45 protein-coding genes and 1 pseudogene (2 of these 46 only partly in view) are annotated in these 57,671 nt (G+C 52.4%); 25 read left to right on the forward strand and 21 right to left on the reverse strand.

The features are described 5' to 3' along the window. Nucleotides 1-533 carry the 3' end of an FtsK/SpoIIIE family DNA translocase gene (locus Q4E40_RS06780; protein ID WP_303410928.1) on the forward strand. 2,077 nt of this gene lie to the left of the window's left edge, so 533 of the gene's 2,610 nt are visible here — the last part of the coding sequence; its start codon lies off the left edge, out of view; its stop codon occupies nt 531-533. A gap of 30 nt (nt 534-563) precedes the next feature. Next, a complete protein-coding gene (gene lolA1 / locus Q4E40_RS06785) occupies nt 564-1,208 on the forward strand; it encodes an outer membrane lipoprotein periplasmic chaperone LolA1 (protein ID WP_303410930.1) in 645 nt (214 codons plus the stop codon). Between the two features lie 77 nt (nt 1,209-1,285). Here the strand turns inward: lolA1 and Q4E40_RS06790 are convergent, their stop codons facing one another. Continuing rightward, entirely contained in the window at nt 1,286-1,684 is a 399-nt protein-coding gene (locus Q4E40_RS06790; RefSeq protein ID WP_303410932.1) for a hypothetical protein, read from the reverse strand. A 178-nt stretch (nt 1,685-1,862) separates the two neighbouring features. Here Q4E40_RS06790 and pyrF point away from each other — a divergent pair, with 178 nt between their 5' ends. From pyrF to Q4E40_RS06805, 3 genes are all read left to right on the forward strand, one after another. After that, nucleotides 1,863-2,693 carry an orotidine-5'-phosphate decarboxylase gene (gene pyrF / locus Q4E40_RS06795; protein WP_303410934.1) on the forward strand — a complete coding sequence of 277 codons (831 nt, stop codon included), beginning with the start codon at nt 1,863-1,865 and terminating at the stop codon, nt 2,691-2,693. A gap of 305 nt (nt 2,694-2,998) precedes the next feature. Beyond that, complete coding sequence (locus Q4E40_RS06800; RefSeq protein ID WP_303410936.1) at nt 2,999-3,451, forward strand: hypothetical protein; 453 nt, start codon at nt 2,999-3,001, stop codon at nt 3,449-3,451. A gap of 77 nt (nt 3,452-3,528) precedes the next feature. Continuing rightward, nucleotides 3,529-3,918 (forward strand): hypothetical protein, encoded by a 390-nt coding sequence (locus tag Q4E40_RS06805; RefSeq protein ID WP_303410937.1) that lies wholly within the window; start codon nt 3,529-3,531, stop codon nt 3,916-3,918. A gap of 465 nt (nt 3,919-4,383) precedes the next feature. Here the strand turns inward: Q4E40_RS06805 and Q4E40_RS06810 are convergent, their stop codons facing one another. The 3 genes and pseudogenes from Q4E40_RS06810 to Q4E40_RS20390 all read right to left on the reverse strand — a co-directional run. After that, a complete protein-coding gene (locus tag Q4E40_RS06810; RefSeq protein WP_303410939.1) occupies nt 4,384-5,472 on the reverse strand; it encodes an FUSC family protein in 1,089 nt (362 codons plus the stop codon). Nucleotides 5,473-5,563: 91 nt separating this feature from the next. Next, nucleotides 5,564-7,207, reverse strand: a complete 1,644-nt coding sequence (locus Q4E40_RS06815; protein WP_303410940.1) for an ABC-F family ATP-binding cassette domain-containing protein — start codon at nt 7,205-7,207, stop codon at nt 5,564-5,566. Nucleotides 7,208-7,219: 12 nt separating this feature from the next. Then, nucleotides 7,220-7,471: pseudogene (locus Q4E40_RS20390) on the reverse strand (four helix bundle protein); the annotation flags it as partial. A gap of 93 nt (nt 7,472-7,564) precedes the next feature. Here Q4E40_RS20390 and Q4E40_RS06820 point away from each other — a divergent pair. The 5 genes from Q4E40_RS06820 to Q4E40_RS06840 all read left to right on the forward strand — a co-directional run bounded on the left by Q4E40_RS06820 (nt 7,565) and on the right by Q4E40_RS06840 (nt 13,335). After that, on the forward strand, nt 7,565-8,854 hold the full coding sequence (locus Q4E40_RS06820; protein WP_303410942.1) for a DUF2851 family protein: 1,290 nt from the start codon (nt 7,565-7,567) through the stop codon (nt 8,852-8,854). Then, nucleotides 8,851-10,194 carry a hypothetical protein gene (locus tag Q4E40_RS06825; protein ID WP_303410943.1) on the forward strand — a complete coding sequence of 448 codons (1,344 nt, stop codon included), beginning with the start codon at nt 8,851-8,853 and terminating at the stop codon, nt 10,192-10,194. Before Q4E40_RS06820 ends, Q4E40_RS06825 begins: the two co-directional genes overlap by 4 nt. Before the next feature lie 40 nt (nt 10,195-10,234). Continuing rightward, nucleotides 10,235-10,870 (forward strand): NeuD/PglB/VioB family sugar acetyltransferase, encoded by a 636-nt coding sequence (locus Q4E40_RS06830; RefSeq protein WP_303410944.1) that lies wholly within the window; start codon nt 10,235-10,237, stop codon nt 10,868-10,870. A 278-nt stretch (nt 10,871-11,148) separates the two neighbouring features. Beyond that, the gene (gene trhO / locus Q4E40_RS06835; RefSeq protein ID WP_303410945.1) at nt 11,149-12,117 is read left to right on the forward strand and encodes an oxygen-dependent tRNA uridine(34) hydroxylase TrhO; all 969 of its coding nucleotides are present in this window, start codon (nt 11,149-11,151) and stop codon (nt 12,115-12,117) included. Between the two features lie 363 nt (nt 12,118-12,480). Continuing rightward, nucleotides 12,481-13,335: a nucleoside phosphorylase gene (locus tag Q4E40_RS06840; RefSeq protein ID WP_303410947.1), complete on the forward strand. Its 855-nt coding sequence runs from the start codon at nt 12,481-12,483 to the stop codon at nt 13,333-13,335. A gap of 88 nt (nt 13,336-13,423) precedes the next feature. On the opposite strand, the gene Q4E40_RS06845 is transcribed toward Q4E40_RS06840, so the two are convergent. Further along, nucleotides 13,424-14,434: an acyl-CoA reductase gene (locus Q4E40_RS06845; protein WP_303410948.1), complete on the reverse strand. Its 1,011-nt coding sequence runs from the start codon at nt 14,432-14,434 to the stop codon at nt 13,424-13,426. A gap of 108 nt (nt 14,435-14,542) precedes the next feature. Between Q4E40_RS06845 and Q4E40_RS06850 the strand changes: the two genes are divergently transcribed. The 3 genes from Q4E40_RS06850 to Q4E40_RS06860 all read left to right on the forward strand — a co-directional run bounded on the left by Q4E40_RS06850 (nt 14,543) and on the right by Q4E40_RS06860 (nt 18,437). Further along, a complete protein-coding gene (locus tag Q4E40_RS06850) occupies nt 14,543-14,893 on the forward strand; it encodes a 4Fe-4S dicluster domain-containing protein (RefSeq protein ID WP_303410950.1) in 351 nt (116 codons plus the stop codon). A gap of 84 nt (nt 14,894-14,977) precedes the next feature. After that, complete coding sequence (locus Q4E40_RS06855; protein ID WP_303410952.1) at nt 14,978-15,550, forward strand: pentapeptide repeat-containing protein; 573 nt, start codon at nt 14,978-14,980, stop codon at nt 15,548-15,550. Between the two features lie 259 nt (nt 15,551-15,809). Continuing rightward, entirely contained in the window at nt 15,810-18,437 is a 2,628-nt protein-coding gene (locus Q4E40_RS06860; protein WP_303410953.1) for a valine--tRNA ligase, read from the forward strand. Nucleotides 18,438-18,495: 58 nt separating this feature from the next. Here Q4E40_RS06860 and Q4E40_RS06865 read toward each other — a convergent pair whose 3' ends face one another. The 4 genes from Q4E40_RS06865 to Q4E40_RS06880 all read right to left on the reverse strand — a co-directional run bounded on the left by Q4E40_RS06865 (nt 18,496) and on the right by Q4E40_RS06880 (nt 22,596). Further along, the gene (locus tag Q4E40_RS06865; RefSeq protein ID WP_303410955.1) at nt 18,496-19,092 is read right to left on the reverse strand and encodes a hypothetical protein; all 597 of its coding nucleotides are present in this window, start codon (nt 19,090-19,092) and stop codon (nt 18,496-18,498) included. Nucleotides 19,093-19,142: 50 nt separating this feature from the next. Further along, nucleotides 19,143-19,658 (reverse strand): hypothetical protein, encoded by a 516-nt coding sequence (locus Q4E40_RS06870; RefSeq protein WP_303410957.1) that lies wholly within the window; start codon nt 19,656-19,658, stop codon nt 19,143-19,145. A 185-nt stretch (nt 19,659-19,843) separates the two neighbouring features. After that, a complete protein-coding gene (locus Q4E40_RS06875; RefSeq protein ID WP_303410958.1) occupies nt 19,844-21,220 on the reverse strand; it encodes a dihydrolipoamide acetyltransferase family protein in 1,377 nt (458 codons plus the stop codon). A 116-nt stretch (nt 21,221-21,336) separates the two neighbouring features. Beyond that, the gene (locus tag Q4E40_RS06880; RefSeq protein ID WP_303410960.1) at nt 21,337-22,596 is read right to left on the reverse strand and encodes a competence/damage-inducible protein A; all 1,260 of its coding nucleotides are present in this window, start codon (nt 22,594-22,596) and stop codon (nt 21,337-21,339) included. A gap of 156 nt (nt 22,597-22,752) precedes the next feature. On the opposite strand from Q4E40_RS06880, the gene Q4E40_RS06885 reads away from it, so the two are divergent. Together Q4E40_RS06885 and Q4E40_RS06890 are read left to right on the forward strand one after the other, a co-directional pair. Next, nucleotides 22,753-23,487, forward strand: coding sequence for a DUF4197 domain-containing protein (locus tag Q4E40_RS06885; protein ID WP_303410963.1), 735 nt, complete (start codon nt 22,753-22,755; stop codon nt 23,485-23,487). Nucleotides 23,488-23,636: 149 nt separating this feature from the next. Then, nucleotides 23,637-24,917 carry an erythromycin esterase family protein gene (locus Q4E40_RS06890; RefSeq protein WP_303410965.1) on the forward strand — a complete coding sequence of 427 codons (1,281 nt, stop codon included), beginning with the start codon at nt 23,637-23,639 and terminating at the stop codon, nt 24,915-24,917. A gap of 67 nt (nt 24,918-24,984) precedes the next feature. Here the strand turns inward: Q4E40_RS06890 and Q4E40_RS06895 are convergent, their stop codons facing one another. From Q4E40_RS06895 to Q4E40_RS06920, 6 genes are all read right to left on the reverse strand, one after another. Then, entirely contained in the window at nt 24,985-25,692 is a 708-nt protein-coding gene (locus Q4E40_RS06895) for a YebC/PmpR family DNA-binding transcriptional regulator (protein ID WP_303410967.1), read from the reverse strand. A gap of 117 nt (nt 25,693-25,809) precedes the next feature. Beyond that, on the reverse strand, nt 25,810-26,460 hold the full coding sequence (locus Q4E40_RS06900) for an ABC transporter ATP-binding protein (RefSeq protein ID WP_303410969.1): 651 nt from the start codon (nt 26,458-26,460) through the stop codon (nt 25,810-25,812). Next, nucleotides 26,450-27,241, reverse strand: a complete 792-nt coding sequence (gene lpxA / locus Q4E40_RS06905; RefSeq protein WP_303410970.1) for an acyl-ACP--UDP-N-acetylglucosamine O-acyltransferase — start codon at nt 27,239-27,241, stop codon at nt 26,450-26,452. Before lpxA ends, Q4E40_RS06900 begins: the two co-directional genes overlap by 11 nt. Next, nucleotides 27,238-28,632 (reverse strand): bifunctional UDP-3-O-[3-hydroxymyristoyl] N-acetylglucosamine deacetylase/3-hydroxyacyl-ACP dehydratase, encoded by a 1,395-nt coding sequence (locus Q4E40_RS06910; RefSeq protein ID WP_303410971.1) that lies wholly within the window; start codon nt 28,630-28,632, stop codon nt 27,238-27,240. The genes lpxA and Q4E40_RS06910 overlap by 4 nt, the downstream gene beginning before the upstream one ends. Nucleotides 28,633-28,792: 160 nt before the next feature. Continuing rightward, a complete protein-coding gene (gene lpxD / locus Q4E40_RS06915; protein WP_303410972.1) occupies nt 28,793-29,815 on the reverse strand; it encodes a UDP-3-O-(3-hydroxymyristoyl)glucosamine N-acyltransferase in 1,023 nt (340 codons plus the stop codon). A gap of 140 nt (nt 29,816-29,955) precedes the next feature. Continuing rightward, complete coding sequence (locus Q4E40_RS06920; RefSeq protein ID WP_303410973.1) at nt 29,956-31,188, reverse strand: HD domain-containing protein; 1,233 nt, start codon at nt 31,186-31,188, stop codon at nt 29,956-29,958. A gap of 228 nt (nt 31,189-31,416) precedes the next feature. Here Q4E40_RS06920 and porX point away from each other — a divergent pair, with 228 nt between their 5' ends. From porX to Q4E40_RS06935, 3 genes are read left to right on the forward strand one after another with little or no spacing between them, the layout of a single operon-like run. Continuing rightward, nucleotides 31,417-32,979, forward strand: a complete 1,563-nt coding sequence (porX, locus tag Q4E40_RS06925) for a T9SS response regulator signal transducer PorX (RefSeq protein ID WP_303410974.1) — start codon at nt 31,417-31,419, stop codon at nt 32,977-32,979. Next, nucleotides 32,972-33,418 (forward strand): tRNA (adenosine(37)-N6)-threonylcarbamoyltransferase complex ATPase subunit type 1 TsaE, encoded by a 447-nt coding sequence (gene tsaE, locus Q4E40_RS06930; RefSeq protein WP_303410976.1) that lies wholly within the window; start codon nt 32,972-32,974, stop codon nt 33,416-33,418. The genes porX and tsaE overlap by 8 nt, the downstream gene beginning before the upstream one ends. Nucleotides 33,419-33,420: 2 nt before the next feature. Then, nucleotides 33,421-34,647: an alanine dehydrogenase gene (locus Q4E40_RS06935; protein WP_303410977.1), complete on the forward strand. Its 1,227-nt coding sequence runs from the start codon at nt 33,421-33,423 to the stop codon at nt 34,645-34,647. A 776-nt stretch (nt 34,648-35,423) separates the two neighbouring features. On the opposite strand, the gene Q4E40_RS06940 is transcribed toward Q4E40_RS06935, so the two are convergent. Further along, complete coding sequence (locus Q4E40_RS06940; protein WP_303410980.1) at nt 35,424-36,638, reverse strand: M20/M25/M40 family metallo-hydrolase; 1,215 nt, start codon at nt 36,636-36,638, stop codon at nt 35,424-35,426. Between the two features lie 214 nt (nt 36,639-36,852). On the opposite strand from Q4E40_RS06940, the gene Q4E40_RS06945 reads away from it, so the two are divergent. Next, entirely contained in the window at nt 36,853-37,956 is a 1,104-nt protein-coding gene (locus Q4E40_RS06945; RefSeq protein ID WP_303410981.1) for an AI-2E family transporter, read from the forward strand. On the opposite strand, the gene Q4E40_RS06950 is transcribed toward Q4E40_RS06945, so the two are convergent. After that, nucleotides 37,922-38,518 carry a GNAT family N-acetyltransferase gene (locus Q4E40_RS06950; protein ID WP_303410982.1) on the reverse strand — a complete coding sequence of 199 codons (597 nt, stop codon included), beginning with the start codon at nt 38,516-38,518 and terminating at the stop codon, nt 37,922-37,924. The genes Q4E40_RS06945 and Q4E40_RS06950 overlap by 35 nt on opposite strands. A gap of 130 nt (nt 38,519-38,648) precedes the next feature. On the opposite strand from Q4E40_RS06950, the gene Q4E40_RS06955 reads away from it, so the two are divergent. Then, a complete protein-coding gene (locus Q4E40_RS06955; RefSeq protein ID WP_303410984.1) occupies nt 38,649-39,248 on the forward strand; it encodes a porin family protein in 600 nt (199 codons plus the stop codon). Between the two features lie 91 nt (nt 39,249-39,339). Here the strand turns inward: Q4E40_RS06955 and Q4E40_RS06960 are convergent, their stop codons facing one another. Continuing rightward, a complete protein-coding gene (locus tag Q4E40_RS06960; RefSeq protein ID WP_303410985.1) occupies nt 39,340-40,164 on the reverse strand; it encodes an NYN domain-containing protein in 825 nt (274 codons plus the stop codon). Nucleotides 40,165-40,434: 270 nt separating this feature from the next. Here Q4E40_RS06960 and Q4E40_RS06965 point away from each other — a divergent pair, with 270 nt between their 5' ends. From Q4E40_RS06965 to Q4E40_RS06980, 4 genes are all read left to right on the forward strand, one after another. Beyond that, nucleotides 40,435-40,974: a GNAT family N-acetyltransferase gene (locus tag Q4E40_RS06965; protein WP_303410986.1), complete on the forward strand. Its 540-nt coding sequence runs from the start codon at nt 40,435-40,437 to the stop codon at nt 40,972-40,974. After that, nucleotides 40,962-41,999, forward strand: a complete 1,038-nt coding sequence (locus Q4E40_RS06970) for a hypothetical protein (RefSeq protein WP_303410988.1) — start codon at nt 40,962-40,964, stop codon at nt 41,997-41,999. Before Q4E40_RS06965 ends, Q4E40_RS06970 begins: the two co-directional genes overlap by 13 nt. Before the next feature lie 52 nt (nt 42,000-42,051). Then, the gene (locus Q4E40_RS06975; protein WP_303410989.1) at nt 42,052-43,047 is read left to right on the forward strand and encodes a DUF1028 domain-containing protein; all 996 of its coding nucleotides are present in this window, start codon (nt 42,052-42,054) and stop codon (nt 43,045-43,047) included. A gap of 105 nt (nt 43,048-43,152) precedes the next feature. Next, the gene (locus tag Q4E40_RS06980; protein ID WP_303411075.1) at nt 43,153-44,580 is read left to right on the forward strand and encodes a M20/M25/M40 family metallo-hydrolase; all 1,428 of its coding nucleotides are present in this window, start codon (nt 43,153-43,155) and stop codon (nt 44,578-44,580) included. A gap of 278 nt (nt 44,581-44,858) precedes the next feature. Here Q4E40_RS06980 and Q4E40_RS06985 read toward each other — a convergent pair whose 3' ends face one another. The 3 genes from Q4E40_RS06985 to Q4E40_RS06995 all read right to left on the reverse strand — a co-directional run bounded on the left by Q4E40_RS06985 (nt 44,859) and on the right by Q4E40_RS06995 (nt 47,293). After that, a complete protein-coding gene (locus Q4E40_RS06985; protein ID WP_303410991.1) occupies nt 44,859-46,073 on the reverse strand; it encodes an S-adenosylmethionine:tRNA ribosyltransferase-isomerase in 1,215 nt (404 codons plus the stop codon). A gap of 254 nt (nt 46,074-46,327) precedes the next feature. After that, nucleotides 46,328-46,729, reverse strand: coding sequence for a DUF2721 domain-containing protein (locus Q4E40_RS06990; protein ID WP_303410992.1), 402 nt, complete (start codon nt 46,727-46,729; stop codon nt 46,328-46,330). 21 nt (nt 46,730-46,750) lie between these two features. After that, a complete protein-coding gene (locus Q4E40_RS06995) occupies nt 46,751-47,293 on the reverse strand; it encodes a hypothetical protein (RefSeq protein WP_303410993.1) in 543 nt (180 codons plus the stop codon). A 1,025-nt stretch (nt 47,294-48,318) separates the two neighbouring features. Here Q4E40_RS06995 and Q4E40_RS07000 point away from each other — a divergent pair. Next, nucleotides 48,319-57,671 carry the 5' portion of a T9SS type B sorting domain-containing protein gene (locus tag Q4E40_RS07000; RefSeq protein WP_303410994.1) on the forward strand. 1,639 nt of this gene lie beyond the right edge of the window, so only the first 9,353 of its 10,992 coding nucleotides appear in the window; the start codon lies at nt 48,319-48,321; its stop codon lies beyond the right edge, outside the window.

A 57,671-nucleotide genomic window follows, 5' to 3' on the forward strand; every position in this document is an offset into this window, starting at 1 on the left:
CAGTGAACGTGATCACAGGTATCATCAAGGCCAACTTCCCGGCACGTATCTCCTTTAAAGTAACTTCTAAGATCGACTCGCGCACCATTCTGGATGCCGGCGGTGCCGACCAGCTGATCGGTCAGGGCGACATGCTCTTCTCCATCGGCTCCGATATGATCCGTATCCAGTGCGCCTTCGTGGACACGCCGGAAGTAGACCGCATTTGCGACTTTATTGGCGGGCAGCAAGGGTATAGCGATGCCTACCTGTTGCCGGAGTTTGTGGGTGATGAGAGTGGCAATGAAAAAGCTGATTTCGACTCGAGCTCCAAAGACCCGATGTTTGAGGAAGCTGCCCGCATCATTGTGCAGCACCAGCAGGGCAGTACCTCGCTCCTGCAGCGCCGTCTCAAGCTGGGCTATAACCGCGCCGGCCGCCTGATCGACCAGCTGGAGTCCGCAGGTATAGTGGGGCCGTTTGAGGGGAGCAAGGCCCGGGAAGTTTTAATTCCGGACGAGTACAGTTTGGAACAGTTATTGAATACGCTCTAGGAAAGTAAACCAAGACACTTAATTACTAACATGAAACGAGTATTATCCCTTTTGCTGGCCGTAATGCTGTTTGCTAACCTGGCGCATGCGCAGCAGGACCCCAAAGCAGGCAAGATACTGGACCAGATGAGCCAGAAGTACAGAAGTATGAAAGCTTTTAAAGCGACTTTTGCACAGACACTGGAGAATCCTTCTTCCAAGGTAAAAGAAACGATGGAGGGCGACATCCTGGTGAGCGGCCCGAAATACAGGTTGGCTGTAAGCGGGCAGGAGATCATCAGCGACGGCAAACTGATGTGGACGTACCTGAAAGAAGTGAACGAAGTGACCATCACCGAAACCGATGCAGAAGCTGAGGCGATGGCGCCGAGCAAGATTTTCGATATGTATAAGAAAGGCTACAAGTACGCGTACGCTGGTACCGAGAAGCAGGGCGCCGATACCTTCGATGTGATCGAACTGGCACCTGAAGACCGCAGCAACCCGATTTTCAAGGTGCGCCTGTTCATCAACCAAAAGGACAAATCGCTGAAAAGCTGGCAGATGTTCCGAAACAACGGCAACCGCTATACCTATACCATCAAAAACTTCCAGGCCAACCCTACGCTGGCTTCCGATGCCTTCAGCTTTAACAAAGCCAAGTACAAAGGCGTGCAGGTGGTAGACTTACGATAATCCAACCAAATTTATGATAAAAAGAAAGAGCTGCTCTGTTAGGGCAGCTCTTTTTTGTTGTTGGTCTATTAAGATGCTCAAGAGGCTTCGACTTCTATGACTGCAGTAATAAACCCCACTTGCGGTGTGGAGCGGAATTTTAAGGTATAAGTCCCTGCCTCGGTCGGGCGAAAGGTATAGGTGGCCTTGCGGATGGGCAGATCATCGGTGCACATGTTCCCTTTATACTTGGCCACCACCCGTATGACCGTTTCCTTGCCGGATGTGCTTACATCAAAAGAGCCAAACTCCCCACAGCCTCCGTTAACCTGAAAGTAGACATCAACCGTTACGGTCTCGCCTGCCTGTGCCGTGGTGGGTGCCTCGACGCGTACAGTGGGCGCAGGTCGTTCCTGTGCAGGAAGTTCGGAATCTTCTTTAGAGCAGCTCATGGCGGATAAGACAATGAGGGCGAGAAGGCAGAGGAGTCGTATCATGTTCGTTTGTTTTTAGGTGCTGGATATTAAGGCGATCCCGATTGTGCGGAAAGGGTTGCAAGGTCTGGCAGATTTGGGCCCGCGCCCTAATTAATGGCAGGTGCAGGTATAAAAAATTTGTAGCTGCCTCTAAAAAAACTAGCTTTGCTATACCTGAACCATAGCTCCTATACCTATCATGACCAGAGAAAAGCTGTTTGAGCAGATCCTCCAGAAAAAATCATACCTGTGCATTGGCCTCGACACCGACCCCAAACGCCTGCCTGAGCACCTGCTCGACCACGAGGACCCGGTGTTTGAGTTTAACCGCCAAATTGTGGAAGCCACTGCTGACCTGTGTGTGGCCTACAAGCCGAACATCGCTTTTTATGAGGCGCAGGGGCCGAAGGGTTGGGTGAGTCTGGAGAAAACACTGGAAGTGATACCGGAGGAGATCTTCACGATAGCCGACGCCAAGCGCGGCGACATCGGCAACACGTCGGAGCTGTATGCCCGCGCCTTTTTCGAGACCATGAACTTCGACTCCATCACAGTGGCCCCTTATATGGGTGCTGATTCGGTGAAGCCGTTCCTGGTGCAGCCGGGCCGTTGGGTGATTCTGCTGGCGCTCACTTCCAACCCCGGCAGCAAGGACTTCCAGATGTTGAAGTTATCGGATGGCAACGAGGAGTATTTGTTTGAGCAGGTGCTGCGCGAGAGCGCTAACTGGGCCAGCGTAGGGCAGATGATGTATGTAGTAGGCGCCACGCAGGGCGAGTACATTGAGCGCGTGCGGGCCATTGTGCCTAACCACTTCCTGCTAGTGCCGGGTGTTGGCGCACAGGGTGGCAGTCTCGAAGAGATTTCCCGCCTGGGTATGAACCAGCAATGCGGCCTTTTGGTCAACTCTTCCCGCGCCATCATCTACGCCTCCTCCGGTCGCGACTTCGCCGATAAAGCCAGAGCAGCTGCCCTGGAAGTGCAGAAGGAAATGGAGCAGTACCTGGAGCAATATGTGACGCATTTGTAAGACACTACAGCCGCTTGAGGTTGCTTTGATAGGGAGCCGCTATACCTGAGCCGTGAATCCAGGTATGGCGGTTTTTTTGTTTAGTGTCGGTACTGGATCAGCCAGCCTCTATTTCTTCTTAGCTGCTTAAGAGCCTCGGATATAATTAAAAAATTGTATATATTGAATTAGGAAGTTAAATCTAACAGATAAGGCCCTAGAGCCTGCAAGCTGAAATTGCCGTCCAGTAAAACTTCCACACATAGTGCAGCTAGTAGGAGTAAGTATTCCTGCTAGCAGGTAGTTAGCTGCAATATTAAGCATAGATGAAAAAAGAATCTCGAATTCTAGTATTCCCTTTATTATTACTGATCTCCTTCGCAGCATTTTTACTAAAGTATGGCTGGGAAGGAAATTATATAACTGTACTTGGTTTCATCTTTTCAATCTTCATGACAGCTAATGCCATTCGTGGAATTCTCAACCAATTTAATTCAGAAGAATATAGAGTGACCGATTCAGTTCTTTCTGTAAAAGAATTTAAAAAAATAGCACCAAATAGGTCCCTAATCAAAAGTGAATTTCTTTTTGAGGACAGGAGTTGGAGTATGCTATCAGTAGGACTTGAATATCATGTAGCTGTTGCGGATAACAAAATACTCCTTCGGAAGCAGATTGACCCAGAAACAAGAGATCTAGGTTATCTGCCACTGTTTCTGGGTGTGAGTACCAATCTAGAAAAGCAGATAAGAGAAACTATTAAAAAATACAGCAGCTAACACGGTTTACACCCTATGCTTCGGCTGACTGCCTAGCACACGGTATACACGAACACGTTAGAATACACTACATAAATTTGAAAAAATCTCAGACCAGCAACAGGCAAATCTTTTTAGAATCGTTCTTTGACGCTTTAGGCGCGCATGAGGTCCTGTGGCTTTTTGAGGATGCGCGTTGCGTTGCGAGTACAGTGGTGTATGACCCCACTGACCCTGATGAGCAGCAGGACTTTATTTGGCACGCGGAAGAGGCTAAAGCCCCAGGCGAGGATGTAAGAACTGTGTTGGCCCACCTGAAAGAGTATCAGTTGTTGCACATGGATAAACTGAAGCTCCCAGTAACGCATCTGGTCATTCCGGGGATGGATGCCCAATCGAAATTGAAAGCCTTTGACGAACTATTTAATGTTCAGGTTAGCACGGTAGACGATGGAGAAGAATCTGGCTATTACCGAATACACGAATAGGGAATCATTGCAAACAAAGAGGGCTGTACCTGCAGGTATAGCTCTCTTTGTTTTTACTTAGCGGTGTGTCCAATCTTCCGCAGGTTTTCCATTTTCTTGTTTTTGAGGAAGTCGTTGATGTCTTCGAAGTGCTCACGCACCCGTTTGCTACTAAAAGAAAACCGAGTTTCTAAATTGCAGTACTTCTGATAAAAGCTTTGAGAATTGCGCTGTGCAGGCAGGTCACGGGGCTATTATAAATGAAGCGTATACCTATATGATGCTGGAAGATGACTCGGAAGGCCGGATAAGAATATTCAACTTCAACAGATCAAAGAAAAAAGTATCTGGGGATTTCAGTTTCAGAGCCTTAAAAATGCATAAAAATGGCTTAGGCGATACAGTAGAGGTTTCCGGAAGTTTTACAGATGTATGCTTCATACCCTACCAATGAGCAGGTTTCTGCCGGCAACCCTTTCACTAGCCCTACCTTTCCTTCCTTAAAATCGCCACCCGCGTTTTCCGAAGTTGCCGTACCGCGTTGTGTCGTAGCTTCTGGTGATATAAGAACACCCCACCCACTGCCCCGATCAGGCTGCCCAGCACGATGTCCACGAAGCGGGTGTAGATGAGCGCATTGGGGTCGGCGGTCATGGCACTGCCAGCCTCTGCTAGAAAGAGGGTCATGGGCGTAATGAAGATCACGGCCAATCCGTAGTGCCGCACCACGAGCATCTCGATAACAAACTGCAGGGCGATGATACCAAGGCAAAGTGCCAGCGGCGTGGTTGTATAGGGCAGCAACAGCCAGGCAAGTCCCATCCCCAGGAAAGTGCCTGCTATACGCTGAAAGCTGCGCTGCCACACGTGACGCAAACTTACTCCCTGCATCACGGCCAGGCAGGAGATCGGCACCCAGTAAGGGTTTTCCAGTTGCAGCAAGTGGCCCGTAAGCAGCGAAGCCCCCATGAAAACACCCACTACCACAGACTCGACCAGATTGGAGTAAACGCTCTTCCGCACGACCAGCAGCTCAGTCACCGGTTTTTGCTTCCGGAGCATGAGCAGGCTGTAGAAAAAAGCCAGCAAACAGGCCAGCATCGTGCCAATGCCAATTAAACCGATCCGGGTAGGAATGCTTTCCAGCTCGAAAGGAGAGGCGCTGGCAATGGACGCGATCATGATAAAGAAAAAGCTGCCGGGCGGCTTCATGGCAAAATAATTCGCTATCCAGTGCACTCCCAGTGCAAACAAGCCGATGGCAAGCGACGAGGCATAAAGATTAAAACTAAAGCTGATGCCGGTGGCGAAGGATACCATAAAGCCAAAAGAACAAGCGATCAGCGTGATCATGCGGTGAGCCAGTGTGGTATTGGTCGGCAGGTATAGGATCACGAGTCCGCCAATACAGCCCAGTATGCCGAACTCGAGTCGGCCTATGGCATAGCCTGCCAGCAGCGGCAGGCCGGTGCACAAAGAGGCTAGCAAAGGGATGTGCCAGAGTCGCTCGGTTTTCTTGAGTTCGAACAGCGCCCTCGCCTCTGCGCGTATAATTTGTCTGATTTGCTGCATCATCTGAATTGAATACTGCTGAGACTTTTAAGAGTTGCCGCAAGGTATAGCGGCCCACAAAAAAGCCCCGGCTTCTGACCGGGGCTTCATCTTGTTATTTGGCTGTGCTGCGTTCAATCTCCCGCAGGTTTTCCATTTTCTTGTTTTTGAGGAAGCCGTTGATGTCCTCGAAGTGCTCGCGCACGCGCTTGTTGCCGAACTCAAACACCTTATCAGCCAACCCGTCGAGGAAGTCGCGGTCGTGCGATACGAGGATGATCGTGCCGTCAAAAGCCTTGAGCGCGTCTTTCAGGATGTCCTTGGTTTTGATGTCAAGGTGGTTGGTCGGTTCATCCAGAATGAGCAGGTTCACGGGCTGCAAGAGCAGCTTGATCATAGCCAGTCGGGTCTTCTCGCCACCTGACAGCACTTTCACCTTCTTTTCGATGGTGTCGCCGCTGAACATGAAGGCGCCCAGCAGATCTTTTACACGGGTGCGGGCATCACCTACGGCAATCTCGTCGATGGTCTGGAAAACGGTCAGTTCGCCATCAAGCAGGGCAGCCTGGTTCTGGGCAAAGTACCCGATCAGGCAGTTGTGGCCCAGTTGCAGTTTGCCCTCAAAATCGATCTCGCCCATAATGGCTTTTACCAGCGTAGATTTACCCTCGCCGTTCTTGCCCACAAAAGCCACTTTCTCGCCCCGGTTGATGGTCAGAGAAGCGTCTTTGAACACCGTGTAGTCACCATACTTTTTGGTGAGCTCCTCCACAATAACCGGATAGTTGCCGGAACGCGGCGCAGGAGGGAATTTAACATTCAAAGCAGAGGTATCCACTTCGTCCACCTCCACAATCTCCATCTTCTCGAGCATCTTCACGCGCGACTGTACCTGCAGGGTCTTCGAGTAGGTACCCTTGAAGCGGTCAATGAAGGTCTGAATATCAGCGATCTCTTTTTGCTGGTCGTCGAATTGCTTCTGCTGCTGCTCGCGACGCTCTTTACGCAGCTGCAGGTATTGGCTGTAGGTTACTTTATAATCGTAAATGCGACCCATCGTCACTTCAATGGTGCGGTTGGTGATATTGTCCACAAAGGTCTTGTCGTGCGAGATCACGATCACGGCCTTGGCGTTGTTCACCAGGAAGTCTTCCAGCCACTGAATGGATTCAATGTCGAGGTGGTTGGTCGGTTCGTCTAGCAGGATCAGGTCCGGCTTCTGGAGCAGGATCTTGGCCAGTTCGATGCGCATGCGCCAGCCACCGCTGAACTCAGTGGTAGAACGCGTAAAGTCTTCGCGGGTAAAGCCAAGCCCTTTGAGCGTAACCTCTACCTCTGCGTCAAAGTTGATCTCTTCGATGGAGTAGTATTTCTCGCCCAGCTCCGATACCTGCTCGATGATCTTGTAGTAGTCATCGGAGTCGTAGTCGGTGCGGGTTTCCAATTCTGCATTGAGGGCATCCATTTGCTTTTTCATGTCGAGCACTTTGGCAAAGGCCTTGGAAGCCTCCTCGAACACGGTGCAGTTGTCTTCGGTGAGCAGGTGCTGTGGCAGGTAGGCGATCACGGCATCCTTTGGCGCCGATACCTTGCCACGAGTAGGCTTGCTGGCGCCCGCTATAATTTTGAGCAGGGTAGACTTGCCTGCTCCGTTTTTTCCCATCAGGGCAATGCGGTCGTTTTCGTTGATGTTAAAAGAAACATTGCTGAAAAGGGCCGCCCCATTGAACTCCACGCTCACCGCGTCAACTGAAATCATAATCGTTTAATTTTAAGGGGGCAAAGATACAAAAGTTTGGGAGTTTAGGGGTTTGAGAGTTTTGGAGTTGATGCGCTTATAGGATGATTTTCTTATAGTCACTAAAATAGCGGTTAGTTCATTCGCCTCCTGCTTCAGAGAGGCAAGACGGCTCGCTGCTACCATTTCTGATTCTTCCAACAGTTTTATCCAGAAAAGCGATTCGTCAGCTTCCTCAAGTGCTATACCTATCTTAGCTGCAAACTCGGCATTGGAGCGCGCACGGCAGGCAGCGCGGTAGTCTCAAATCTTCATTCATAACTCTCAAACTCCTAAACTTATAATCTCGTAAAACTTCCGCAACCACAACCAAGGCGCATGAAAGAAGAGTTCCTGCACTACATCTGGCAGCACCAGTATTTCGACAAAACCGATTTGTACACAGTAGAAGGGGAGGAAGTACAGGTGTTGCGGGTGGGGATGTACAACACCGATGCCGGGCCTGATTTCAAAGAAGCGATCATCCGTGTAGGAGAAGTAGAGTGGTCGGGAAGCGTAGAACTACACCTGCGCGGCTCGGACTGGCGGCGGCACCAGCATCAGCTTGACTTCAAGTATAACCAAGTAGTACTGCATGTGGTGTGGGAAGCCGACGAGGCCGTGCGCCGAACCGATGGCACACTTATACCTACACTGGAGCTGAAAGACAGGGTAAATCTGGCTATGCTACAAACCTATGAGCAGCTGCGCCGGGCTCCCTTCGCTATACCTTGTGCCGGCTTCTGGCAACAGGTGCCCGATATCACCAAGACCATGATGCTGGGCCGTGCCCTCACCGAACGACTCGAGCTAAAAGGAGAGGAAGTGCTGCAGGTATACCGCCAGCTTAGCAACGACTGGGAGGCCACAGCTTTTCAGGTACTTTGCAAGGCCCTTGGGTTTAAGATCAACCAGGAGCCTTTTGAGCGACTGGCCCGGGCGCTGCCGATGCAGGTAGTGCGCAAACATCAACACGACTTGTTTCAGTTGGAGGCGCTGCTGTTTGGGCAGGCGGGTTTTCTAGCTGAGCCTGCGGACGATTACTGCACGGGTCTGGCCAAAGAACATGCGTATCTCAGCCATAAGTATAACCTGCGGGAACTGGCGATGCAGCGGCACCACTGGAACTTTCTGCGCATGCGGCCTGCGAACTTTCCTACTGTAAGGTTGGCACAATTGGCAGCGCTGCTGCACAAGCACAAAAGCCTGTTTTCCACCATCATCCACACAGAGGATGTGAAGAGCTATAATATGCTGTGGCAGGCGCCCGTATCAGCTTATTGGCAAAAACATTATACCTTTGGGGCTGAGTCGAAGGCGGGGCAGGCGCAACTGGGTAAGTCGAGTGCGCAGAACCTGACCATCAATGTGGCAGCGCCGTTGCTGGCGGCCTATGCCGTGCATACCGATCAACCGGAGCATCTGGACAAAGCGGTAGACCTGCTCGAAAAAGTGAAAGAGGCCAGCAACCGCATCACGCGGCAGTATGAGGAACTGGGCTGGAAAGCCGCCTCCGCTGCCGACAACCAGGCAGCCCTCGGACTATACAAACGCTACTGCCAGCCGGTCAACTGCCTGCGCTGCGCCATTGGCAACAAGATTATGAAGCAAAATCTACCAACTACGTGAGTATACTGATCTACGGCCTGAACCTGCTGGTGCTGGCTGGGCTAATCTGGTGGCTCTGGAAACAGGACTGGAACGCCAAATTGCGGCCTTACTTTTTCCCGACGCTGCTGCTCAAATTTGCCTGCGGGCTCCTGATCGGCGTGCTGAGCTTTTATGTGTTCGACAAGGGCGACACGCAACTCTATTACAAGCGCGCCCTCCTGATGACCGACATGGCCCACGAGCAAGGTATAGGCGCTTACCTGCAGTATCTTTTTTTCAACGACCCAACAGGCACACCGCTGCAGGGTTTGCAGAAGCCATTTTACGAAAGCGCCTGGAACATGCCGCGCCTGCTGAGCGTGCCCCTGCTGCTGACGGACGGCAACTACTACCTCAGTTCGCTCTACCTGTCGCTGTTCAGCTTTGTCGGGCTGTGGTTCTTTGTGAATGCCCTGGCCCGCTATTTTCCAACCACCGCTATACCTGCTGTTTTGGCTTTTCTGGTATTCCCTTCGGTGGTGTACTGGTCGTCGGGTGTGTTGAAAGAGAGTGTGCTGATGGGAGGATTGGGGCTACTCTTGGGCAGTAACCTATACCTGCTGTTCGGCAAACTGAAACGTAAGCCGTTGCTATACCTGCTGCTGGCGTTGGTAGGCCTATACCTGATCTGGCTCGTGAAATACTTTGTGGCCGTTGCCATTGCCCTGACACTGGCTTTGGCCTTGCTCCTGAAGCTGATCTTCTACAACCCGAAGCTGGCACACATCCACTGGCTTTTGAAGGGGCTCGCCCTGCTGGTGCTATTTTCAGGTATAGCCTGGCTCGGTACGCAACTCAATCCAAACCTGAACCTGGAAGCCCTGCCGGATGTGGTATACAAAAACTACCAGGTCAGCCTGCTGGCCTCACAGGGCAAACCGCGCATCGACTTTCCTTTCCTGGAGCCGACTTACCTGAGCTTCGTGCTCCACTCGCAGCTGGCCTTCATCGGGATGCTTTTTCGCCCCTTCATCTGGGAGGCATACAACATACGCACTTTTGCAGCAGCATTCGAAAACACCTTGCTGTTAGTGCTGGCATTCGGTTTTTTGCGCGACCTCTTTGAAGCTGGCCGGGTTAAGTGGCGCTATGGCTACCTGCTGGCGGCTCTGCTTGTTTTTGTATTTGTGATGGGTGTTTTACTGGCTTACAGCATGCCGAATCTGGGTACACTCAATAGGTACAGGGTGGTGGTATTGCCCTTTGTGGTATACCTGCTGCTGCTCTGCAAAACCAATGCTGAGCTGCTCCGCTACCTGATACCTGCCCGTCAGCAGCAGCCCGAGGAAGACGAACCCGCACAAATCGCTGCAGATTAGCGCTAAACTTCGTACCTTTGCACCTTATTTGACATAGGCTATGCAAAATCCAGTGATCATCCTTGGTGCCCAGAAACTGGGTACGGCAGCTCTCGATATTTTCAACAGCAACAACGTGGTGGTGTACTGCTTCCTCGACGACAGCAAGGACCTGCAGCAGCAGGAACTCAACAACGTGTCGGTGATGAGCGGCACTGAAGACGGCGAATTCCTGAAACTGATCGGCAAAAAATGCGACGTGTTTGTAGCCGTAGAGGACTCAGCCGCCCGCAAAGGCTTGGTTAAGATGCTCAAAGACGAGTATAAAGTGGTACCTGTCAATGCCATTCATAAATTCAGCGCCGTGTCAGAATTTGCCTGGTTGGGCCACGGCAACATGATTGCCGCAGGTGCCATCGTGAACAACAATGCGAAGATCGGTAACTACAACGTGATCGAGTCCCGCGCGCTGGTGGACACCAAAGCCGAGATCGGTGACAACGTGCAGATAGGAGCAGGCGCTATCATCAACTCGGAAGTGGTGGTGGAAGACGGTGCCTTCATCGGCACAGGCGCTGTGATCGTGTCAGGGGTAAAGATCGGCAAGAACGCCCGCGTAGGAGCAGGTTCTGTGGTAGTAGCCAACGTGCCTGCCAAAGCCACTGTGTTCGGCAACCCTGCCGCGCCGGTGAAGTAATTTTATACCTGTCCTGTTTTCGAAAACCGAACTGACCAAAGTCATTTTTGGTTAAAGAGAAAAGCAGGAAATTTGCCAGAAGTTAAAAAGTTAGAAAATTGGATTGTAGCGACGTTATACTGTAACGTCCTGGTACGGAGGTATAAGGGTGTAATATGTAGGGACAGGTCGTGACCTGTCCAATCGTGCAACAACAGCAATTTAACCATCAACAATTTAACAATAGCCCCAATGGGGCAAACAATTCAAATCAAACACTTAGCTGAAACTAAGCAGTTATGAACAAACCCTACAGCATACTACTGTACTACTGCTACACACCGATAGCAGACCCTGAGGCGTTCCGGGAGGAGCACCATTTACTTTGCCTGAAACTGAATCTGCTCGGCCGTATCATCATTTCCAAAGAAGGCCTCAACGGCACTGTTTCCGGACTAAAGGCCGACTGCGAGAAGTACATGGAGATCGTAAAAGCCGATCCGCGCTTCGCCAAAGTCGACTTTAAGGTAGACGAATCCGATAAACACGCCTTTGCGAAGCTGCACGTGCGCACCAAAGTCGAGATCGTACACTCCGGCCTGTTGCACATCGACCCGAACGTACGTACCGGAATACACCTGGAACCGAAGGAGTTCAAGGAAATGAAAGACCGCGAGGATGTGGTGGTGATGGACATGCGCTCGGATTACGAGTACAGCGTAGGCCGCTTCAAAAATGCCGTGACCTTGGATATCGAAAACTTCCGCGAGTTTCCGGAGAAGATCGATGCGCTGAAAGAAGAGCTGAAGGGCAAGAAGATCCTGACCTACTGCACGGGCGGTATCAAGTGCGAAAAAGCCAGTGCCTTCCTGTTGGAGCAAGGCTTTGAAGACGTGTACCAGCTGCATGGCGGCATCATTAAGTATGGCAAAGAGGCCGGAGGCGAAGACTTTGAGGGCAAATGCTATGTGTTCGACAACCGCGTAGCCGTGGAGGTGAACTCGGTAAATCCGAAGGTAATCTCTACATGCCATGTATGCGGCACTGTGGAAGACCGCATGGTAAACTGCGCGAACCCGGTATGTAACCTGCACGTGCCCATCTGCGAGAAGTGCGGCTGGGAACTGGAAGGTGCCTGCTCTACTGAGTGCAAAGACCACCCGGAAAAGCGTGCTTACGACGGCACCGGTTATTACCAGAAGAACCTGAACGGCTACAATCCGCTCAAAGGATTCAACCGTCGCAAGACTTCTAACGTATCTAATTAAGTATTCTCTAAAGCAAGGAAAAGCGTGCGCTCATCAGCCACGCTTTTCTTTTTTTTAACTTTCACGTATCACGACACACGAGTCAAGTAGCACGATGTCTTCAGAGAGAACTTGACAAATGACGGTTTGACAATGGACAAAAGATTTTTCGGAAAGTAGTACTACCTGATTGCTACTCCGGATTTGCAATCCGCGTGCCTGCCGAGAGCAACTGCCTCTGCAAGGCGGATTACAAATCCGCAGCTAGTATACTTTCGGATTGCAAATCCGAAAGAGCGTTCAAAGGATTTTTTGTCTTTTGTCAGGTCATTCCCCTGAGACAAATCGTGCTACGTGATACTTGATACAAAAAAAAACAACCACATGGCAATTCCAGCATCAGAACTGATCATCAATCAGAACGGCACCATTTACCACCTCAACCTGCAGCCGGAGCATATTTCGGACACCATCATCACGGTAGGCGATCCCGACCGTGTGCCCATGGTAAGCAAGTATTTCGACGAGATAGAGGTGCAGATCACCAAGCGGGAGTTTGTAACCCATACCGGCTACTACAAAGGCAAGCGCATTACGGTCATCTCGACAGGTATGGGCACCGACAACATCGACATTCTGATGAACGAGTTGGACGCGCTGGTGAACATTGATTTCCAGTCGCGGGAGCCGAATGAAGAGAAGATCGCCTTGAAGATCGTGCGGATTGGTACTTCCGGATCATTGCAGTCAGATATTCCACTGGGCAGCCACCTGGCCTCCCACTATGGTGTGGGGCTGGATTCGCTGATGGAGTTTTATCCGTTGGAGCAAGACGAGAACGAGCAGAGCATTTCCAAAGCCCTGCAGGAGCAATTGGGTGTTGGCTTCCGCCCCTACGTGGTAAATGGCTCAAAGAGTCTGATAGAGAAGATCGCTTTTGACATGATTCCGGGAAACACGCTCACTTGCCCGGGCTTCTACGCTCCACAGGGCCGTGTGCTGCGTGGCGGCCTCCGAAATCCGGATCTGCTCCAGGTATACCAGGATTTCCGCGTATGCGATTTCCGTCTCACCAACTTCGAAATGGAGACAGCCGGCTACTACGCCATGGGCCGTTTGCTGGGCCACGAAATGCTCTCCCTCAACGCCATCGTCGCCAACCGCATTTCGCAGGAATTCGCGACCAATGCCGAGGAAGTGATTAACAACCTGATTGTGAAGGTGCTGGATAGGATATAAAGAATAGATTTAAGCCAGAACAGCCCGCCGGAGAGAGGTTTTCTTTTCTCCGGCGGGCTGTTCTGGCTTATTAAGGAAGCAGTAAGATTTACAATCCCTGCAAAAACGCCATCGTGTCCACGCCATCGGCATAATCCCACGGCATGGGGCATTGGGCGTCGCCGAAAGGTATAGAGCCTTCAAGCCAGCCATGGGCGGAAACCACGCACTGGGTCTTGTCCTTTACCGCAGCTAGCTTCTGGCGCAGGTCGGGCAGGGAAGTGAAGGTTTCGTAGAACAGCACCGAGATAGGGGAGACCAGTTGCTCGCTCTCCTGCACCAGCAAAAAGCCGTTGTCGAAGTGGGGCACGCGGTTGACCAGCAGGATGGACTTGTTGTAGTCGTAGTTGTTCTGGTATTTGTGGTGGTTGAGAATCGTTTTATGGTGCTCGTTGGCTTCGTACAGCTTGTCGAAGGTATAGCCCTCGGGCACGTATACCTTGGAAACATTGCGGCAGCCTAAGCCATAATACTGGAAAATGTCGTTGCCCAAAGCATGCAGGTCTTCGGCTTCCTCGTGGCCCGTCAGAATGCCGATGCTCGTGCGGTTCTTCCGGATGATGTGCGGGCGCTTGGCAAAGTAGTACTCGAAGTAGCGGGCCGTATTATCGGAGCCGGTCGCGATGATGGCGTCGGCTTCTTTGAGCATGTCCACGAACTCAAACTGATTGGCAAATGCCGGCTCTATACCTACCAGCATACTGGCAAGGCGGCGCATCAGCACATCGTCATCCGAGCTCAGCTTGGCCAGCAGGAAGTGCCCGCTCAGCAAAACCGACATAAAATCATGGAAACCGACCAGCGGAATGTTGCCCGCCATCACCACACCAACCTTTTTAGGTGTAACCTGTTTGAGGTGGTACGGGTAAAGCCATTCACGGAGATACTGTTCATCGAGTAGGGTCGTAACGCCCTGCAGGGCAGCAGAAACATTGTCCTCGTCAAACCACGGGTTTTTAGCCTGGGCAATTAAAGACAGCGCTTTGCGCTCTTCCGGCGTCAAATCCTGCAGTTGCTTTCCCAGTTTCACGAAAGCTTCGATTCTGTTCTCTAATGTCATGGCAAACCGCTGTGTTAAAAATTATTTGATAAGGATACTTAATGTTCCTAATTTTGTTCAGTAAATAAAGCGATACAAAAGTACTAAAAATATACAGGAGATACGATTATGGCGATAATGATCACGGATGAATGTATAAACTGTGGCGCCTGCGAACCGGAGTGTCCGAATACTGCTATCTACGAAGGCGGTGCGGAATGGACCTGGGGCGGTGGCACGGCTCTGAAGGAAGTTGAGATTGACGGTGGCGAAATCATAGCTGGTGATGCCGCGCAGCCTCCAATTTCGGACGAGTTCTATTATATTGTATCCGATAAGTGTACTGAGTGCATGGGCTTCCATGAGGAGCCTCAATGTGCCGCTGTCTGCCCGGTGGATTGCTGCGTCGACGACCCAGACTACCGCGAGACAGAAGAAGAGCTATTGGCGAAGAAAGACTGGCTGCACCAGGCCAGCTAAGGTATAGCCTACACCAAAAGCGCAAAAAACCTGTCTCTTACGACAGGTTTTTTTATTTTCGTACCCCGCATTTAAAGCATACCCATGGAAGAGCAACTGCACCAGGACAAAACATTCGAGAAGATCATCTACTCAGGTAAGGCCATCAAAGGCAGGGAGTTTGAGGACTGCATGTTCAAAAACTGCGATTTCTCCAACGGAGATTTCTCCAGCAACCGCTTTACCGATTGCGAGTTCGTCGGCTGCAACCTGGCCATGCTGAAGCTGCGCGGGGCAACCCTGAACAACGTGACGTTCAAAGAGTGCAAGCTCACAGGTATAAATTTCGGCGAGTGCGAGGAGTTTCTGTTTACCGTCGGTTTCGAGAGTTGCCTGATGGACTATACCTCATTTCTAAGCCGTAAGCTGTCGAAAACAAACTTCGTTGATTGTTCCCTCAAAAATGCCGTGTTTGAGCAGGCCACCCTCACAAAGGCGAATTTTGACAACACCGACCTGGCTGGAGCGGTATTTGAGCGAACGAACCTGAGCGAAGCTGATCTGGTCACGGCTTACAATTACATCATCGACCCGGAGCTGAACATCATCAAAAAAGCGAAGTTTTCACAAAGCGGTTTGGCGGGTTTGCTGGTCAGGTATGATATCTGGGTTGAATAAGGTATAGCAAGGTATAGAAATAGCTAAAGCTGTTAAGTAAAGTCAAAGCAGCTTACTGTCATTTCGAACGCCAGTGAGAAATCTGGATTATTGAGAAAGGAATTGATTCAGATTTCTCACTGGCGTTCGAAATGATAAAGAATACCCGAATCAGGCGAACTCAGGTATAGCCCACAACAATCCACAATTAGCAATCAACAATTAGCGCAAAATCGCTAATTTTGCCTTTTAGCGCGAAAAGCAGAAAAAACAGTATAAGATGTCGATTTCAACGAAATATAACCCCAGAGAAGTAGAAGAGAAGTGGTACAACAGCTGGATGCAGCGCGGCTTCTTCCGTTCTACGCCTAACCCGAAAAAAGAGCCTTACACCATCGTGATCCCGCCACCCAACGTAACGGGCGTGCTGCACATGGGCCACATGCTCAACAACACGATTCAGGATGTGCTGATTCGTCGTGCGCGCATGAAGGGCAAGGAGGCCTGCTGGGTACCGGGTACTGACCACGCTTCCATCGCCACGGAGGCGAAAGTAGTGGCCATGCTAAAGGAAAGAGGCATTGAGAAGAAAGATATTTCCCGTGAGGAGTTCCTGGAGTATGCCTGGGAGTGGAAAGAGAAGTACGGCGGCATCATCCTGGAGCAGCTCAAGAAACTGGGCGCCTCCTGCGACTGGGACCGTACCCGTTTCACGATGGAAGACGACCTGAGCGCAGCCGTGATCGAGGTGTTTGTGGACCTGTACCGCAAAGGCCAGATCTACCGCGGCGTGCGCATGGTAAACTGGGATCCGCTGGGCCGTACCGCCCTTTCGGATGAAGAAGTGGTGCCAAAAGATACCATGGCCAAAATGTACCACCTCAACTACGAAGTAGTAGGTGGCACAGAGCCCACTTACATCACCGTGGCAACCTCACGTCCGGAGACCATCATGGCTGACGTGGCCGTAGCCGTAAACCCGAACGATGCCCGCTATACCCACCTGCACGGCAAGTCGGTACGCATCCCTTTGCTGAGCAAAGAAATTCCGGTGATTCTGGATGAGTACGTATCGATTGAGTTCGGTACGGGTGCCCTGAAAGTGACGCCTGCGCACGACCTGAATGACTACGAACTGGGCCAGAAGCATAACCTGCCAACCATCGACATCCTGAACGACGACGGTACGCTGAATGAAAAAGCGCAGCTGTACGTGGGGCAGGACCGTTTCGCAGCCCGTCGCAACATCGTAAAAGATTTGCAGGAAGCTGGTTTGCTGGTGAAGATAGATGAATACGCAAGCGTGCTGCAGACTTCCGAGCGTACGGGTGCTGTAATTGAGCCGCGCTTGTCCATGCAGTGGTGGTGCAAAATGGAGGAGATGGCCAAGCCAGCTCTCGACGCCGTGATGAATGACGAGATCCGCCTGCACCCGCCCAAGTTCAAGAACATGTACCGCTCCTGGATGGAGGGCATCCGCGACTGGTGTATCTCGCGCCAGCTATGGTGGGGACAGCGTATACCTGCCTACTACCTGCCGGACGGCTCGTTTGTAGTGGCTACCAATGCTGAGGATGCGTTGGAACTGGCCCGCAAGCAAAGCGGCAACGCGAACCTGCAGGCAAGTGACCTGCGCCAGGACGACGACGTACTGGATACCTGGTTCTCCTCGTGGCTGTGGCCGATCTCAGTATTCGATGGTTTCAAAGACCCGGATAACAAAGATATCCTGTACTACTACCCGACCAACGACCTGGTAACGGCTCCGGAGATCCTCTTCTTCTGGGTAGCGCGTATGATCATGGCCGGTTACGAGTTTCGCAAAGAGGCGCCGTTCCGCAACGTATACCTGACCGGTATTGTGCGCGATGCGCAGGGCCGTAAGATGTCCAAATCGCTGGGCAACTCACCCGACCCGCTCGACCTGATCGATCAGTACGGTGCCGACGGCGTGCGCGCCGGTATGCTCTTCAGTTCGCCAGCCGGCAACGACCTGTTGTTCGACGAGAAACTGGTGGAGCAGGGCCGTAACTTCAGCAACAAGATATGGAATGCCTACCGCCTGATAAAAGGATGGGAAGTGGACGAGAGCCTGCCGTGCCCGAACGAAACGGCCATGCAGTGGTTCGAATCCCGCTTCAACGAGGCCTTTGTGCAACTGGAAGATCACTTCAGCAAGTTCCGGATTTCGGATACCCTGCTGACGGTGTATAAACTGGTATGGGACGATTTCTGCTCGAGCTACCTCGAAATGATCAAGCCTGCCTACCAGCAGCCAATTGACAAGCAGACGCTCGATACAACCATCGTATACCTGGAGAAGATCCTGAAAGTACTTCACCCGTTCATGCCGTTCATCACCGAGGAGATCTGGCAGGACCTGAAAGAGCGCAAGGACAAAGAGTATCTGATCATAGCACCGTGGCCAAAACAGGACAAGTTCGACAAGGAGTTGACAGAGAAAATGGAGAGCGTGCTGAAAGTTGTAGCTGCCATCCGCAACATCCGCAACTCCAAGAACATCTCGCCGAACAAGTCGCTTGACCTGGCCATCAAGGTGATGAACCAGGATGGGTATGACAACTTCATCAGCATCATCCGCAAACTGGCGAACATCAACGAGATATCGCTTGTACAGGAGAATGTTGAAGGTGCCATCAGCTTCGTAGAAGCCGGCGACGAGTTCTTCATCCCGATGGAGGGCAATATTGATGTGGAGGCCGAGCGCGAGCGTTTGCAGAAGGAACTGGAGTATACCAGAGGCTTCCTGAACTCTGTGGTGAAGAAGCTCAGCAACGAGCGCTTTGTGAGCGGTGCCCCGGAAACGGTAATCGCCAACGAGCGCAAGAAGCAAGCGGATGCCGAAGCAAAGATTCACGCCATTGAGCAGAGCCTGGCCTCGCTTTAAGGTATAGCATTTACTAATGGCAGCGGCCGTTCTCGTGAGGGAACGGCCGCTGTTGTTTTTACTCCTTGCTCAGCTCCACCACTAACTGGTCCAGCTCGTCTTTCACTTTCGGCATGATATCACTCAAGCCTTGTTTCTTCTTCGAATACACAAGTTCCACGTGGCGGTCGTCTATTTTATACTCGAGCAGGCCCTGCTCGTCTTCGGTGAGGTAGTAGAGTTTGATCAGCGCATCTGTAGTAGAGACAGCATAAGTGCGAAACTTGAAGTGGTTCTGAATGCGCTGTTGCGTGGGGGCTCTGTTTTCGAGGTAGCGCTGGGTGACAACAGTGTCGAGTGCTATGGTTGTCTCTATCTGGCGAATGGCTTTGATATTGCCCTCGCTGAAGCGCCAGGTCTGTATATGGTGCCTGCCTTGCTGCCTGGCGCTATACTTACTTTGCGATACGTTGATGCTGGCCATCACATAGAACAGCTCCAGATCGCTTTCTACAGTCCGCATCGAAGGACTCAGTGTCGCATTGTCGCTGATGAAGACAGAGGTGTTGGCAAGTATCTTAGAATCTTTGCTGAGGTCTTGACCCAACTGCAGATTACTGTCCTGATTCAGGATGAAAGCGAAGAGCACTGGAAACAGAAGCGATAGTGGTGTCATAGCCATTGGGTTTATACCTGTTTTCCTATACTCAAATACCGTGCAGAAAGCTACAAAGCAGAGCTATCCACCACCCGCCAGGTAATATTACCGTTATTCACCTCGTACTTTAGGATCATGTAGCCGCCGATGTGGCCATCCTCGTAATAGGCCATCGCATAACGGTCGTTCAGGATGCGGCTGTCGCGGATGGTCATGGTGCCGCCCACTACGCCCTCTCTGGGTATAAGCTGCCCTTGCTTGCGGCTCAGGTCGTTCATCAGGTCCACTTCGGGATTGCGCAGGCCTTTTTTGCGGAGTTTCTGTATGTCGCTTTCGCTCAGGCTACCCATTTCGTCCACGAACTCCACACCGCCCGGGGGCACGACGGCCATGGTATCAGGTGGCAGCACCATGTCTTCAAGTGAGTCGATTTCGGCTTCTTCCTGATCTAGCTGCTGGTTGGTTTCGGCCAGTTTGTTGTCGGCTATACGCAGTCGGCTTTCGGCGTCATTCTTTTTCCAGTAAAAGTATAAAGCTGCAAATAGAAACACAGCGGCTAGTATCCAGGCAACGGCAACTTTCATAGTTTTGATGATGGTTATACTTCCACATAAACGGAAGCGGGTTAAAACAGATGTATCAATATTAGCAAAAAGGTATATGCAATGCTATACCTACAAAAAAGCCTGCCCCATTTTCTGAGGCAGGCCTTCTGTTTATACCTGAGTCTTTTGTCCTTAGTCAAAAAACTCCCGTGTCGTGATACTTATTAGATCGACTGGTTCACATCGAAGTTCTCGAGGTAATCCGCTACACGGCGCACGAACATGCCACCCAGCGAGCCGTCCACTACACGGTGGTCGTAGGAGTGCGACAGGAACATGAAGTGACGGATACCGATCAGGTCACCCTCTGGTGTTTCGATCACAGCAGGCTTCTTCTTGATAGCGCCCACGGCCATGATGGCTACCTGCGGCTGCATGATGATCGGCGTGCCCATCACGTTGCCAAATGAACCTACGTTCGATACGGTATAAGTACCGCCTGCCAGGTCGTCCGGCGTCAGCTTGTTGATACGGCCACGGTTCGCCAGGTCATTCACTTTCTTGGTCAGGCCGTTCAGGTTGAGCTGGTCCGCGTTCTTGATGTTCGGCACGATCAGGTTGCCGCTTGGCAGGGCCACGGCCATACCGATGTTAATGTCTTTGTGACGGATGATGTTACCACCGTCCACGGACACGTTGATCATCGGGAAGTCTTTGATCGCCTTGGCAATCGCGTCGATGAAGATCGGGGTGAAGGTCAGGTTCTCGCCTTCGCGTCTCTTGTAGTCGTTCTTCCACTTGTTGCGCCAGTTCACGATGTTGGTCACGTCGGCTTCTACGAAAGAGGTTACGTGCGGAGAAATGCGCTTGCTGTCCACCATGCGGTCGGCAATCATTTTGCGCATGCGGTCCATCTCGATGATCTCCACGTTTCCGCTGTAAGAAGAGGCTGGCTTGGAAGCAACAGGGGCAGCCTGCGTTTGTGGCTGAGCAGCTGGCGCCGGAGCGGCCTGTGGTTGCGGTGCTGCAGCAGGAGCCTGTGCCTGTGGCTGGGCTTGCGGAGCGGCAGCTTGCTGCGGTGCGTTTTTGCGGCCCTCTACATAGGTCAGGATGTCTTTTTTAGACACACGGCCTTCTTTTCCGGTGCCCGGTACGTACTCCAGTTCCTGCATGGATATACCTTCTTCGCGGGCAATGTTGAGTACAAGCGGCGAGTAGAAACGGCCTGAAGCGGGCTGATCGAGTTTGGCTACAGCGGCGTCAGAAGAAGCGGCGGCGGGCTGCGCAGCTGCCTGTGGTGCAGGTGAAGCGGCAGGAGCCTCTGTAGCGGCCGGGGCAGCAGTAGCAGTGGTGTCCTCGCCATTGGTAGAGATGATGGCAATTGGGGCGCCTACGGCTACCACGTCGCCTTCCTGTACCAGTATCTCCTTCAGCACACCACCCTGAATGGCAGGTACTTCCGTGTCCACTTTATCTGTAGCTACTTCCAGCACCGATTCGTCCTGCTCAATCGTGTCGCCCACGCTCTTAAGCCATTTCAGAACGGTACCTTCCATGATACTCTCACCCATTTTGGGCATAATCATTTCTACAAGTGCCATATTTTATTTATTCGTTGTTCTTTTAAGGGACAGTATTTAGAGCCGCAAGCCATAGAGTAGCAACGCCACCCTATACCTGTTGACCCGAATTTGCAAACAAAGTTAAGGATTTTAGCCTATTCGTCAACGGCTATATTCAAACTTTGGCGTACGAGGTTGAGCACAGCCAAGGCAGTATACTCAATATTGAGCTGTCGGTTTTTGTTGTACTGCAAAAGTTTGGCCCTGGCACCATGCTGGTCGGCATAGGCGATCCAGATCATACCGACCGGCTTCTCGGGGGTACCCCCATTGGGCCCGGCAATGCCGCTGGTGGCCACCCCGATGTCGGTGTTCAGCCTTTGGCGTACGTTCTGGGCCATTTCCAGTACGGTAGCCTCACTCACGGCACCATGCTGTTGCAGCGTCTCGGGTTTCACGCCAAGCACTTGCACTTTCACACTGTTGTCGTAGGCCACCACGCCGCCCATAAAATAAGCCGAGCTGCCCGGCACGCTGGTCAGGCGGTGCGCCAGGTAGCCACCCGTGCAGCTTTCGGCAACGGAGATGGTCAGACCGCGCTCTTTCAGGAGTTGTCCCAGCGCTTCTTCCAGCACGACTTCGCCGTGCGCAAAAATGTATTTCGGTATCAGCGCGTCCAGCTTTGCTACTTCTGTATCAAGTTCTCTCTCTAACTCTTCAGCTTGTTCGGCTATACCTGTCAGGCGCAGGCGCACGCCGCCGAGGTGGGGTAGGTAGGCAAGTTTAAGATGAGGCGGCAAGCTGGTTTCCCATTCGTCCAGTTTCTCTGCCAGCATCGACTCCGGTATACCTACCGTCTGGATCACTTTGTGGATAATGTGCGGAGGTTTGAAATAGGCCTTGAGTTGCGGCAGCACAAGGTCGGTCATCATGCGCTTCATCTCAAACGGCACCCCCGGCATCGACACGTATACCTTGCCCGCCTCCTCGAACCACATGCCCGGGGCCGTGCCCAGCACGTTGCGCACGGCCTTGCACGAGGCTGGCAAGAAGGCCTGCTGGCGGTTCAGCTCCGTCAGTGCGTAACCCCGGCTTTTGAAAAGCTCCGTTACGTCGGCCAGCGATTGCTCGTCTAGTCTGAGTTCCGTGCGGAAGTAATCGGCCAGCACGTTTTTGGTGAGGTCGTCTTTGGTGGGGCCAAGGCCGCCGGTTATCAGGATAATGTCAGCACGGGTTTTGGCGTAGTCGAGTGCCTCCACAATGTGGCTCACCTCGTCTGACACTGACGTGATTTGCTTCACCCGTATACCTATTTTGGCAAGCTCCGTCCCCATCCAGGCAGAGTTAGTGTCTACTATCTGCCCGTAGAGTATTTCGTCGCCTATCGTTATGATTTCTGCGTGTACCGCTTTCATGTTAAATTTTTTTGGTCTGATTTGTGTGATGCAAAGGAAAACCCATTCAAGTTAAAGATGTTCGGCTGAATTGGCGCATCGCTGCGGTTATTTTATGTATTTTCGGCCCGGCTTTCAGGTATACGCCTGCATCTTTCTGAATTTAACTCTCAACCCATGAAAAAATTACTTTACACCTCCCTTGTAGCCCTTACCCTTGGCGCTTCATCCTGTACGGTGGCCGACATTCAGCGGACTGTAGATGGTGTGATGGCCGGAACCGGAACAGGCGTCGCTGTGACCCAAAACGAAGTCGCTTCCGGCCTGAAGCAGGCGCTGGAGGTAGGCATCACCAAAGGCTCTAACCAGGCATCCCAGACCGATGGTTTCTATAAGAACTCACTGATCCGTATCCCTTTCCCGCCGGATGTGCAGAAGGTGGAGAACACGCTGCGTCAGGTAGGTTTGGGCAAAGAGGTGGATCGCTTCGTGATGACGCTGAACCGTGGGGCCGAGGACGCCGCCAAGAGTGCCGTGCCTATTTTCGTGAACGCCATCAAACAAATGACGATACAGGATGCCTGGGGAATTCTGAAAGGCGACAAAGATGCCGCCACACAATACCTCAAGCGCACCACCTCCTCGCAATTGCAGGCGGCCTTCATGCCGGTGATCCGGCAATCGCTGGAGAAAACCAATGCCACCCGCTACTATACCGACCTGGTGACCCGCTACAACCAGATTCCGATGGTGCAGAAGGTGAATCCGAACCTGGACGAGTACGCCACGCAAAAAGCCATGGACGGCCTGTTTCAGCTGGTTGCCCAGGAAGAGGCGAACATACGCGAGAACCCGATTGCCCGTACCACAGAGTTGCTGCGCCGGGTGTTTGCGAACCAAAACCAGTCCTAAGCTATACCTGTTATACCGCTTCAGAAAGCCCGCTGTATCGTTTGGTACGGCGGGCTTTCTTTTTTGTAAAACATTAAATCCGGATTGAAAGTACAATACACAAAATTTTAATAGTGAGTTAGATACGCTTATTTCGCCCCTTGCCACCTATGGAAAACAAACACTTCAAATATAGTCCGATTACCAAAGAGAAAGACCTGGACGAGCTGATTGATGAAATTGGTGAGGCCCGGGTCGTGATGCTGGGAGAGGCTTCGCACGGTACATCGGAATATTATACCTGGCGTACGGCTATTTCGAAGCGCTTAATTGAAGACAAAGGCTTTAGCTTTATAGCCGTGGAAGGCGACTGGCCGGAGTGTTACGCTGTGAACCGCTTTGTAAAGGGCTACCAGAATTCAGGCCGTAGGATTGCCGAGGTGCTAGAGGTATACCGCCGCTGGCCTACCTGGATGTGGGCCAACTGGGAGGTGGCCGCTCTGGTGGAGTGGATCCGCGACTTCAACCACCTGCGGCAGGTGCAGCAAAAGATAGGCTTTTATGGGTTGGATGTGTACAGCCTGTGGGAGTCGCTGGAGCAGGTGCTCAAGTACATGGAGCAGCGCAACGGCAAAGCTGCCGAGGCCGCCCGTGCCGCCGTCCGCTGTTTCGAGCCCTTCCACCGCGACCCGCAAACCTATGCCCAGGCCACCGCCTTTGTGCCCACCGACTGCCAGGATGAAGTAGTACAGATGCTCGAGCAGGTTTCGCGCCGCGCCGTATACCCCGACGACCCGGAGCACGAGTTCAGCACGACCCAGAACGCGCTGGTGGCCGTGAATGCTGAAAAGTATTACCGTGCCATGATCAGGGGAGGAGTGGGCTCATGGAATGTGCGTGACACGCATATGATGGACACCCTGGACCGCCTGCTCGAATTTCACGGACCGAACGCCAAAGCCATTGTATGGGAGCACAACACCCACATTGGCGACGCCCGGTATACCGACATGGCAGACGATGGCATGTTTAACATCGGGCAGCTGGCCCGCGAGCGGTACGGCCGTGACCAGGTGAAGTTAGTTGGCTTCGGCACCTACCAGGGCAACGTGATCGCGAGCCGCTCCTGGGGTGCGCCCATGCAGAAAATGGACGTGCCGCCTGCCCGCGAGGGTAGTTGGGAACACATGCTACACGAGATAAGCACCGATGATAAGATCATCCTTTCCAAAGAACTGAAAGCTATACCTGAGCTACAGCAGCCCATTCCGCACCGCGCCATCGGTGTGGTGTACGACCCCAAAATGGAACATTTCGGCAATTACGTGCCCACCGTTATTCCTGAGCGCTACGACGCTTTCCTGTACTTCGACGAAACAGAGGGCGTGCACCCCCTGCACATGAAGGTGCGTGGCGGCAGAGAACCAGAGCTATACCCGTGGAATTATTGAGTACAAAAAAAGGCTGCCTGTAACTAAACAGACAGCCTTCCGCTATACCTTAAAGGAATGAGATGGGCTATGCCATGTTGTGGTAAACCGCCTGCACGTCGTCGTCTTCTTCAATCTTCTCAACCAGGTTCTCGATCTCTTCGGCCTGCTCATCGGTAAGCTCCGTACGGGTGTTTGGCACCCGTTGCAGCTCAGCACTGATGACGTTCAAACCTTTCTCCTCCAGTGCCTTCTGCATGGCTCCGAAATCGGTAAAGGCCGTCTCCACGATGATCTCGCCTTCGTGCTCGTAGATATCCTCCGCACCGGCATCTATCAGTTCCAATTCCAGTTCCTCAATGTCAAGACCCTCGGCGGCTATTTTGAAAATGCCCTTGCGGGTGAAGATGAAATCCAGGGAACCTGTTTTGCCGACCGCGCCGCCTGCACGCGAAAAGTACACGCGCATGTTGGCAATGGTGCGGTTGAGGTTGTCTGTCGCGGTCTCTACCAGGATGGCGATGCCGTGTGGACCGTAGCCCTCGTATACTACTTCTTCGTAATCTTTTTCTTCTTTGGAAGAGGCACGCTTGATAGCCGCTTCTACACGGTCTTTCGGCATGTTCACGCCTTTGGCGTTATTGATGGCCGTACGCAGTCGGGAGTTGGTTTCCGGGTTAGGACCAGCTTCCTTCACTGCCATCACAATCTCTTTGCCGAGGCGCGTAAAGGCCTTCGACATCTTGTCCCAACGCTTAAACTTACGGGCTTTTCTAAATTCAAATGCTCTTCCCATGGTATCTGGTTAAGTATTATGTCTTACAAACTTAGGCAGCTTAACTGTAAATTGGTAGAGCTACCCAAAAAACATTGCACGATTTGACACCACCCCCATACGGGTATAACCGCCTAGCTACTGCCCCGCTGATTTAGGCTGCCTGGCCTGCGTGTGGTAGTCTGTAATGTAGAGGTGCTGGTCGCAGAAACTGTACTCGTGCACAATGTTGGACCCTACGATGATCAGCCTGCCGTCCTTATTATCCGCTACGTGCTCCTGGTACCAGCTCACGCCTTCCTGATCGAGGTTGGTGGTCGGCTCGTCTAGCACCAATAGCTTGGTGTCAGAATAGATCGCCAGTCCCAGCTTCAGGCGCTGCTTCATACCCGACGAAAAGTCCTTCACATACTTGTTGCGCGACTTCTGCAGGCCCATCCGCTCTACCAGTTCGTTGTGCGAAAGGTTGTGGCGCAACGGCTTAAAACGGGTATGAAAGGCAATCATCTCCAGAAGCGTCAACTCCTCCACCAGCTCAAGGTAGGGCGCCGTGAGCGAGAGTTGGCGGTAAGCTGTATCCGGTGCGACCGCTTTACCATCGACCAGATACGTGATCTCGCCTTCGGAGTGCAGGTTGTGGCCGGCTATAACAGTAAGAAGAGTGGATTTGCCGGACCCGTTACGCCCCAGTATGGCATACGAGGTGCCTGACTCCAGGGTATAGGTCAGGTTCCGGAAAATCCACTCGTAATTGTAGCGTTTACCTAAATTGCTTAGGTTAATTTGCATCTTTCGAGAAGTAGCTCTTTATGATACCGCGACCGGAGTCACGCACAAAATTGATGATCTCGTCACGCTCCCGGCTAGGGGCCATTTCCAGTTCAATTTTGTCCAGGGCTTCCGTGGTGTTGATGCCGCTCATGAACAGAATGCGGTAGATCTGCTGTACCTCGTTGATCTGCTCGCTGTTGAAACCTCTGCGGCGCAGGCCGATGGAGTTGATGCCAGCATATGTAAGCGGCTCACGCGCTGCCTTCACAAAAGGAGGCACGTCTTTGCGTATCAGCGAACCACCCGAGATCATGGCATGAGCACCGATCTTAACAAACTGGTGCACAGCGCTTGATCCGCCGATGATGGCGTAGTCGCCCATCTCTACGTGACCGGCCATCTGCACGGCGTTCACCACAATGCAGTTGTTGCCCACGATGCAGTCGTGCGCAATGTGCGCGTAGGACATGATCAGGCAATTGTTGCCCACCACGGTCTTCATCTTGTCGATGGTGCCGCGACTGATGGTCACGCACTCTCTGATTACAGTATTGTCACCGATGATGGCGGTTGTCTCCTCACCGGCGAACTTGAGGTCCTGCGGTACAGAAGAGATAACGGCTCCCGGGTATATTTTGCAGTTCTTGCCAATGCGGGCGCCTTCCATGATGGTCACGTTGGGACCAATCCAGGTGCCTTCTCCGATCTCTACATTCTTGTAAATAGTGGAAAAAGGCTCTACGACCACATTCTGGGCAATTTTAGCCTCTGGGTGGATGTATGCTAACGGCTGATTCATGCGTCTTTCTTTACTATACTTGCCGACATCTCTGCCTCCATTACCAGTTGGCCGCCCACGAAGGCCTGACCAGACATTTTGGCAATACCCCGCTTCACAGGGGCAAGCAATTCACATTTAAAAATGATGGTATCGCCGGGAATTACCTTGCGCTTGAAGCGGCAGCGGTCTATGCCCAGAAAATAAGTCCAGTAGTCTTCCGGGTTCTCCACCGTGTTCAGCACCAGGATACCGCCCGTCTGGGCCATTGCCTCGATCTGAATCACGCCTGGCAGTACGGGGTTGCCGGGGAAGTGGCCCTGGAAGAAAGGTTCGTTCATGGTCACGTTCTTAACGCCCGTTACCGTGGTTTCGTCTAAGTGGATGATCTTGTCTATCAGCAGGAAAGGGTAACGGTGCGGCAAGGTGGCCGCGATCTGGTTGATGTCCATTACCGGCGGCTTCTTCGGGTCGTAGGTTGGTACGGTCTTGATCGAAGCTTCCTGTATCAGTTTTTTAACACGGCGTGCAAAAGCGATGTTGGCGGCGTGACCTGGTCTTGCGGCCAGGATCTGTCCCTTTATCGGGCGGCCAATCAGGGCAAGGTCGCCCATCAGGTCGAGCAGCTTGTGGCGGGCCATTTCGTTTTTGAAGCGGAGCTCTGTGTTGTTCAGAATGCCCTCTTCCTCCACTTTCACTTTTTTCTTGCCCAGCAGGTCTGCCAGGTATTCCAGTTCTCCTTCCTCTACTACACGGTCCACGATCACGATGGCATTGTCCAGGTCGCCGCCTTTGATCAGGTTTTGCTTGTAGAGTGCCTCCAACTCGTGCAGAAAACAGAAGGTGCGGCAAGGTGCCACCTGCTCCTCAAACTGGCTCATGTCCGTGATGGAAGCGTGCTGGCTGCCCAGTACAGGCGAGTTATAGTCCACCATCACGGTCAGGCGGTAGTCGTCGAGCGGAAGGGCAGCGATTTCAACGCCACGATTCTCGTCTTTGTAGCTCACGCCTTCAGTTATCTCGAAGTAGTTGCGCAGGGCGTTTTGCTCTTGCAATCCCACTTCCAGCAGGGCCTTTACAAACTCGATGGAAGAGCCGTCCATGATCGGAGGTTCCGGGCCGTCAAGCTCAATCAGCACATTGTCGATCTGCAGGCCTACCAGCGCCGCTAGCGTATGCTCCACAGTGTTCACGCGCGCGCCGTTCTGTTCGATGGTCGTGCCACGCGAAAGGTCCACCACATTGTCCACGTCTACATTTACAGTCGGCTGCCCCTCGAGGTCAATGCGCTGAAATTTGTAGCCATGGTTTGCAGCGGCAGGCTTAAAGGTCATGTTCGACACAACGCCCGTATGCAACCCAATGCCCGATACAGTTACCGGACCCTTGATAGTGTGCTGTTTATAATTCATTTAATGTTTCGTTGTTAACTTGTGGCGATACTTTCGCTGCTGTAGCGCACAGAGTATGAGCGGACTTACAGCGGAGGGAGCTTTGCGAGTGCAAACTTAAGATTTTATACACTGCCTGCCAATTTTAATTATCGGCATAGGGCAACAGTGACCTGAAGTCTTAATTCTTCTCTTTCAGCTCGTCTAATACACGCTGTAATTCCGGCAACTTGCGGAACACGGTGATGGCTTTGAGGTTTTGTTTGTAGTCGAAGGCAGGGGAGCCTTGGATGACGGTGCCCGACTCTTTCACAGACTTGGACACGCCTGACTGCGCGCCAATGGTAGTTTTGTCGGCGATGCTGATGTGGCCTACGATGCCTACCTGTCCGGCGATCACACAGTTATTACCGATCTTGGTGGAGCCGGAAATGCCTGTCTGTGAGGCGATAACGGTGTGTTGGCCTACTTCCACGTTATGGGCCACCTGCACGAGGTTGTCGATCTTGGTGCCTTTGCGGATGATGGTAGAGCCCATGGTGGCGCAGTCGATGGTGGTGTTGGCGCCGATGTTCACATCGTCTTCCAGCACCACGTTGCCGATCTGCGGCACATTTTTGTAAGTGCCATCAGCCTGAGGAGCGAAGCCGAAGCCGTCGCTGCCCAACACCACGCCGGCGTGCAGCGTACAGTTGGCGCCCACCACCGTATTGGCGTACAGCTTCACACCCGCGAAAATAGTGGTGTTGTCACCGATGGTCACGTTATCGCCGATGTATACCTGTGGGTAAATGCGCACATGCTGACCAATTTTGCAGTTATTGCCGATGTAAGAAAAAGCGCCACGGTAATGGCCTTCGCCTATTTCGCTTCCGGAACCGATGAAGCAGGGCTCTTCTACGCCAACTTTGGCGGCGAGCACGGCCTGTTGGTAATATGCCAACAGCGTTGAAAAACTGGAATAAGGATCAGAAACACGGATGAGAGAGGCGGAAACAGGCTTTTTCAGCTCCAGCTTATCCGACACGATCACAGCGCTTGCTCCGGTAGTATAAAGATATGGTTCATATTTTAAGTTAGACAAAAACGCGAGCGCCCCAGCCTGGGCCTCTTCAATTTTGGCTAATGTGCTGACCTTTACTGTATTGTCTCCTTCAACTTCTCCCTTCAAAAGGTCTGCAATCTGTTGAATAGTGAATTCCATCTTGTAAAATTAGAGCAAAAAATAAAATGTGCTACCCGTTGGGGGCGCAAACTTAACAAAAAGTTTACGCTGCGCCGCCATAATCTGCCGCAGATTACGGGGAGGACAAGCAAATCCCGTGCAAATCCTATAGCCGGTTTCTATAAAGCCGCTACTTCTTTCGGGTAACAGACAAAGTATTTCTCCACTTTGTTGCTCAGCGCCTGTATGTTGGGCAGGTCCGAGGCATCGGCCACGTTCACCACATAACCCGTTTTGGTTAGCACATCAATCGACTGCCCCTCGGACATATAAGCACTGTTGCTGATACGGCCCGAAATCATCAAATATTTCACTTCCTCCGGCTGCACCTGGAAACGGTCCATGACCAGCTCGCTTATACCCAGCATCATTTCCTCGTCGATCGGCTTGCTCGAGATGTATACCTTGAACAGCTTGCGGTTGAGGATGCTTTTGGAAAGATAGGAAATAACCGGGTCGGGGTGGGCGGCCCACTCTTTTATACCGCTCCATACGTCGTGGTCATCCAGCGAAACAAAGCGCTCCAGGATGCTGCCGTCTCTCTGGAAGTCTTCCAGGGTGAGGTTGGAGGACAAAAAGAACTTGAGGCAGGGGCTGGCGGGTACGTCTGTACCTTGCTGCAGGAGCTCGCGGGCACGCTGCACAGTGCGTAACACCATGTGCTCGGCGCTGATCACGGTCTTGTGCAGGTATACCTGCCAGTACATCAGGCGACGGCTCACCAGAAAATTCTCGATACTGTAAATGGCCTTTTCTTCCACCACCAGCTTGTCGTTGGCCACGTCCAGCATTTTGATCAGACGGTCGGCACCGATCTTTCCTTCGTATACACCAGTATAGAAGCTGTCGCGGTTCAGGTAGTCGAGGCGGTCCACGTCGAGCTGGCTCGAAACCAGCTGATGAAAGAAGCGACGCTCGTAGGTATCGGTGAAAATTTTGATGGCGAGGCTCAATCTGCCGCCAAACTCTTCGTTAAGCAAGTGCATGATGTGCAGCGAGAGGTGCTCGTGGTGCACTTCCTGAAAAATAGCCGTCTCCAACGCATGCGAAAAAGGCCCGTGGCCGACATCGTGCAGGAGAATGGCGATCAGCGAGGCCTCAAACTCGGCGTCGGATATCTCGTTGTTCTTGCCGCGCAGCGTGTTCAGGGCCAGGTTCATGAGGTGCATGGCCCCCAAAGCGTGGTGAAAACGGGTATGCAGGGCGCCCGGGTATACCATCTCGGTCAGCCCCAATTGCTTGATCCGGCGCAGGCGCTGAAAGTAGGGATGGTCGATGATGTCGAAGAGTAATTCAGACGGCACCGTGATGAAACCGTATACAGGGTCGTTTAATATTTTTTTCTTATTCACAAAAACCGAGGTTTTTAATTGTTAAATTGCTAATCGTTAATCGGTTGCCCGGGCAGGAGCCAGACCAACCCCAAGCATCAACCGCCATCCGTACGCTTATGTTTGCGTGCAGGGAATCGGTAACTTTCGGGTGCAGGTATAGTAAACAAATTATACCCTCTGTGGTCTTACTGTTTTGTAACCGATTAAAACCAAGCTATTTAGTAACAGCGCGCAACAAATAAAACTATGCAAAGATATACGATTTTATGGGCCGATGACGAAATCGACCTACTCAAGCCACACATTCTTTTCCTGGAAGAAAGAGGCTACGACATTACACCCGTGAACAGTGGAACAGACGCCATCGAGAAAGTGCAGGAGCAAGCGTACGATGTGGTATTCCTCGACGAAAACATGCCCGGCATCAGCGGTTTGGAGACGCTCAACGAGATCAAGACGATTCGCCCGGCCATGCCCGTGATCATGATCACGAAGAGCGAAGAGGAGCACATTATGGAGGAGGCCATCGGCTCTAAAATATCCGATTACCTGATCAAACCGCTCAACCCCAACCAGATATTGCTTTCTGTGAAAAAGACACTGGAGAACAAGCGTCTGGTGTCCGAGAAAACCAATATGAGCTACCAGCGCGACTTCCGCCAGCTGGGTATGGCCTTCGGGGAGCGCCTGAGCCCGGGGGAATGGGCTGACATCTATAAGAAACTGGTGTACTGGGAGCTGGAGATCGACGAGACGGAGAACAAAAGCATGGCCGACGTGATCAACATGCAGAAGGACGAGGCCAACTCCAACTTCGCCAAGTTCATCATGGACAACTACGAGGACTGGATCAACAAAGAGTCGGACGACGCGCCGATGATGTCGCACCAGTTGTTCCGGGAGCGGGTTTTCCCGATGATGAAGGAGTCGGACAAGCCGGTATACTTCGTGCTGATCGACAACCTGCGCTACGACCAGTGGAAGGTGCTGGAGCCGCTCATCTCGGAATATTTCACGGTGGACACGGAGGAGATGTTCTACTCCATTCTGCCTACCACCACGGCTTATGCCCGTAATGCGATCTTTTCAGGTATGATGCCGACCGAGATCATGAAAAAGTACCCCAACCTGTGGGTGAGCGACGACGAGGAGGAAGGCAAGAACCTGAACGAGCCGGATTTTCTGGAAATTCAGCTGCAGCAAAACCGCATCACTGACAAGCACAGCTACCATAAAATTACGAACCCGGCTGCGGGCAAGGACCTGAACAGCAAGTTCAACAACCTCGACAACAACAAGCTGAACGTGATCGTGTACAACTTCGTGGATATGCTTTCGCATGCCCGCACGGACAGCAACATGGTGCGCGAACTGGCGCCGGACGAATCGGCTTACCGGTCCATTACGCGTTCGTGGTTCATTCACTCGCCTTTGTTCGAGATGCTGAAGCTCATCGCCGACCGAAAAGCCCGTTTGATCATCACGACCGACCACGGCACTATCCGGGTGAAGCGGCCGTTCAAGATCATCGGTGACCGCCAGACTAACACCAACTTAAGGTATAAGCACGGTAAGAACCTCGGTTACACGGATAAAGATGTGTTCACGGTGCGCAAGCCGGAGCGATTTTTCTTGCCAAAGGCCAACGTTTCCACTACGTTTGTATTTGCGATCGAGGATTACTTCTTCGCATACCCGAACAACTATAACTATTACGTGAACTACTACAAAGACACCTTCCAGCACGGAGGGGTGTCGCTGGAGGAGTGCATCATACCCTTTATTACGCTGACGCCTAAGAATGCATAACATAGGAGTGGAGAAGGCAAGTATCAAGATGTCGTCGTTGGCTGACCTGCCGGCGGCGGCTTCTGTGCTTTTGGAGGAGGCCCGCGAGGAGCCCATTATTTTGTTTGAAGGCCCGATGGGGGCCGGAAAGACAACGCTGATAAAAGAACTTTGCCGCCAGATGGGGGTGCAGGAGAACGTAAGTAGCCCAACCTTCGCCCTGGTAAACGAGTACGAAACGGCCAAAGGGAACCTAATTTACCATTTTGACTTTTATAGGATTAACGAGGAGCGTGAGGCGCTCGGCATCGGGGCGCTGGAGTACTTTGACTCCGGCCGTACCTGCCTGATCGAGTGGCCGTCTATGATCCCAAACCTGTTGCCGGAGCATTACCTGTTGGTAACGCTGCAGCCCGCCGCTGAAGGCGAGGAGCGCACTATGACTATAAACCGTGTATGAGCATGACGGAGAGATTCGCCGTTGAATTAGGAAAGCTGGCTGCCAGTCAGGCCCTTTACCCCAAAGAGTCGATGCTGGCTGTGGAGGAGCGATACAAGAGCTTGTTTATCGGGCTCCCGAAAGAATCGTCTTTTCAGGAAAACCGCATTGGCCTCACCCCGAACGCCGTAAAGCAGTTAACCGACCAAGGGCACGAGATTTGGGTAGAAACCGGAGCCGGCGGCCCGTCCAAGTACTCCGATAACGACTACTCCGAAGCCGGTGCCCGTATTGTCTACTCATGTAAAGAGGTATACGAAGCCGGCATCATCCTTAAAATCGCACCGCCTACTTACGACGAGATCGAGTACCTGCGCCCCGGCCAGACGCTGATCTCCGCACTGCATTTCGGCAACCTGACCTCTGAATACATCAATGCGCTTCTCCGCAAAAAGATAAACGCCATTTCCTTCGAGCTGATTCGTGACAAGTCGGAGTCGAAGCCGGTGGTGCGTGCCATGAGCGAGATTGCTGGCAGTTCGTCGATGCTGATTGCGGCGGAGTATTTGAGTAGCAGCAACGATGGCAAGGGTATTATTCTGGGAGGTATAACCGGTGTGGCTCCGTCCAAAGTGGTGATTATGGGAGCTGGTACCGTGGCCGAATATGCCGCCCGCGCTGCTTTGGGGCTAGGTGCCGAGGTGAAGGTGTTTGATAACCACATCTACAAGTTGCGCCGCCTGAAGCATAACATCGGCCAGCCGATCTTTACCTCCACACTCGACAAAACCATCCTGCACAACGAGCTCAAAAACGCGGATGTCGTGATTGGCGCGCTGGTAGCGGAAGAAGGACGTATGGCCTGTATGGTTGAGGAGGAGGTAGTGGCCCAAATGAATCCGGGTTCTATCATCATCGACGTCTGCATCGATCAGGGGGGCTGTTTCGAAACTTCCGAGCTGACCTCACACAGCCGCCCGATCTTCCGCAAATACGACATCATCCACTATTGCGTACCGAACATCGCCTCACGCGTACCCCGCACTGCCTCTACGGCGCTCAGCAATATCTTTACACCGATCTTTACCGAGATCTCCAAATTCGGCGGCATCAACGAGGTGCTGTTCATGAACGAGCACTACCGCAGCGGCGTGTATATCTACAAAGGCAGCCTAACGAATTCGCAGATCGCGAAGAAGTTTGGGATGCGGTATAAAGAACTGGGCTTGATGATTGCTGTGAGGAATTAAGGTATAACTTAGGTATAAGAGAAGCCTCGTCTGGATAGACGGGGCTTTTTTTGTCTGAATCAGGATTTTCAGGATTCTAGAATTAACAGGATTCCGGTGTACGATTGACATACCCCTGCCCCTTTGGAGAGGGATTTCGATCGCTGGAAATTCACAGGTATAAGCTTCGTAGCTTCTCTTTTGCTATACCGGGTCCAACCACCCCTAACCCCTCAGAGCTACGCTCGCTACTTTCGAACTCTCGTTCTCAGCAGTCCAAGGCGGGGAAACTTGGAGTCTACCAATTCGCAGGTATAAGCGCTGTGGTTTCTGTATAACTGTGCACGATTTACACCCCTCAAGGGGAGAATTTCTGCCTATACCAATTTACAGGTATAGCTTCGTAGCATCCACACAGACCACTGGCAGGTATAGCAAGACATACTTGCACTTGAGCTACGAAGCAGACAGCAGTGCCCAGTGCACCTTAGACGATTTTTTGTTTGAGCGGTCAGCGAGTTCAAAATCGTCTTGATTTTTTTGCCTACTTTTTTCATCAAGGAAAAAAGTAGGTGCCCGCCGCACAGGCGAAGCTATGGAACAAATTAGCTTAAGGTATAGAAAGGCTGAAGCTACGCTATGTTTAGATATCCTGGGCCAAAGGCCCCACAATAGCAGACACGAGCGTGGATGCTCGCGCCATCGATATGACTCCATTAGCCAAGCCAAAAACAAAGCGAGTAGCTTTAGTATCAACCAAAGCTACTCGCTCACAAGAATTCATTAAAGAGTAATCCTTACTTCACCAACGCCTTATCAACCCGCATCGGCGTATCCGCACCAGACACAACCCCCTGTGCGGCCAGTGCAATTGCGCGGATCATGCTGGTAAAGTGTGGCATGTCCAACAGCTCGAATTCGTCTTTTACAGTGTGGTATGTTTTGTCCTGGTCGATTTGCACGGATGAAATGGTATGCGCTGGTACACCCAGACGGGCCAAGGTGGCATTGTCAGAGCGGTAGAACAGGTTTTGCTCTGGGTATGGGTCGGGGTGGATGCTGTAGGTGGTGCCTTCGAGGCGCTTCTGCATCATTTTGCCTAAATCAGACTTTTCGTAACCGGTAAGGTAGGCGCTGTTTGGGCCAAACTTAGACGGTTTTCCCACCATTTCGATGTTGAACATGGCCACGATCTGGTCGGGGTTGAGCTGCTCGGAGAAGTAGCGGGAGCCGTGGCCACCGATCTCTTCGGCGGTGAAGGCGGCAAAGATCAGGGTGCGCTCGGGTTGCGGCTGCTCTTTGTAGTAGCGGGCCAGCATCATCATGGCCGTAGTGCCGGAGGCGTCGTCGTCAGCGCCATTGGCAATGCTGTCACCGTCGATTGTCTTATGGAAACCGATGTGGTCGTAGTGGCCGGAGAACACCACAAACTCGTTTTTGCGCTTGCCCTCGATCATGCCCACCACGTTGGAGAGCGGCAGTTTTTCGACTTTGTTTGCAAACTTCACTTCGTACTTCTTCGGAGCTGCCTGGTCGGTGAGCACGAATACCTTGCTGGTACCGGTGCCCACTTCTTTCCTAACGCCACCTCTCGCAAAATAGCCACGGTAGTTGTCAAAAGCTTCGGCATGGCTTGGGTGTACAAGCACGATGGCGTCCTGCTCTGCTGCGTTTGCCTTTCCGAAGGCGGCTCTGAAATTCTCTCCTTCCGGTATGGTAATGAACTTGATCTTGTTCTTCTGTTTCCAGTTGATTGCTTCGTGCGCTGTGTTAACGAACAAATGCTCCGGTGTAATTTTCTTCTTGCCCAGTGTTACTTCTGTCTGGCTGGGCGTGAGGCGGTGCACATGGAAGGTTTGACGATAAGAAGGGGCTTGGCTGGAACTGTTGCCGTTGAGCGGCACAAGTCCTGCCGCATGGAATTCCTCCTCAATAAAATCAGCGGCTTTTTCTATACCTGGTGTGAAGGTGGCGCGGCCCTGCATGTTGTCGTGGCTGAGAGTTTGAAGCATGCGGGTGGCCTCTTGTTGGTTGATGACAGAGAGATCCTGCGCTGAGAGAGAAGCGCTAAGTAAAACGGAAAAGGCAGTAGCAAATAGCTTTTGGCGTGTCATGGGTATAGCGGTGTATACGATTAGGATATTGATGTTTTTTTGGGAATATTGTTGGGGTGATCGCTGCCGCTGCGTGCACTTGTACGGAAACAGCAACCCAATATAGCGAAATATGGAAAAGAGCTCCAAAGTAAACTGGCTAAAGTTGCTGCAGTACGTTTTGCTGATAGCGGCCTTGCTATACTTTGGGCGCACACTTTTTGTTCCGCTGAGCTTTTCCCTCCTGATCAGTTTTATACTCTACCCCATCGTAAAATGGATGGAAGACCATGGCTGGAGCCGCTGGGGCGCTATTTTAGTTTGCCTGTTGTCGATGCTTGTAGTAGCTGCTGCGCTGAGTTGGCTGTTGATACGGCAAATGGTCAGCTTTGGGCAGGAGTGGCCCATGTTGCAGGAAAAACTGCTGCAGGCCTGGCAGCAATTCGGGCTATACCTGGAGCGGCAGTTTGGCGTGGACGATGTGCAGCGCAGCAATTGGGTGGAAGGGCTGGTAAGGGACGCCGCCTCTACTGTGCTGAACGTGGTACGAGGGGTGCTGTATGCCTCTGTCACCACGGTGGTGCTTTTCCTGCTGATCCCACTCTATGCGGCACTTATTCTGTACAACCGCGAGCAGCTGGCGGCGGCGCTTTACTCCATGTTCCCGCAAACAGAGCACCGCAAGATCCGCAGCATTTTGCAGGAAACCATCACCACCTACTACAATTTCATCAAGGGCATGATCATCGTGTATGCGGTGGTAGGCTTGCTGAACAGCGCTGGGCTCTTGCTGCTAGGTATTCCGCATGCCGTGTTCTTTGGTGTAGTGGCCTCCATCCTCACCTTCATACCTTACGTGGGCATTTCCATCGGGGCAATTCTGCCGATGGCGGTCGCCTGGATCACCTATGACTCGGTCTGGTATCCAATTGGGGTGATCATCGTGTTTTCGGTGGTGCAATACCTGGAGGCGAACCTGATTTTTCCGCTGGCCGTGAGCTTTCGCCTGCAGGTGAATATGCTCTTTACTTTGCTGGCCATTGTGGCGGGCGGTATTCTTTGGGGAGCATCCGGCATGATCCTGTTCGTGCCCTTTGTCGCGATTCTAAAACTGATTGCCGACAAGCACGAGGAGCTGCGGCCGGTCTCGCTGCTGTTGGGCACGGGTATGCGGCCTTCCAAGCCTAAGCCGAAACCTGCTATCAAGCTTGGCCGTTTTCGCCGGGGGCAGCACTAGCTTCATTCTCCAGCCATTCCCGTTTCAGCAAACTGTATACCTCCAGGTCGATAAACCTACCCTGCAGCCATTCTCCATCCCGCTCTATACCTTCCAGTTTAAAGCCCAACTGTTGCGGAATACGGCTACTTTTGCTATTGCCCACACCCACTTTTATCTGAATGCGGTTCATGCTCATCTGCTCAAAAGCCTGTGCAATTAAAGCGGCGCAACTCCGGATCATAATGCCCTTCTTCTGAAACCCCTCGCCCAGCCAATAGCCGATCTCCAGCTTGCTGTTCACGCGGTCGATGGTTTTGTAGCCGATGATGCCCGCCACCTTGCCCTGGAACCGGATGGTGTATACCTGATCCTGCAGGTTGCCGGGTGTGGTGACGCTGCGCAGGTATAGCTTGGTGTCGGCGGCCGATTGGCTGAAGTCGATGAAGGGCAGCCATTCCCGCAGGTATAGCCGGCCGCTATCTATGAGTTGGAAGAGAGCAGCGGCATCGCTTACCTGGGCTTCTTGCAGCGTTATATCCGGTGTCACGGTCAGGGGTTGTGGGATTGATGCAGATCTCATGGTATGGCGGCTCGCTACAGTAAAATTCTAAATAAACGTTTGCTAAACATACGGGTCATAAAATGAGTTAAATAGCTTAGAGTCAGGCGATGCCGCTCTTTTACTGAACGCATATACTTTATACAGGACTATGAAAAACACGCTACTACTTCTGCTTTTTTTAAGCCTCGCCGTTACGGCCGCTGCACAAGACTCCAACATTGAGCTGGGGGCTAAGATAGGTTTTAATATCTCCAACATCAGCAACGATCCTTCTTTGGTGGAGGAATCAGCTGGGGTGGGAACGGAATTTGGGGCCTTCGCCCGTATCGGAGACCGCTTTTATGTGCAGCCGGGCATCGATTTTGTGAACAACAACTTAACCATTCAGCGCACCGTGCAACCTCGCCCGGGCGAGCGCGATGAAGTACGTTTCCGCTATTTCCGGGCCCCGGTGCTGTTAGGCTGGGAAAGTGACTATCAAAAACGTAACGGTGGCTCCATTCCCTTCCGGATGATGGTGGGACCTTCCTTTGCCTACAACATTGGAGTGAGCGACAATAACCTGGACGTGCGCCGGCGCGATGTGCGCAATGCCCAGTTTGCGCTGCACGGCGGTGTGGGGATCAAACTGCTCCGCCTGATCGAACTGGACCTGATGTATAATCACGGACTCACCAGCGTGTTCAACGGTGACGCTGCCGATGGAAAGTTCCGGAATTTCTCGCTGACGGTGGGTTTTAGTATCTAGGAACTTGCGTACACGATTCTCAAAAACCAAAAAGCCTGAAGGAGCTATTATCTCTTTCAGGCTTTTTGGTTTTTGAGGTATAGCCAATTGCTTAGCTACGCTCGGTTCGCTCTTCTCTGGCGGGCACGGCCTCTTTTGCTTTGACGGGTTTGCGCCTTTTTTCCGGGCTGCGTCGCTTTACGTATACAGCCGACGAGCCTTTGTCGTCTTCCTTACGGATTGTGAACAGCTCTTTGTGCGCTTTGATCAGCTGAATCAGCTGACTATACCCGAACGTGCGCGGGTCAAAGGCCGGGTCCAGGGTACGCAGGCTCGTGCCTATACCTCCCAAATGCGCCCAGCCGTCTTCGCCCACAGCCATCTCGAATGCCTCTTTCAGCATCGGTACCGGGTTTGGCCTTGGGTTTTCCTTGCCGTTGGGCGTGGATTTGTCTGCCGCCGCTATTTGTTTCTCGCCAATGTCGTCGGTCAGGTTTTCGGTGTAGATGAAGATGTTGCAGGCGTTAACAAAAGGCTTCGGCGTTTTGCGCTGGCCAATGCCCATCACAAAAATGCCAGCCTCCCGGATGCGGGTCGCCAGTCGAGTGTAGTCGCTGTCCGACGACACAATGCAGAAGCCGTCCACCAGGTGACTGTGCAGCAGGTCCATCGCATCGATGATCATGGCGCTGTCGGTGGCGTTTTTGCCGACGGTATAGCGAAACTGCTGGATGGGCTGTATGGCGTGGTTGTTCAGGCACTCTTTCCAGCCGTTCATCTGTGGGGTGGTCCAGTCGCCATAAATGCGGCGGATGGTGGTTTGTCCGTATTTGCCTGCTTCGGCCAGTATTTTGACGATAAGGGTCGGTTGCGCGTTGTCGCCATCAATTAGCATGGCCATGCGCTGTTGTTTTTTGTCGTGGAAGGGTTTGCTCATAAAAGGATTTGCGCCAGGTCTTGTTGCCCAATAAGCGCTGAATTTGTTCTGTTATACTTCTGAAATGAAGATGGGTTGTTAGAAGGTAGGGAATTCCCTATATAAGAGGAGATTGAGTATATTGTGATGTAATGTAGGGATTTTAAACAAGGAAATACAGACTGGGAAAGGAAATCTGCTTTAGGGTACGGATATCCGGTGAAAGCTTTTCCTGATTAAAGCCCCATTAATGCGTACTAGTGCCTACATACAAGACCAGAGCTACATAACATGCAGATTTTTTTAGAAACAGAACGGCTTATATTAAGGGAGATTTTGCCTTCTGATGATAAGGGCATGTTCGAACTTGACTCTGCTCCTGAGGTGCAGAGGTTTTTAGGGAATAAGCCTATCAAAAGCATTCAGGAAGCCAGGCAGATGATAGCCTTTATCAGAAGCCAGTATCAGGAGAATGGAATTGGGAGATGGGCAGTTGTGGAAAAAGAAAGCAACAGCTTTGTTGGGTGGGCAGGACTAAAGCTTGTTAAAGAGAAGATAAATGATCACATCAACTTCTATGATCTAGGGTATAGATTAATTAAAAGATACTGGGGCAAGGGATATGCAACAGAAGCGGCAAATGTTTCCTTGAAGTATGGTTTCGAACAAATAGGACTGGAGCAGGTATACGGCATGTGCGATGCGGAGAATGTGGCATCCAGGAACGTGCTGGAAAAGGTGGGGCTAAAACGCATCGAAACTTTTGATCTGAATGGAGTGGCCCATAATTGGTTCGAGCTATCAAAACCATCAATCCAATGTATAGACTGACTTTGCTTTTACTGGCTTTCGCAGCATTCTCCTGCACCCCCAAATTAAGTAAGCCGGAGAAAGTAGTATTAGATAGGATTGCGTATGTATATCAGCTCAAACCAGCCATCGCGCAAGGAATTTGGCCGGGCTTTGATGAAAAACGATACGATGTTCCGTTAGTCTACTATACCGACTCTTCCTCCTTTATAGCGAATCCCACCGACAGGTTCTTGAAAATGCATGACCCGGTACGCGTTTTCCAAATCCCTGAGTTAATGGTATACAAGACTACCACTCGCCTCGACAGCACTCCCTTTCATATGGCCGTGAACTTTACGTTTGGTGATACTGGTGCCTACGACAACTATGAGCCCTTTATGCATTGCAGCAGTCTGGAGGAAACACGTAAAGTTGTGAAGGATGTGGGCTCAACAGAGGTATGGGTTACCATGGTGGTGCATGAATACTTTCATGGGTTTCAGTTTCAGCACAAAAACTATCTCCAGTATTTCGCTGATAGCATTGCTACATTTCAAAAAGGCAAACTAAAGTCACTTTACAGTGAAAACACATGGTTTAAGGAAAAAGTAGACAGAGAAAACGAGCTCCTGCTGCAGGCTTTGGCAACTGATGACCAGGATGAAGTCAGGAAGCTGATTTCTACCTTCTTCGAAGAGCGGAAAAAACGTAGAGCTGAAACGTTCCGGAAGTTTGATCTTGACATTGAAGCGTACGAAAAGACGTATGAAACTCTGGAGGGAACGGCAAGGTATGTAGAACAGAAACTCTACGAAAAGTTTTCGCAGAAGCGTCCTGATACAAAATTGCAAAAATCAGATTCATCCTACCATGCTTACGACTTTTTCAAAGAACATGAATTGGAGAAGGAAGAATGGCTATACCTGACAGCGAAATCGGGCGTATATTTCTACGCTACCGGCTTTAACATGACAAGAGTCCTCGATAAGCTGGGCGTGCCCTATAAAGAGCGACTTTTTAAACAACGTGATCTGTCCTTGGAAGACGTGCTGAGGACGATTTAGAGGTAACAATAGCTTCAGCTAAAACTCAATCCTTCAAAACCAGTTACTTTCCATGAAAAAACTATTCTCCATTCTAACCCTCCTTCTCACCGTGACACATTTCTCAGCACAGGCGCAGGTGTTTAAAAGTGAAGAGCCCCTGGCCCATACCTATTCGATTGTAGCCCGCGACGCGAAAACCGGCGAGATGGCCGTTGGCGTGCAAAGCCACTGGTTTTCGGTGGGTACCGCTGTGCCTTGGGTAGAAGCTGGCGTGGGCGTGGTGGCGACGCAGTCTTTCACCAACAAGTCGTTTGGCTTGCGCGGGCTTGCTTTGCTAAAAGAAGGGAAGTCGCCGCAGGAGGCGCTGGATATTTTGCTGGCTGATGACGAAGGACGCGAAGTGCGACAGGTGTCTATACTGGATGCGCAGGGCCGGGTGGCGACACATACCGGCAAACAGTGCATTCGCTATGCAGGGCACACCATCGGCACAAACTTCTCAGTACAGGCCAACATGATGCTCACCAACAAGGTATGGCCAGCCATGGCGAAGGCTTTTGAGACGAGTGCCGGCAAGCCGCTGGCCGAGCGGGTGTTACTGGCCATGCAGGCAGCCGAGCGGGAGGGAGGCGACATCCGGGGCAGGCAATCGGCAGTGCTGGTGGTGGTGCGCGGCAAGGCCACAAAGCAGCCCTGGGACGATAAGATCATCGATTTGCGGGTGGATGACCACGAGAAACCGCTCGACGAACTGGCACGCCTCCTGAAGGTATACCGCGCCTATGAGCACATGAATAACGGCGACCTGGCGGTAGAAAAAGGGCAAATGGAGAAAGCCATGCAGGAATATGGCAAAGCCGAAGCCATGTTCCCCGACAACCTCGAGATGAAGTACTGGCATGCCATTGGGTTGGCAAACAATGGCGACATCAACGGGGCTATTAAGATCCTGCAAGAGGTATACAAGAAAGACAAAAACTGGAAGGAACTGACCGAACGCCTACCCGAAGTAGGCTTGCTGATGCTCAAGCCGCAGGATTTGCAGAAGGTGTTGCAGGTGAAGTAGGTATAGCCGGATTTATACCGGATGTTGTTTGTACTTCGAAATGATTTCCTAACTTAAAGCCGCAAACAAATCTACGCTAACCTTACACGCATTATTCACCTGATGATGTTACTTAAACACAAACTACGCGCCTTTGTGGCAGGGGCTGCCCTGCTGGCTGCTATACCTGCCATGGCGCAGCAAAACACCTACAAGTCCGACTCCACCGTCATCCGCAAGTTTTACGACGACGCCCTCACCAGCTACGAGAGCTATGAAAACCTGCGTTACCTCACCAAGAACATCGGTGCCCGCCTGAGCGGTTCGCCGCAGGCCGCCGCCGCCGTGGAGTGGAGTCGCCAGGTGATGGAGAAGATGGGCCTCGACCGCGTGTACCTGCAGGAAGTGATGGTACCGCATTGGGTGCGTGGCGACAAGGAAGTGGGCCGTATCCTGAGCGGACGTAACGGCAGCCAGGAGGTAAACATCCTGGCGCTGGGCAGTTCAGTAGGTACTGGCACGCAAGGCCTGAGTGCGCAGGTAATTGAAGTGCAAAACTTCGAAGAACTCGAGAAACTGGGCAAGAAGAAAGTGAAAGGAAAGATCGTGTTCTTCAACCGCCCGTTTGACAACAAGCACGTGCATACCATGGCAGCCTACAGCGGCGCGGTAGACCAGCGTGGCGGAGGCCCGGTGGCAGCTGCTAAGCTCGGTGCTGTGGCGGTACTGGTACGCTCAATGGCCAACGACATTCAGGACGTGGCCCATACCGGCAACACCCGCTATGCCGACGATGTGGAAAAAATACCGGCTGCTTCCATCAGCACCAGAGGCGCCGACGAATTAAGCGCGATGCTGAAAAACGATCCGGAGCTGAAATTCTACATGCGCATGACCTGCGAAACCCGTCCGGACGTGCTTTCCTACAATGTGATCGGTGAAATCAAAGGATCCGAAAAGCCGGAAGAGATTGTGGTAGTAGGTGGCCACCTCGACTCCTGGGATGTTGGCGAAGGCGCCCATGACGACGGTACCGGCTGCGTGCAGTCCATTGAAGTGCTGCGTTTGCTCAAAGCACAAGGTATACGCCCGAAGCGCACCATCCGGGCTGTGATGTTCATGAACGAAGAGAACGGTTTGCGTGGCGGACGTAAGTACGCTGGGGAGGCCAAAGCGAAAGGCGAGAAGCACGTAGCGGCCATCGAGTCTGATGCGGGCGGCTTTACGCCTCGCGGTTTTGGTTTCGATGCCAATGACGAGCAGTATGCTAAAATAATGGGTTGGGAAGAGTTGCTAGCCCATTACGGGTTGCACGAGTTGAGCCGTGGCGGCGGCGGCGCTGACATTGGTCCGCTGAAAGGCCAGAACAACGTCGTACTCATCGGTTTGCGCCCCGACTCACAACGCTACTTCGACTACCACCATACTCAAATCGACACTTTTGAAACCGTAAGCCGCCGCGAAATGCAGCTGGGCTCCGCCGGTATGGCCGCACTGGTATACCTGATTTCGGAGCATGGACTGAATGGCGGAAGTGCCAAAGTAGGCAAGTAAACAGTTTAAACTCATAAAAAAAGCCAGCTCTATTTAGGTATAGAGCTGGCTTTTTTATGCAAGTGCAAGGGCAGTGCTCAAAAGACCTCGCGGTGTCCGAAGGTCCCGCGAGCGTCTGTAGTGGTAACGGTGCTATGCCTTGCTGTATCCTGAGCGATATCTTTTATCTGAATCGTAATTGTTGATCGCGATTCACTTCCTATACCTATACCTATACCTTGCTGCGTTGCTATCAAGCCACTAGCGGGTCTGAAAGACACTGCGAGGTCATGGCGAGCTTACGGCAGCAGGAGCGAGCTGTCACCATAGCTCAGGAAGCGGTAATTATTATCCAATGCGTGGCGGTATACCTGTTTCCAGTCTTCGCCAATAAAGGCAGCAACCAGCAGCAAGAGTGTGCTTTCGGGTTGGTGGAAGTTGGTGACAAGTCCGCTGCACATCCTAAAGGTATAACCCGGCGCGATGATGATCTGCGTGCTGGCGTGCAGGTACTGCGTTTGGTGCCGCTCCATGTAGTCGATCAGGGCACGAAAGGCTTCTGCAGCGGTGGGAGGCGTGCTGGTTTCATAGGGCAGCCATTGCGTGACATGCAGTTCCTCAGGTTTTAAGTTTGGCTGCTGCAACAGCAAAGTACCCAGCCAATACAGGCTTTCCAGGCTGCGCATCGAAGTCGTGCCGACAGGTATAAGCGGCTTGCCCAGGTGCTCGAGCAGCTGCACTACCACCTGCTTCGATACCATCAACTGCTCGGCGTGCATTTCGTGGGCCTCCATAGTGTCGGCCTTCACTGGTTTGAACGTGCCGGCGCCCACGTGCAGGGTCAGGTAAGTACTGCTTATACCTTTGGCCTGTAGCTGCTCCATTACCTTGTCAGTGAAGTGCAGTCCGGCAGTAGGGGCAGCCACGGCGCCTTCGTTGCGGGCATAAATAGTCTGGTAGCGGGTGCGGTCCTCAGGGGTGAGTTCGCGGTTCAGGTAAGGGGGCAGGGGCAATCGTCCGCAATGCTCCAGCACTTCGGCAAAGGTCAGCTCAGCGGGCGTCCACGTAAAGCGAATCAGGAAGTGCCCGTCCTGCTGTGCTTCGCGCTCGGCTGTTACCACGCCTCCTTCAAAAAATATCTTCAGCGGGCCTTCTTTCCAGCGCTTGTTGTTGCCAACCAAACATTTCCACGTGCAACTGCGGGTTTGCTGCATGGCCAGTTGCACTTCGCGGTGCGGCTTCACCGGCTCCAAACAGAAAATCTCCACTGCGCCACCGGTCGGTTTGCTAAAAATCAACCTCGCCTGCACTACCTTGGTATTGTTAAACACCAGCAAACTGCCCGCTGGCAACAGCTCCGGCAAGTCTTGGAAGGTATGGTCCGCTATGATATGGCTTTTATAATGGAGGAGCTTGGACTGGTCACGCTCCGGCAGCGGAAATTTGGCAATGCGCTCATCTGGCAGCTCGTACACAAAATCCTTTATGGCCAGATTTTTCGGGTTGGTATGCATCTGAATATGTTAAGAGTTATGAGTTAAGAGTTAAAAGTCAATCTGCAGTGATTAACTGCCCTTTTAACTCTTAACTTTCAACGCTAAACTGAATTTGTGCAAAGGTACATAACGATGCCTAAAATTATACCTGCTTGCCAGATTTGGTATCGGGGGTGGGTATAGGTAAGCAGTGTTACTGCCATGTCGAAGGCTTCGAAGCAGCAATAAGACGTGTTTACGGGATGTCAGGCAGATTCCAAAAAGGGGGAAATCTATTTGGCTGTAGTTTCTTCTAAATCATCCAATTCCAGCTCCAGCGCCTTTACCGATATCAGGATCTCACGCAGGGCCAGCGCCAGCGAGATCATCAGTAGCAAAAGACTGAGACCGAAGGTGTACTTGCCTGCTGTGCTATACCCTGCAAAGAGGATGAACATGCAAAACACGCAGCCAAACATACTGGCAATGCCAAATGCCTGCATGTTGCGGATGAGGACCAGCCGAATGCGCAGGTTCTCGATCTGCCCATACACCAGTTGGCTCTGCGTGGAGGCATACCGGGTTTTGAGGCTTCGGATCAGGCTGGCAAGCGCCAAGAAGCGGTTGGTATAAGCCAGCAGCAACAGCGAAATGGCCGGAAACAGGAGGGCAGGAGTAGTTAAGGTAATTTCCATGGACCCAATAAGGGTGTGAGTTTACTGAATGCTTTTCAGGAAGTCCTCGTCGAGGGGCTCGTCATCGTCTTCGTCGGGTTGTGGGGCGTCGAAGTCAATCTCCTGCAACGCTTCCAGACCTTCCAGTATCAGATCATCCAGCTCTTCTTTGGACGTGGCGTCCAGTGTCTGCTCAAACAAGGCCAGCAAGTGCTCGCGCTCCTCGTTCACAAATATTTCGTGGTACAGGTTGTCGAACAACCCAATCTTTTTCTGGATGATCTTGTCAATCTCGCGGGTGTTTTTCGCCTTGACAGCTTCCAACAATAAGTGCAGAACATCTTTAGCCCCCTCGTTGTCGGCCAGGCGGGCATAGGCCTTGATCAGCGCAATCGCTACACCCAGACGCAGGCGCTCAAACCGGAAACCCACTTCCTCCGACACCTTATCTCCCTTACCGAGGCGCGATTGCTTCAGGGCCTGTTCCAATTGCTGGTACACAGTCGTGGAAGGCCCCTCAAATACTTGCGGAGTTTCTGGTGCAAAGGCAGTCTGGAGTAGTAGCTCAAAGCTCTTGGCGCTCATACAGGATCAATCTAAAGTGAGAGATGGGCAAAGGTAATGTTTTGTGTCATGTTTTACTACAAACATACCATCGTTGGGCTTGCTCATAACATTTAATAAACTGTGAAAATACATAGAATTGATTCATGTATCGTAATATACCTATGTTTAAGTATTAACTTTGAAAAAGTATAGTTACCTTTTGTATATTTATTCCTGTCTATTAAATAATTTTTGTATAGTTTTGACAAGCCAATAATATGTTGTTAAAACTATGCTTATATGTAAGGTGGTGACAGATAGCTAAAATGTGCTTTTACAGGCATTTTATGATTAGAGAATGTACTTTACAACTTGGCGTTATTATTACTAAATTATATTTAATTTATTATTAATATAGTTTAATAAGATATAGCTCAATTAAAATGCATGTAAGTAAAGTTCTATTTGGTATTTAAGTGATATACCTGAGCGACGTGTTACTTTATGCGGTTTAACCTATTTTCCCAGATTATGAAGACCCTTGAATCAGTTGAAATATTAACCCTGCTTATATGGAAATAAACTTTACTCAAAAAATTTCCCATCTTCTTGCGATTTTACTCTTAGGGATGTTACAGCTGGTAGCTTCCCCTGATGTGTTTGCGCAGGTGCCTATTTATGAAGTTGACCTAAGTGGCAACCCGAACGGTATATGGACTTCGGGACAGGTAAATAGAAGTGGACAGACTTGTAGTGCCGCCTCCAATGAAAACTGTGTGCAGTTTAATATTAAACTGCATCCAAATTCCGGTGGAATGCAGTTTTTTATCTTAGAAGGGCCTGAGCCAACTGGTTCAATGGGGTATCAGATAAATTGCGGGGCACAGCAAAAAGTAGGTGTCCCCATTTGCCTAACTGGTGCCGGGCCTCACATACTCTCGCTTTGTATGCCCGGAAATGCTAAAGGCGTATTTCGAATTGTATCTACTGCCGCATTTAATGCTGCGCCAGATGTCTCCATTACCTTGGGTTGTTCTTCTATACTTAATGCTCCAGCTTCGTTTTTGGATGGTACAGTTACATGGAGAGATAAGTCCGGACAAGGCTTTGAGAAGTTTCTGAGTGATGTAAGAGCGACAAATCCAACTGTTACGCCCGATGCAACTGCGCCGGCTTATGTGGATTATATCGTAAGTGGGAGTTCAAATACCTCACAGTGTACTAATATCCCGTACTATGACGAAATCAGGGTGTTCTTCTATCCCGAACCTGTTGTCACTGTTGGGCCTCAACCAGCCATTATCTGTCCGGGAGGTAGCAGCGTGCTGCTCACAGGCAGTGTAACAGGCGGTGATCAGGCGACCGGGTTTGACTACTTCTGGTATAACTCAAGCGGCACTGAGGTCGGGCGTGATATTACGTACACGGCAAACGCTGTTGGCACCTACAAATTCGCGGCGGTACCCAAAAACTCCTTTAACTGTAAAGAGTTCTCGGCCACGGTCAATGTGGTGACCAACCTCACCGCGAACGCTGGAGCAGATCAACTGGCCTGTTCTTCGGGCACGGTGCAGCTAGCTGGTACGGTAACTGCGGCTCTCGGAGGTCGCTGGAGCACGAGCGGTAGCGGCACTTTCTCTAACAGAGACGACCTGAACGCGATTTATACGCCATCTGCAGCAGATATTACTGCCGGGGCTGTTACGCTTACGCTGGAGTCAACTGGAAATGGTAATTGTTCGCCGGTGCGCAGCACAACGCGTATCACCTTCTACAAGATGGAGGTGAAACTGACAGGCACCCCCGTTATCTGTAACGGCACGCTAGGCACCATCACGGCAAACGTAACAGGCGCGCAGGGTGCCTTGCGCTACCTGTGGAGCAATGGCGCCACCACTGCTACGATCAACGGTCTTTCAGCTGGCACTTACTCAGTGACTGTAACGGACGAAAAAAGCTGCTCGATTACACAGTCGTTTACAGTGACGCAGGTAACAGGCCCGTCTGACTTCACGGCCACGCCAACCAACACGACGTGCGGCAATGCCAATGGGCAGATCATTGTCAATAATGTGACAGGTGGAACCTCGCCTTATACCTACAGTAAGGACGGTGCAAACTTCCAGACTTCCGCCACTTTCGCGGGTCTTGCGGTTGGGTCGCACACCATCACGGTGCGCGATGCCAACGGCTGTACGATCGCTAAATCCTTCACGCTAACCAATACACCAGGGCCGACTGCCGTAGCGGCGACCTCAAACCCTGCCAGCTGTCTGAACAACGACGGCTCCATTACGGCCGGTACGGTAACGGGTGGTACTTCTCCTTATACTTACTCACTCAACGGCACCACTTTCCAGACAGGCACTGTCTTCACAGGTCTTGCCTCCGGAAGCTATACCTTAAGGGCGCGCGACGCCAACGGCTGTATTATAACAAGAGCTGTTACAGTTAGCCAGGCTACACTGACGAACTTCACAGCCACTCCGGTTTCTTCTACCTGCGGTGCCAGCAACGGTACCGTTACGGTGAGCAATGTGGTGGGCGGTATCAGTCCGTATACCTACAGCAAGAACGGCACGACGTTCCAGGCTTCTAATGAGTTGACCGGCTTTGCGGCAGGTACGCATACCATCACGGTGAAGGACGACAAAGGCTGTACCTTCACTAAACAAGTGACGGTAACCAACATCGCCGGCCCAACAGATTTCACAACTGACCTGAAAGCCACCACCTGCGGCGCTACCAACGGCGAGATCACGGTAACGGGCAGAACGGGCGGCACCTCGCCTTATACCTACAGCAAGGACGGGGTGAACTTCCAGACGTCGGCCACCTTCACAGGATTGGCTCAGGGAACTCACACCATCACGGTGAAGGATGCCAACGGTTGTATCATTGCCAAAAGCTTCACGTTAACAAACATCGCCGGCCCTACGGCAGTGGCCGTGACGCCAGGTGCAGCCAGCTGCGCCGACAACGATGGCTCGGTCACGGCGGGTGCGGTAACCGGTGGCACAGCTCCCTATACCTACAGCATCAATGGCACGACGTTCCAGACAGGAACGGCTTTCACAGGCCTTGCCTCCGGAAGCTATACCTTGACGGCGAAAGATGCCAACGGCTGTATCATCACCAGAGCGGTTACGATCGACAAAGTGATGCCGACAGACTTTACGGCAACGCCAGCGGCTGCGACTTGCGGTAACGCAAACGGCACCGTCGTGGTGAGCGGCATTGTGGGCGGCACGTCCCCTTATACCTACAGCAAAAACGGCACGGCTTTCCAGACTTCAGCTACGCTGACGGGTTTGGCGGAAGGAACACACACGATTACGATAAAGGATGATCGCGGCTGTACGATTGCCAAAACAGTAACCATCACCAACATCCCGGGTCCTACGGATCTGCAGGCGACGGTGAAGGCCTCTACCTGCGGCGACCCGAATGGTTCGTTTACCGTGAGCACGGTAACAGGCGGCACGCGAAACTATACCTACTCCATCAACGGCGGCACTTACCAGACTTCCAACATTTTCGCTGCGCTGGCTTCCGGCAATTACCAGGTAAGAGTGAAGGATGCCAACGGCTGTATCTACATGGAGACAGTGGTAGTACCAAACATCGCCGGACCTGAGTTGACGGCGACAGCCACTTCCTCGACCTGCGGTAGCAGCAACGGACGCATCAATGCGGCGGTGAGCGGCGGAACGGCTCCTTTCAAGTATAGCAAAGATGGCACGACTTTCCAGGATGCGGCTCTGTTCGATAACCTGTTGGCCGGAAACTACACGATCACGGTACGCGATGCGAATGGTTGTTTGAATACAGCTACTGTAGCGGTGACCAACATTGCCGGTCCTACGAACCTGAGCCTGGCCAGCACAGCCAGCACGTGTGGCGCCAGCAACGGTGTCGTGCGCGTGAACGGTACGACGGGCGGGGTTTCGCCTCATACCTATGCCATCAACGGCGGTGCCTTCCAGAGCGGTACCACGTTCAGCAACCTGTTGGCGGGCAACTACTCCATCACGGTAAAAGACGCCAACGGCTGTACCTTCTCAAAATCGATTACGGTCACAAACACAGCTGGGCCGTCTGCGCTAACAGCTACTGTGACGGCTTCTACTTGTGGTGCCAGCAACGGGCAGTTCACAGTAAGCAACGTGACAGGAGGAACGTCTGCCTATACCTATAGTATTGACGGCACGAACTTCCAGACTTCAGCTACTTTTACTGGCCTGATCGCTAATACCTACAACGTAACAGTAAAAGACGCCAACGGCTGTACGCACACACAGGCGGTGGTCGTATCAGATGTAGCGGGTCCGGCTGATTTTACGGCTGCTGTCACCACTACCTCCTGCGGTCGCAACAACGGCAGCATCCGGGTAACGGCTGTTTCAGGAGGAACTTCTACCTATACCTACAGCAAGGATGGTAAGAACTTCCAAACTTCTAATACCTTCGGATCACTCACAGCCGGTACTTATACCATCACGGTGAAAGACGCCAACGGCTGTACGTTCGCCAAAGAGGTAGTAATACAAGACGTTCCCGGTCCAAGTGATTTCGTGCTGACCGCCAACGCTTCGACTTGCGGTGCCAGCAACGGCTCTATTTTGGTAGGTGCAGTAACTGGCGGAAAAGTTGGTTATACCTACAGCAAGGACGGAACGAACTACCAGGCTTCCACCACCTTTGGTTCTCTGGCAGAAGGTACTTATACCATTACGGTGAAGGACGCCAACGGCTGTACGTTCGCCAAGCAGATAAACGTGACCAACATTGCTGGCCCAACTGATTTCACGACCAGCCTGAAAGCCACCACCTGCGGCGCTGCGAATGGCGAGATCACGGTAACGGGCAGAACGGGCGGAACCTCGCCTTATACCTACAGCAGGGACGGCGTGAACTTCCAGACCTCGGCTACTTTCACAGGTCTGGCGCAGGGTGCGCACACCATCACCGTAAAAGACGCCAACGGCTGTATCATTGCCAAAAGCTTCACGTTAACCAACATCGCCGGTCCGACCGCGGTAGCGGCCACTTCAGCTGCTGCGAGTTGTGCTAACAACGACGGTTCGATCACGGCGGGTGCGGTAACCGGTGGCACAGCTCCCTATACCTACAGCATCAACGGCACGGCGTTCCAGACAGGAACAGCTTTCACAGGCCTTGCCTCCGGAAGCTATACCTTGACGGCGAAAGACGCCAACGGTTGTATTGTGACCCGAGCGATTACGATCAACAAGAACATCCCAACTAACTTCGCCACTACCACTACAGCCACAACCTGCGGAAGCAACAACGGCACGATCACGGTAGGTGCGGTGACGGGCGGGTTTGCTCCTTATACCTACAGCAAGGATGGAGTGACATTCCAGACTTCTACAACGCTGACGGACTTTGTGGCCGGAACGCACACCATCACGGTGAAGGATGCCAAAGGCTGTATCATCACCCGCCAGATTGCGGTTAGCGATGTAGCTGGTCCTGCTAACCTGACTGCCGCTGCCACTTCCTCTACTTGCGGTAACCCGAACGGTCAGCTGACGGTGACGAATGTGAGCGGTGGTGTGGAGCCTTATACCTACAGCATCAACGGCGGCGTTTTCCAGACCTCGGCTTCCTTCACAGGCCTGGCGGAAGGCACGTACAGCATCTCTGTTAAGGATGCCAACGGTTGTACTTTTGCCAAAGACGTGGCGGTAAGTAACATTGCCGGTCCGAACTTTACGGCGACAGCGCAGGCCTCTACCTGCGGTGCCAGCAACGGACGCATCAGCGTGAGCGAGGTAAACGGGGGCACGACCCCTTATACCTACAGCATCAACGGCGGCGCTTTCCAGAGTAGCACCAGCTTCTCAAATCTGAAGGCTGGCACTTACACGATTGCTGTGAAAGACGCGAACGGCTGTACAGCTATCCGTGAAGTGGAAGTGACGGACATTGCCGGTCCATCCGACCTGACATTGGCTTCGAAAGCCTCTACCTGCGGCAGCGCGAACGGCTCCATCGCTGTGAGCAATGTGGCAGGCGGCACAGCGCCTTACACTTATAGCATAGACGGCACCAACTTCCAGGCGACTGCTTCTTTCGGAACAGTGCTGGCAGGTACGTATACCATCACGGTGAAAGACGCCAACGGCTGTACCTTCAGCAAAGAGATTGCGGTAGAAAATATCGCTGGCCCGACTGACCTGACCGCTACAACCAAAGCAACTACCTGCGGCGCTAGCAATGGGGAAATTACAGTGACAGGGGTGACAGGCGGAACAGCCGGCTATACCTTCAGCAAAGATGGTGTGAACTTCCAGACGGAAAACACCCTGACAGGCTTTGCAGCAGGCACGCACACCATCACGGTACGCGACGCCAATGGCTGTACGTTCGAGAAGTCAGTTACAGTAACCAACATAGGAGGGCCAACGGCAGTGGCAGCTTCGGCTACGCCAGCCAGCTGTAATGACGACGACGGTACGATCACGGCCGGTACGGTAACGGGTGGCACAGCGCCTTATACCTACTCGATCAACGGCACGACGTTCCAGAGCGGCACTGCTTTCACAGGCCTGGCTTCCGGAAGCTATACCTTATCGGCAAAAGATGCCAACGGCTGTATCGTGACACGCGCGGTAACAGTAGGAGAAAACGTTCCAAGCAACTTTGCGCACACCACCGTGCCATCTACCTGCGGTCGCAGCGACGGTAGCATAACGGTAGGTGCGGTGACGGGAGGTACGGGTGCCTACACCTATAGCATCAACAACGGCAGCTTCCAGTCCGGCACTACATTCACTGGACTGGCAGCAGGTACGCACCGTATTACTGTGCGCGATGCGAAAGGTTGTGAGTTCACGAAGTCGGTTACGCTGGAGAATGTGGCCGGTCCGCAGTTTACGGCCTCAACAAAGGGAACTACATGCGGCGCCAACAACGGCAGCATTTCGGTGGGAACGGTAACTGGCGGCGTAGCCCCTTATACCTACAGCATCGACGGCACGACTTTCCAGAGCACGACTACTTTTGCCAATGTAAAGGCAGGGGAGTACGCCATTTCGGTGAAGGACGCTAACGGCTGTATCGGTACGGTAACGGTAGAAGTGCAGGACATCGCCGGACCGTCTGACTTCACGCTGGCCGGCGCTTCCTCCACTTGCGGTAACAGCAACGCGAGCATCAGCGTCAGCGATGTGGTAGGGGGCACAGCCCCTTATACTTACAGCAGGGACGGTTCGAACTTCCAGACTTCAGCCAACTTCGGCTCGCTGGCGGCAGGAGAGTATACCATCACCGTGAAGGACGCCAACGGTTGTTTGATCGCCAAGACCATTGAAGTAACGAACATACCTGGACCAAGCGAACTCACACTGGGCAGCGCAGCCTCTACCTGCGGCAGCGCCAACGGTGTGGTAACTGTAAATGGTGTGACCGGTGGTACAGCTCCTTATACCTACTCGATCAACGGTGCAACTTACCAGGCCGTAACCCGCTTTGAGTCGGTGCTGGCAGGGAAGTACACAGTGACAGTGAAGGACGCGAACGGCTGTATTTTGAGCAGAGAGATCACGGTGACGGATATCGCTGGTCCATCTGATCTGGCAGCCACAGCCAAAGCCTCTACGTGCGGCGCTAGCAACGGCGAACTGACCATCACCGGCACAACCGGCGGAACAGCGCCTTACCAGTACAGCAAAGACGGCGTGAACTTCCAATCTGAACTGACACTCACCGGATTTGCAGCGGGCTCGCATACCATTACGGTGCGCGACGCCAACGGCTGTACCTTCGAGAAGGCTTTTGATGTGACCAACATCGATGGACCTGCAGCAGTGGCAGCTACAACAGGTGCGGCCAGCTGCGCCGACAACGATGGCTCGATCACAGCCGGTACGGTAACAGGGGGCACAGCGCCTTATACCTACTCGATCAACGGCACGACGTTCCAGAGCGGAACGGCTTTCACAGGCCTTGCCTCCGGAAGCTATACCCTGACGGTGCGCGACGCCAACGGCTGTACCGTAACCAGAGCGGTTACCATCAACAAGAACATCCCGACCAACTTCGCCACTACCACCACTGCCTCCACCTGCGGAAGCAACAACGGCACGATCACAGTGGGCGAAGTGACAGGCGGATTTGCTCCTTATACTTACAGCAAGGATGGAACGACCTTCCAGGCCTCGGCTACGCTGACCGGCTTTGTGGCCGGAACGCACACCATCACGGTGAAGGATGCCAAAGGCTGTACGTATGCCATGCAGGTACAGGTGAGCGATATCGCTGGTCCGTCGGCACTGGCGATTGCGCCAAGAGCGAGCACCTGCGGTGATGCAAACGCTTCGTTCAGCATCAATGGCGTGACCGGTGGCACAGCTCCTTATACCTACAGCATCAACGGCACAACATTCCAGAGCACAACTACTTTTGCCTCTCTGGCTGCCGGCGCCTACCAGGTGACGGTGAAGGATGCCAATGGCTGTACCTATACCCAGGCGGTAACGCTGGAGAACATCCCGGGTCCGTCTGATTTCGTGGCCTCGGCCCAGTCTTCGAGCTGCGGGCGTGCCAACGGAAGCATCACAGTAAACAACATTACTTCCGGAACAGCGCCATATACCTACAGCACAGACGGCACCAACTTCCAGGCGTCGGCTACGCTGACAGGTCTATTAGCTGGTAAGCATACCATCACCGTGAAGGATGCCAACGGCTGTGTGATCTCGAAAGAAGTGACGATAGATAATGTGCCAGGTCCGAGCAACATGACACTTGCCAGCACAGCTTCTACCTGCGGCGCTGCAAACGGTACCATTAAAGTAACAGGCGTAACAGGCGGAACAGCCGGCTATACCTACTCCATCAACGGAACCAGCTTCCAGTCTGCAACCACCTTCGAGGCGGTAACGGCAGGAACCTATACCGTGACCGTGAAAGACGCCAACGGCTGTACCTTCAGCAAAGAGATCGTAGTGACTAACATCGCCGGTCCATCCGACCTGACTGCTTCTGCCAAAGCCTCAACCTGCGGCGCGGCCAACGGAGAACTGACCCTGACGAATGTTTCAGGTGGAACCGCTCCTTACTCTTACTCCATTGATGGTAAGAACTTCCAGGCCGCAGCCACCTTCACAGGTCTGCTGGCCGGAAGCCATACCATCACCGTAAAAGACGCCAACGGCTGTACAGTTGCCAAAGCCTTTACGGTAACGGATATCGCGGGTCCATCTGCGGTAGCGGCAAGTGCGCAGGCGGCAACCTGTGCTGACAACGACGGCCGCATCACGGCTGGCGCAGTAACGGGCGGCACGGCTCCTTATACCTACAGCCTGAACGGCGGTGCGTTCCAGTCCGGAACAGCCTTTACGGCACTGGCCTCAGGAGAGTATACCCTGACCGTGCGCGACGCGAACGGCTGCGAAACGACGACCACGGTGAAAGTTGACAAAGACGGTCCGGGCAGCTTTGTTGCCTCAACCAGCAACTCAACCTGCGGTAGCGACAATGGCAGCATCCGAATCACTTCTGTGAACGGTGGTGTGGCTCCTTATACCTACAGTCTGAACGGTAGTGCCTTCCAAAGCGGCGCCAGCTTCTCAGGTCTGCTGGCAGGTGAGTATACTGTAACCGTAAAAGACGCCAATAACTGTACGCACACCGAGACCATCACCATCAACAATGTGGCTGGTCCATCTGACCTCACTGCCTCCGCCCAGAACACTACCTGTGGCAACAGCAACGGACAGATCAGCGTGAGCAGCGTGACAGGCGGCACGGCTCCTTATACCTACAGCATCAACGGCACCAACTTCCAGACAGCAGCCAGCTTCACAGGTTTGGCCGCAGGGGAGTACCAGGTGACGGTGAAAGATGCCAATGGCTGTATCTTCGCGAAAGCGGTAACGGTAACGAACACCAACGGTCCATCAGGATTTGCCACGACAACCAAAGCCTCTACCTGCGGTGCCAGCAACGGCAGTGTGACCATAGGCGCGGTAACGGGCGGCAAAGCGCCTTATACCTACAGCAAGGACGGCTCAACTTACCAGAGCACTGCTGAACTGACAGGTATGGCGGCAGGCAACCACACGGTGTACATCAAAGACGCCAACGGCTGTACTTTCAGCAAAGCGGTGGTCATTGAGAACATTGCCGGTCCGACTGAATTTGTGCTGACGGCCTCTACAGCAACCTGCGGCGAAGCCAACGGGGGTATTGTGGCAAGCGGTGTGAAGGGCGGAACAGCTCCTTATACCTACAGACTGGATGGAGGCGCCTTCCAGAGCGAAGCGGCTTTTGCTTCAGTAGCCGCAGGTGAGCACACCATCACGGTGCGCGACGCCAACGGCTGTACAATCGAGAAGAAAGTGGTAGTGGATAACGTAGCGGGTCCTTCGGCTCTGACTGCAAATGC

Origin of the sequence: Pontibacter coccineus (genome assembly GCF_030546575.1) — a bacterium.
Classification (GTDB): domain Bacteria; phylum Bacteroidota; class Bacteroidia; order Cytophagales; family Hymenobacteraceae; genus Pontibacter; species Pontibacter coccineus.

Excerpts from the sequence above, each read along its gene's own strand:
- lolA1 (WP_303410930.1), top strand. The coding sequence starts at position 564 with ATGAAACGAGTATTATCCCTTTTGCTGGCCGTAATGCTGTTTGCTAAC.
- Q4E40_RS06975 (WP_303410989.1), top strand. The coding sequence starts at position 42,052 with ATGAAAAAACTATTCTCCATTCTAACCCTCCTTCTCACCGTGACACAT.
- Q4E40_RS06830 (WP_303410944.1), top strand. The coding sequence starts at position 10,235 with ATGCAAAATCCAGTGATCATCCTTGGTGCCCAGAAACTGGGTACGGCA.
- Q4E40_RS06850 (WP_303410950.1), top strand. The coding sequence starts at position 14,543 with ATGGCGATAATGATCACGGATGAATGTATAAACTGTGGCGCCTGCGAA.
- Q4E40_RS06870 (WP_303410957.1), bottom strand. The coding sequence starts at position 19,658 with ATGAAAGTTGCCGTTGCCTGGATACTAGCCGCTGTGTTTCTATTTGCA.
- Q4E40_RS06970 (WP_303410988.1), top strand. The coding sequence starts at position 40,962 with ATGTATAGACTGACTTTGCTTTTACTGGCTTTCGCAGCATTCTCCTGC.
- Q4E40_RS06995 (WP_303410993.1), bottom strand. The coding sequence starts at position 47,293 with ATGAGCGCCAAGAGCTTTGAGCTACTACTCCAGACTGCCTTTGCACCA.
- Q4E40_RS06990 (WP_303410992.1), bottom strand. The coding sequence starts at position 46,729 with ATGGAAATTACCTTAACTACTCCTGCCCTCCTGTTTCCGGCCATTTCG.
- Q4E40_RS06910 (WP_303410971.1), bottom strand. The coding sequence starts at position 28,632 with ATGAATTATAAACAGCACACTATCAAGGGTCCGGTAACTGTATCGGGC.
- Q4E40_RS06900 (WP_303410969.1), bottom strand. The coding sequence starts at position 26,460 with ATGCAAATTAACCTAAGCAATTTAGGTAAACGCTACAATTACGAGTGG.
- Q4E40_RS06855 (WP_303410952.1), top strand. The coding sequence starts at position 14,978 with ATGGAAGAGCAACTGCACCAGGACAAAACATTCGAGAAGATCATCTAC.
- Q4E40_RS06965 (WP_303410986.1), top strand. The coding sequence starts at position 40,435 with ATGCAGATTTTTTTAGAAACAGAACGGCTTATATTAAGGGAGATTTTG.
- Q4E40_RS06945 (WP_303410981.1), top strand. The coding sequence starts at position 36,853 with ATGGAAAAGAGCTCCAAAGTAAACTGGCTAAAGTTGCTGCAGTACGTT.
- Q4E40_RS06815 (WP_303410940.1), bottom strand. The coding sequence starts at position 7,207 with ATGATTTCAGTTGACGCGGTGAGCGTGGAGTTCAATGGGGCGGCCCTT.
- pyrF (WP_303410934.1), top strand. The coding sequence starts at position 1,863 with ATGACCAGAGAAAAGCTGTTTGAGCAGATCCTCCAGAAAAAATCATAC.
- Q4E40_RS06860 (WP_303410953.1), top strand. The coding sequence starts at position 15,810 with ATGTCGATTTCAACGAAATATAACCCCAGAGAAGTAGAAGAGAAGTGG.
- Q4E40_RS06880 (WP_303410960.1), bottom strand. The coding sequence starts at position 22,596 with ATGAAAGCGGTACACGCAGAAATCATAACGATAGGCGACGAAATACTC.
- Q4E40_RS06980 (WP_303411075.1), top strand. The coding sequence starts at position 43,153 with ATGTTACTTAAACACAAACTACGCGCCTTTGTGGCAGGGGCTGCCCTG.
- Q4E40_RS06840 (WP_303410947.1), top strand. The coding sequence starts at position 12,481 with ATGGCAATTCCAGCATCAGAACTGATCATCAATCAGAACGGCACCATT.
- Q4E40_RS06895 (WP_303410967.1), bottom strand. The coding sequence starts at position 25,692 with ATGGGAAGAGCATTTGAATTTAGAAAAGCCCGTAAGTTTAAGCGTTGG.
- Q4E40_RS06885 (WP_303410963.1), top strand. The coding sequence starts at position 22,753 with ATGAAAAAATTACTTTACACCTCCCTTGTAGCCCTTACCCTTGGCGCT.
- Q4E40_RS06890 (WP_303410965.1), top strand. The coding sequence starts at position 23,637 with ATGGAAAACAAACACTTCAAATATAGTCCGATTACCAAAGAGAAAGAC.
- trhO (WP_303410945.1), top strand. The coding sequence starts at position 11,149 with ATGAACAAACCCTACAGCATACTACTGTACTACTGCTACACACCGATA.
- Q4E40_RS06810 (WP_303410939.1), bottom strand. The coding sequence starts at position 5,472 with ATGATGCAGCAAATCAGACAAATTATACGCGCAGAGGCGAGGGCGCTG.
- Q4E40_RS06960 (WP_303410985.1), bottom strand. The coding sequence starts at position 40,164 with ATGAGCAAACCCTTCCACGACAAAAAACAACAGCGCATGGCCATGCTA.
- Q4E40_RS06875 (WP_303410958.1), bottom strand. The coding sequence starts at position 21,220 with ATGGCACTTGTAGAAATGATTATGCCCAAAATGGGTGAGAGTATCATG.
- Q4E40_RS06820 (WP_303410942.1), top strand. The coding sequence starts at position 7,565 with ATGAAAGAAGAGTTCCTGCACTACATCTGGCAGCACCAGTATTTCGAC.
- Q4E40_RS06865 (WP_303410955.1), bottom strand. The coding sequence starts at position 19,092 with ATGACACCACTATCGCTTCTGTTTCCAGTGCTCTTCGCTTTCATCCTG.
- Q4E40_RS06800 (WP_303410936.1), top strand. The coding sequence starts at position 2,999 with ATGAAAAAAGAATCTCGAATTCTAGTATTCCCTTTATTATTACTGATC.
- lpxA (WP_303410970.1), bottom strand. The coding sequence starts at position 27,241 with ATGAATCAGCCGTTAGCATACATCCACCCAGAGGCTAAAATTGCCCAG.
- Q4E40_RS06955 (WP_303410984.1), top strand. The coding sequence starts at position 38,649 with ATGAAAAACACGCTACTACTTCTGCTTTTTTTAAGCCTCGCCGTTACG.
- Q4E40_RS06935 (WP_303410977.1), top strand. The coding sequence starts at position 33,421 with ATGACGGAGAGATTCGCCGTTGAATTAGGAAAGCTGGCTGCCAGTCAG.
- Q4E40_RS06985 (WP_303410991.1), bottom strand. The coding sequence starts at position 46,073 with ATGCATACCAACCCGAAAAATCTGGCCATAAAGGATTTTGTGTACGAG.
- porX (WP_303410974.1), top strand. The coding sequence starts at position 31,417 with ATGCAAAGATATACGATTTTATGGGCCGATGACGAAATCGACCTACTC.
- tsaE (WP_303410976.1), top strand. The coding sequence starts at position 32,972 with ATGCATAACATAGGAGTGGAGAAGGCAAGTATCAAGATGTCGTCGTTG.
- Q4E40_RS06950 (WP_303410982.1), bottom strand. The coding sequence starts at position 38,518 with ATGAGATCTGCATCAATCCCACAACCCCTGACCGTGACACCGGATATA.
- Q4E40_RS06790 (WP_303410932.1), bottom strand. The coding sequence starts at position 1,684 with ATGATACGACTCCTCTGCCTTCTCGCCCTCATTGTCTTATCCGCCATG.
- lpxD (WP_303410972.1), bottom strand. The coding sequence starts at position 29,815 with ATGGAATTCACTATTCAACAGATTGCAGACCTTTTGAAGGGAGAAGTT.
- Q4E40_RS06940 (WP_303410980.1), bottom strand. The coding sequence starts at position 36,638 with ATGCTTCAAACTCTCAGCCACGACAACATGCAGGGCCGCGCCACCTTC.
- Q4E40_RS06845 (WP_303410948.1), bottom strand. The coding sequence starts at position 14,434 with ATGACATTAGAGAACAGAATCGAAGCTTTCGTGAAACTGGGAAAGCAA.